This is a genomic window from Sphingomonas sp. Leaf208, from assembly GCF_001421415.1.
In the GTDB taxonomy this organism is placed as follows: domain Bacteria; phylum Pseudomonadota; class Alphaproteobacteria; order Sphingomonadales; family Sphingomonadaceae; genus Sphingomonas.
The window spans coordinates 1-48,029 of sequence record NZ_LMKH01000008.1 but is presented as its reverse complement, the minus strand read 5'-3'; the positions used below and the strand labels follow the sequence as shown (position 1 = coordinate 48,029).

The following is a 48,029-nucleotide window of genomic DNA, read 5'->3' as shown; positions in this document are numbered from 1 at the left end:
CAGGGGAAGAATTTCGCTTTTGGGAGAGCTTAACCTTCTTAACAGTTCATATTTAATAGAATCTTTAACGCAAATGAGCAGCGTCGAGTGAGATAAAAAGAACTGGATGGAATTGATCCTCCGGATCAACGCGCTTTTGCTCCGTGCCGGCTAACGCCGTCACAAGGCGGCCTATCGGCCGAATGCTTCCGAAAAAACCAATCGGATCTGACGGTGTGTGCCTGCATCGTTCCGTAGAAGGGCAGGGTTAGTGAGAGAGGCCATCACACAGGCTTCTGTGCCCCGATAGTCGCAATCGCGTCATGTATCAGGGCAGCACGGCTGATTTCAGGCTGATCACGTGTGTCGTAATGATCGTCCAGCACTCGCTTCGCAGCTGCCTTTTCCGCATCCGGTGCATCAGTAAGGGCCTGCCGGAATTGCGCCGCCTCAAGCGCCCACCGCTGACCGTGAAGGTAATCAAGGTTTGCATCGATGCCGCTGCGGAAAAGCTCAAGCTCCGTCATTTGCGCGGCTCTCCGGCGATCGGGATAGGCATCACCCAGCTCGCGAACGGCGATAAACCGGCGGGCATGAGAGGCGCGGCCCTCCCGATCAACGCACCGCGCACGCGATCCGGCCTCGACGGCACCGACGATATCGTCGCGCCAGGTGTCGCCTACCATCAGCAGTTCACTGGCTTCGCATTCCAGGCGGGCCGTCAGGCTGCCGTAGAACGCCCTGTCAGGCTTAATGACACCTGCATCGAAGGAGAAGTGCCAGATGTCCACCAGATCGCCCAGAAGGGCCCTCAGCGAGGTCGCATAGGGCAGGGCAAGGTTCGAGGCGACGGCGACCTTCACACCCTGCTCGCGAACCCGGCGTAGCGCATCCAGCGCGTCGGGGTAGAGCACGATCGTCGCCAGTTCCTCGTCCAGCATCGCCAGCTCGGCGTCCGGGTGCGGCAACCCCAGCGCAGCGGCATAGTCGGCAAGGCCGATCGGCTGGACCATCGGCGAGGGCAGGGCCTCCGCCCGGTCACGGGCCTGCCGGATCAACCGCTCGAATGGATGCCGCTTGCGGCCGATATAGACCAGCGTGCCGAATGCATCGAATGCGACCGCGCGAGTGATCGGCGGTGGAGCATAGAGACGATCGGCAGCGGCGAGCAGGCGGGCGTATTGATCGTCGCTGACGCTGCCGGCGCGGATCATGGCATCGGCGGTCACCGCCGCGTCCGGGTCGGTCGGTTCGCGGAAGATAATGACCGCCTCGTCTCCCCGATAGCGGCCGGCGAGGTCAGCCAGGAGGGTAGCGTAGGTGGCTTGCTCGGCGAGTGTGCGGAAACTCGGAAGGGGATCGCTCATGGCAGGATCGTCCTGGCTCGATGGAGTGATGATCGTCGAAACGCCCGCCTCTGTCGCAGCGGCTTGTCCGAAGCGTCTCCTTCTGCGACCATAGACCCGCGGTTCGGTCAATCCCGGCCGTGGGGCGTCGTAACCCCGATGATCACAAGTCCGGTCGAGAGCTTCTCGGCCGGGTGGCTGTCACGCATGTCCAAGGCTTGCCCAAAGGTGGCAGCGCCTTGTGCTTGTGCAGGGTTACGAACGCCCGGCTTTTCAGCCGGGTTATGCCTCCATTCCAAGCGAGGAGGCATCGCGGTGGACGATCTAAAACAGAAAATGCGGGAATTGCTGGGCGGGCTGGGTGAATGCCGGCAGCCTGGATCGGCTCCGGGCGAGCTTGAGAATCTGCTGTGTCTGCGCATGACAGAGATCACTCTGAACAGGCCAATCGGCATGAGCTGTTCCAAGGATGTTTATGCCGAATGGATGGCCGAGGAGGCTGAGCAGTTTGTCTCATTGGCGAGAACGTTGATGCTGGAAATGCGTGACGGGTTTTCGGGCCATCAGCGATTGCTATTCGGGGGAATCATTTACGACCTGAACCAGAATCTGGAGAGGTTTATCAACGATACCCTTTTGATAATGGGGGACAGGCAGGAGATAGGCCGGCGTCTCGAAGCCAGCTAGAGTGATCACGCATGGCTGCCGTAGGCCGGATCGATATCCTGCGTCCGATGTGCGTCCCTTTTGCGTCCCTGCTGCCTCCTTGGTGCATCCTTTTTGCGTTCTTTCTGCATCCCTTTTGCGTCCGTGCCCCTAATTTGCACCCTTCCTGCACCCTATCCGCACCCTATCCGCACCCTGATTGCCCCCTATTTGCACCCCAAAGCTTTCTAGAGAGAGTTCCTAGCGCAAGAATGCATCATAATTGCATCATATCTGCGTAATAATTGCATCATCTGTGCATTACATTTGCATCATCTGGCGGGCTTGCCTGCTGAGCTGCGCTCATCAGGGTAGTTTGGACCCCCTTAAGCTCGGCCAGCCCGTTTCCGATCTGTCAGCGCTTCATTTTCGACCCTTAAATCCGTGATTTTAGGTCGTACACCATACGCACCTTCCGGTGCCGGTAAGTTATTGAAATAAATCAGAAAGACCATCAGCGCGCCGAGTAAAATGTGCCGTAAACGTGCCGCTCAGTGAAATAAGTGGTGATTTATCAGTCGTTTGCTGTAGTCTATCTGGACACACAGCGTGCCAGGGGTCGTATGAAGCTTGAGAACTGGGTGCGGGTCCGGCTGAACGAGAGCCAGATGCTGGTTTATGCCGCCGAGGCCGAAGCGCGCGGCATCCCGATCAGCACCTATCTGCGTGACCGGCTGGCGAGTGCGGACCTCATGCGCGAGGAGCTTGCGAGTATCCGAGCCGCAATGATCGATATTGGCGAGACGCTGGACGAACTGCGCGATCAGGTAGAAAAACAACCCATTGCATCCATCAAGGAGAACCAGGTCACCGGCGAGCCCAGCGCCGTGCAGATCGAAACGCTGCTACTGTTGCGCGCTATGACAGGAATTCAGACGCTACAGATGGTTACGGCCGAGATTGAGCGACAGGGACTGAAACCCTTCCGAATACCGGGACCGCCTACTAGGAGCCGTTGAGCTGAAAAGGTCGTAGCACAACAGTGGCTAGCCATACGGCCGAGCGAGAAAGTCATAGGCTCTAGGCAATCAGTGGGCCGCTCGACGTGAGATAAAGGCGGCAACAGGTTCCCACGATAAGACTGCCGTCAAAAGCACGATTACAGTGGTCCAGATCCGGTCGTTGGTGATGGCATAAGCAGCAAGTCCATACATGGCCGCGCAGTAGAGAACGCCGATTGCAGTTGTCGTGCGCGGCAGCCCACTCGCTAGCGGTCGTGGGGGCGAGATCGATGGGCGTCGGCTTTCAGAAGCGTAAGGGTAATCTGGGAAGCCGATCGGATCGCTGGTGTCACAACCGAACCGGTTGTGGGCTCAGGACGCGGCAGGAAGTCGCTCCAGTTAAGGCTGATACGGTTTCATCGGCCTGCCGTCTTTGGAGCCAGACAGGTTACCGCCGCCAGCAGGCCGCGTAACTTAGGTTTCTGCGCAATCTGCCGCGCGATCCGATTGCCGAAGCAGCCGTCGAGTGTCAGCCCATAACCGCCCGAACGGAAGCGAAGGTGGCCCGACATATCCGCAAGCTTCTCAAAGATCGGCCTAAAGCCGTTGCCGTGGCCGGAGTTGCGCGCAAAGCGTGAGACTCCGGCCTCGACCATGGCGAGCAAGGCCGCCCCATCGTCGCTCAGGCTGGCATGGTCCGGGTTGCGGGTCAGACTGGGGAGAGCGCCGATGCCAGTGTCTGCCACCACGAATTCGAAGCGCCCGGCCTCGGCGGAAAACATCGCCACGCCGCTTCCGATCGCCTCGGAATGATCGATCACGTTGCCGATGAGTTCGCCCATCGCCGCGACAAGAAGTGCTGGCTTCGCAAAGCCGGCAGCCAGCGCCGCTTTATGGGCATCGATCTTGAAGCTGTTGAGCACCGCTTCACCCACCATCCCTGATCCAAGGATCAGGCCGCGCTGGCCATCGGGGGCCAGCCATTGCTGCTGCGCGCTCGCCAGTGCGGACAGGATCGGCGCAAGCGAGCCGCGTTCAAGCCAATCCTGCCCATGCAGATCACCGATCGAAATCCCGGACTCCAAGTGTGCAAGCTCAACGGCCGGCCCCAGCGTCTCCGCCCGGAAAACGGCTCCGCCGAGCTGCGGCACCCCGCCACGCTGTCGTGCGCGGCCGAGACCGTCGACAACGCGATAGTCGAAGCTCGGAGCCAGGAGGTCAGGCTGCAAGCTTGAACTTCGGCAACAGAGTGTCGAACCAGTGGCGCGAGACACGAATATTATCGGCGAGCAAAGCATCCAGCTTTTCGTCGGCGGTGGTCATTCGCTTCATCCAGCGACGCTGTCCCTCATTGTCGACCCAAGCGACCTCACGATGCTGCGCCTTCTCGAAGGGCGACGTATCGATGAAGATGATGTCGTAATAGTCCGCCAGCAATCTGACCACCGGGAGCCCGCCCCTTAGGACAAGGCCAAGCCGCCGGCCCACATTCTGAGCGAGCTCGATCAACCAGGCGGCGTGCTGCATCATACGGTTAGGAGTCTTGCCGCAAGTCGTGAACTCGTAAGCGATGTGCGTGACCTCGGGATGCGCGACGATATATTCCGTCCAGCGCGCGAAATCGCATTCGGTCCGGCCGTTCACATGGAGCGCTGCCGGCTGCCCTTCGGACACGATCTCGTGATAGCAGATCGCGATCCGCCGCATGGCATGGAGGTCGTCCCAGCGTGGGCGATCGACCATCAGACTGAAGTTGGGAACCGTAATCATTGACACCCCTAGGCGTCGAAAGTTCGCAACGGCCTTGAGGCGACCGCGCCGCTCAAGGCGCCACCAGCCTTCGACTTCCTTGTCCTGCGCCACGCCGGAGAGGAGGATGTCCGCAGCCGGATCAATTTTGAAGGTTTGGGCGACGCTTTCTCGTGTGCCGAACCGGCAGTCGGCATAACGGTTGAAGAAACGATACAGTGGTATAGCAACGGCGCTCGCCGGCACCGGCGCAGCAAGCGCACTGCCATGGAAGAGCATGGGGATGTGGGGGGGCAGATCCGGGCGTGTGAGCGGTGCAGCCAGAGGCGTTTCAAGAGCAAGCCCGCGCACTTCCCGAATGCGATCGGCGAACGTCAACGCATGAGGACATACGGCAGGACAGGCATCGGGCTTGCCGCAGCAATGGTCTAAGCAGTTGAAACCGGACCCAATAACGGTCTGTCCGCCACAGGTTGCTTGGTCGGGACAACCAACGCACCCCAACGACATAGCGGCGCCAGGCTTACTCCAGTAACTCGTGAACGCTCGCTCCTGTCGGGACATTTCCATTGAACCTCTAGCTAAACGAAACCTCGAAAACGCCACTGATTGGATCGGCTGCAACAATGTCGACGCGGGCGATGTTGCACCCTTGTGCAACCGACTGGACAAGAGCCTGGCTGGGGCTGCAAATCTCGAGCACGGCCGAAACGCCACGGCGTCCGATCAACTTGCCGGCTTCCATCCGCACCGCGATCGTGTCACCGATCGCAAGATTCGCATCGCCAAGCGCTTCGGCTTCGTAGCGACTGGCGACATGGTCCGGCGTCTTGCTGAAGAGGTCGGGCGTATTGGCTTCGACCGCCGCCTTGTCCCAGCACTTCTCAAAAGTCTTTCTCGTCTTTTCCTTGAAATCAGCGCCCATTCTCACTCTCCGCAAATATCGGTCTGTAAGTCTTGGTACGTCCACGCGACTGCTCACATAACAAACCCATGTTCGACAACGAAGCCAAGCGGTTATTCCAAGCCGTTGCCTTGACTTGGCTATTCTCGATTTCCATCAATCGAGCAGCTGTCGTTTCACCCTCGCGATTGACGAGATCGAATGTTAGCTGCTGCATGGGATCGAGTTTTCCGACATACCGGCAGCGCAGCATTGTCCCGTCATCACCGACGACACAGACCATGAGTACATCGCCGCGCGAGTGGACAATTTCGACAAGCTCATCGATCACGTCAGCATTGGCATTGGCAACCGCCGGGTAGAAGTTAGATTTGCGGCCGCGCACAAATGTGCGGAACGCAAGGACCGATTCCCGAAGATAGCTAGCGGTCGCGACTTCAATTCGACCAAAATCGAGAAACAGAGGCTCGGGCATTGCCGGCTCCTCGCCGAGCGCCTCAATCAGCCGTACATAAAGCTGCCGCCCGCTCGGCGCCCCCGAGAGGATTGCTACACCTGCAAATTCGGCAATATCAAAAATCATAGCCCGCTATCTCACTTGTTACACATGAGATATGTGACAAATATGATTTGGTCAAGCCCGGCTAGCTGGTCTTGGTCATGGATAGGGCTCGCTACGACGGCGCATAACGCACAGGGACTGTCTCGAAGTGACGCGAGAATAAGTAAGGGGGTTTCATGAGGGTTTTTGATGCACTTGCGACCGTTGCAGGTCGTATTTCCACCGGTGTGGCGATGGCCGTCGCCATTCTGGTAGGCCTTTGGCCGGACCATCCACGCGACATCGATCCAGTCCGGCTTGGCGCTGTCATCACGACCATCGTAGCATGGCTGGCAGCCGAGATCGTTAGCGGGCGGAAACCCAGCGAGCATGATCTGTCGCTGTTTGTACGCATTGTCGAGCTGATGCCCGAGGGCACCATCGATTTTCTACGCAATCATGATTTCGATAATTCCTTCGCTGGAAATCAGCAAAAGGGCCTGTTCGAGCTGGCCAATTGGGAAGGAAGCCGTCGCCAATTTCTGGACAGCGCACTTCAACAAAAATGGGCGCTGCTGCTGTCAGATATCAAGGCGTTTGTCGGCGCACTGGCTGCCGGAACCGGGCCAATTGGCGCAGGCCCGCTTTTTTCTGCGCATCCCGATCATACTAATAAAATGAACCCTCCCGACTGGCTGGCAGAGTGCATCAAAAAGCTGAACGAGAAAGCTTCTAAGCTCAGCAAAACCGCCGATGCTTTCGAGCATTATGCACGCAATCGCCTACGGTTGTGATTGTAAAAGGGATAAGTGCATCGAACAGTGATCAGGCGTGTTCACTTTTCGTTCCCTCTCGCAGTATAATAGGCGTGAAGGAAAGGGCCGAGCCCTTGGCGCTTCTGTACCTAGCGCAATCGATGATGTCGCAGATCTGAATAAGGAAAGGGGAAAGCCTCTTGCGAAGCTTTCCCCGAGCACCTTGCGGTGTAATTCCAAAAGGCGGTTAAGCCGAAGCAGCCGAAGCTGTGAAGCACATATAAGCCTGTAGATGTTAAAATTCAATCTCCTTGGGGCCACTAACCTCCTGAAACTACCAGATTATTCACGTAGTTAAGGTTCTGTCGCATGATCGATTGTTCTTAATATCCTTGAGTCGTTCTATTGTAACTTTAGTTACCTTGAATTCCTTGATTTCCTTGATACCATTGAATCCCTTGATGGGGACAAAAAGGCGTGCTACAGCACAGTTGTGGAACGATCGCGAGATGTGCCTTTGGACGGTTCGGCGTCCCCTCGATCCGAATCGCCCAGTCCCGATCGCGTTCGGGGAAAAGGGCGAGGTGGCAATTTCCTTGCGATCGATCGCACCACCTGGGGTCGCCTTTGGGAAGTGGAAACCGGTAACAGGCTGAACCTAGTCACGGCGTTTATCGTGATCCTAGCGGGTACAGGTAGCGATCATCAACTCAGCAAATGGTCGGCCAAGGCGTGCGAACAGCACACCGGCATGGGAAAGCCTAGGGCAAAGGTCGCTATCGTAGAGCTGATCGAGCATGGCTTTGTCGCGCATTCCGAACGATCGACGAAGCTCTATCCGCAATACCGCCTGCCGCCGATCCCATTGGATAGCGATCCCATCTTCCTGCCCGTTGCCATGATAACAGGGATCGAGGCCGAAGCCTCAATGCTCCGGCGTGTTCGGGAAACCGGGGATCCGCTCCTGCTGCGGATGCTGGTCGACCTCTATGGTCTAGTCCAGCTCGATGCGACTTTCGGTGTGCCGATCACCGCGCTCAGCGAAACACCGCCCACAGACTACCCATCTCGCAAAGTGTTCGAGCTTGGGGTCCATTCCGTCTGGGCTATGCGCCTCGGCGGCTCCAAAACGGCAAAGGGCGCGTGGGCGAGCTACCATCGCACTGAAAGCCGCAGCAACGACAAGGCATGGGAAGATTTTTGGCCGCGGGTCGCGATGCTCGAGAAAATCGGTGCTATCTGGTATGAGGCGTGGATTTTCGATAGCGACGAACCCGATGCCGAACCGCTGTTCCCGGTGGATTTCGCCGCGCTTTATCATCAGGGCGAGGGCGACGACGTCACCCAACTCACACGCACCATGCTCGATGCAGCCGCCAACCTTTCGGAGGAACGCAGCGACCTGCTCGGCCGCTATGGTCTCGACATGCTGGTGACGCTTGCGCAGCACCGGCGCGCGCCAGGCATCCGGGGCGTAGCACGGATGCGGATCGAAGCGGACACGCCGGGACGTCGGTTGTCCTACTATAAACGTCGCACGCAGATCGAGATTTATGAGGCGGGCTACACCCAGATCGCGCTTGATGCGCTACGGGGGGAATATAATCGGCCGATGAACACGGCCGCACCACAATGAGCCAATCAACCGCCGGGAAGAAGCAGCATTTCCATGTCGAATGACGATAATTCAGAAGCGCAGCAGAACATGGAGGTGCCTTTCCCAACCGAAGCCGAGCTGTTCGCGGCCGGCTATGCCCCGATCCTGACCGACGAGGATTTGCTTGCGAGAGGCTTTGTGCTGATCAATTTCAAAAATATGCCAGCGGTCGAAGATATGACCACAGAACTGGGTCATCCGTTCCCGCAGCATAACGAGATCATCAAAGCTGGATATATTCCGATCAGCCGCCGCGAGCGGCGGATCCAGAGTCGCCCGCGTGTTGGCCAGATGTACTGGGTCGATTTTCCACACGACGCTTATGTGCCCGAGTTCGTCAACGAGCATCCCGGCATCGTCATCCGCGCTTCCAACTCGCTGAGCGACACCTGCATCATCCTGCCCGTTACCAGCGCTCAACAGAAGGCGGGCACGCACTTTCACCAGCTTTCCAAGAATCCTAACCCTCGTGGCCATGCGGAAGGCCGGATAGCCTATGTTGTTTGTGACCATCTCTATACGGTCCACGTCAACCGCCTGCGACCATTACTGTCGCTGAGATATGTCCCCGTATACCCGAAGGTCGAACCGCACGACATGACGGCGATCTTCGCCATCGTCGAAAAGGTTCTCGCTCTTGCGTCGGCGTCGTCACACGCCGCGGCCGCTGCGGCAGTAGCGCCACCTGCCGCTCCCGCTAAGCCGTTAGGGCCGAACACCCTGACACTGAAGGGGACGTAAGGGCTTGTGTCGGGCTGGGCGGAACGAGCAGCTGCTACCCTGCTACCACTCAGTCGGGCGATCACGCTCGGCGCTGCGTTGCGCGAATGGGCCTATACGGGCCGCTTCTTCGATCTGGAGGCACGGGACGGAACCTGCGAGCTATGTGGCCAGCAGGATCTTCGCTATCATTTCGAGATCGAAAATCCGGGCACGACGTCGATCCTTCTGGTTGGCTCCGAATGCATCAAACGTTTCGAGATCACCGGCGTCGATGAGCAAGGCCAGCACCTTGATGCAGACGGAACGGGCAAGCTGGTCGATTTGCACCGTCGCGGCCTGGTCGAGGATGCCCGCAAGCAGCGTGTGATGACGGCGCTGCTGAAGCTCGGTCAGAAGGTGCCCAATTTTGACGCATGGAATTTCATCGATTTCGTCGACGACAAGGGCGCGTTCACCCCCAGCCAGGTCGCGATGATTTTTTGGCGGATGGGATCCGCTGGCGTGGAATATCGGCCGACAGACTGGAAGGTGCGGATGCGCAGGGATAGCGACCTGCGACAGCTTCGCACCATGAAGCCCGCAGCGTTCAAGCGGGTCGTGGCCGCCCTTACGCCAGCTCAGCAAAGCCGTGTGGCGGAAATCGAGGCGAATTTCGCAGAAAATGGACAAAGCTGGCGATAGCATCAGCGGCCGGCTTGGTCGGGTCATCTCGGGCGCGATATGGGTGACAGCGTACTCGACATCGGCTGCATCGCCGACGCGGGCTGGTTTGTATGAGGTGCGACAGGTTCGAGCTGCATACGGTCGACAAGGCCGCGATCCGCTTCTTGTTCGAGCTGATAGCCCAGCTTCAGGGGATAGGCACAGTTCCGATGCTCGACATTCGGGCATATGTAGACATGATTTGACGCGAAAATTGGGGAGTTGATGTGGGAACATTATATGCCATCGGAGTGTCTTCAGGCGACATCGGCGCGGCAATCGCGGAAGCGGTCATTCATGACGTGCGGGTGAATGGCTTAGGAATCCAAGGGTTTCCTCAAATAACCGTAGCACATCCTACCAAGGACACGTTCGCAATCAGCCTCAAGTTTGATACCCATACCAGCGATTTTACGATCACTGCCGACGAGGCCAAGGGCGCTGTCAAAGCGATGAAGACCAAAAAGGGTCATGACGAAGTTATATTCCGCCGCGTGCAAGATGCGGCAGTTGAAATTGAAGCTGCGTGTGGTCGCAGCTTCGATGCCAGCATTCGGAGAAGCGTATCGTTACCTAGTACGAAGTGATGGTACGCAATACGCCTCACCGCATGTAAGCGTATAATTATCGGATACTATCGAGCATGCTGATTGGCGTGGGCATAATCCAGTCGGCTCCCAACGCAGGGTATGGCCCGTAAAACAGATCGCCAAGAGCGCGCCGATAATGTGCGTTCATCCAGCGCCTGCGCCGATGCTCTGGCCCATCGTGGAGCATGTGGCATCGCTGGCAGAGCGCCGCGAGCTGGTGCAGCGCACTGTTGCTGGGATCATGATTGAGGTGTGCGCAGGCCAATACAACCGGCGTCCAAGCCCCCTGCAACAGAATGTTCTCCGTCGGCCGTCGCACGCGTCGACCTTGACCGTCGCGCCAGTAACGCCGGTTCCGGTCCCACCATCGCCCATCCCGCAGATGGAATACCTTCTGCTGATGAGGGCGCCCGCAATGCTCGCAGCACCCCCCTGCCCGCACGAAGCGCACATGGTGAGAAAGTTGCGGCCAATCGATTGGGTACAGGAACACGTGTTCGGGTCGGATCGGCATCAGGCCTCCCCTTCCAAAGCATGAGGTTGCGGACAGCATCGCATCACGGTGCCAATGCCACTGCGGTCAGCGCCCGATAGAGGGTGGCATGGTGGCATTTGAGCAGTTTGGCGGCTTCGCGCACTGATGTGCCTTCGCCCACCAACCGTTCGCCGAGCGCGATTTGGTCGGAAGTGAGTTTGGGTGGGCGACCGAAGCGGACACCCCTTGCCTTTGCCGCCTCTCGCCCGCTGCTAGTGCGCTGGTGGATCAGCTCGCGCTCGAACTCGGCGATGCCGGCGAACACCGTTAGCACCATGCGACCGGCTGGCGAGGTCGTATCCGCCCAGGGCTCGGCTAACGAACGCAAGCCGGCACCAGCCTCCTTCAGCTTCTCGGCAATGTCGAGAAGGTCACGGGTGGAGCGTGCTAGCCGGTCGAGCCGCGTTACCACCACCGTGTCATCTTGGCGCAGCTGCTCGATCATTTTAGCCAGCTCGGGCCGGTCGCGCTTCGCGCCTGAGATTTTCTCCTCGAACGTCCGCTTGCATCCCGTGTCCTTCAACGCCGCGCGTTGCAGCCGAAGATCTTGGTCATCAGTGGACACACGGGCGTAACCGATCAGCATGTCGCATAACTGTATTGAAATTGATATGTTATGCAACCGACTTTTGCGACATCAGTTGCAAGAGGGTAAGTGCATTAGCAGCTCTGTCGCGAAACTTAGGACATGCGCGACATCCTTGCCGGATGCGAAATTAGAAATTGAGCATAGTTCCGTCGCCAAAACCGGTCAGCTAAGGATTCCCGTTTTCCCGTGTCGTTTAGACCATTTCGAGAAAATCGATTTGGGAACAGATTTCGAGAAAACCGCACCCAGCACAGTGCTTTTCAGGGCGTTTAGCTGGGGATTCCCACTCGACCTTCCTTTACGGGAACGCCAATCAGGCTCTGGTTAGCTCAGTTTTGCGCGTGATAGTCCAATGCTCCAGTCGTTTGTAGACGATCACCTTGTCGCCGAGCAGATCTCCATGCCGGCGACAGAAAAGGTCGAGCTGATCGTGATCGCCGACCAGTTCGACACAGATCGTCAGATGCGGATCGGCAATTTCCGAGCCGTTCTCCCGGATCGATTCGTGATTGCTGAAGCCGTAATGGGTATTTTGCGCGACGGCGTTGATGATGCAGTCCGCCTTCGCGGTGCGAATCAGCTCACGATAGAGCGGCTTTGCCCCCCAGAAGCGACGCGGGCCGATCTTGTCGGACGGTTTTAGATAGATGCGCAGCATCCCGACTTCGCGGTGATGGACAGTGAAACGGTTGGGCATGACGGGCTTTCGACAGGAAACAGGATCAGGCGCGCGTGCGCCGGCGAGAAGCGCGGTGCGTGCGGGCATCGCGCAGGGTCGCGTCGGGTGTGAGGTGTGCGGCAGGTACCTTTGGTACAGCGACGCGCTGCGACAGGTAGATGCCGTTGTGGCCTGAGCAGAGGTAGGCGACGAAGCACGCGACTGCGATCGGCACGGCATAGGTCGCGCCAAACAATTCGATCCCCATGAAGGTGCAGGCAAGCGGCGTGTTGGCTGCACCCGCGAACAGCGCGACGAAGCCGATCGCCGCGAACACCCCCGTCGGCACTCCAAATACGGGCGCGAGCGCATTGCCGAGCGCCGCGCCGATGAAGAACAGCGGGGTCACCTCCCCGCCTTTGAAGCCGGCACTTAGGGTGACGACGGTGAAAAGCAGCTTCAGCGCCCAGCTCCACGGGTACGTATTGGAGCCGAAGAAGCTGGCAATGGTCAGGCCACCCGGCGTTGCCGCCAGCGTGCCTAGGCCGAGATAATCTTGCGTGCCAAATAGCCAGACCAGCGCGATCACGGCCAAACCACCGATAACGGGTCGTAGTGGGCCATAGGGTATCACGCGCTTCAGCCATCCGCCGAGCGCATGGTTGGCCTCTGCAAAGGCCAGCCCGACCAATCCGAATACGACGCCCGCGAGGCTGGCTTTTGAGACGAGCGACGCGTCGACCGGCACCATCGCATCGACATGGTAGGCGCCGTGATGAATGCCCCAGGAAAGACAGGTCCAGTCACCCACCAGTGCCGCGACCAAGCATGGTACTAGCGCACGATACTCGACCCGGCCGATCGCCAGGACCTCCAGCGCGAAGACCGCGCCCGCGATCGGCGTCCCGAAGACCGCGCCAAAGCCCGCCGCGATTCCGGTCATCAGCAGGATGCGTGTCGCTTCCGCATCCAGCTTGAGTGCGCGGCCGAAGCCGCTGGAAAGGCTGCCGCCCAATTGCACGGCGGTGCCTTCACGCCCCGCCGATCCCCCGAACAGGTGCGTCACGACCGTGCCGAAGAAGATGAGCGGGGCCATGCGCAGCGGCACACCGCCCCCCGGTTCATGGATTTGCTCGACGATGAGGTTGTTACCGCCTTCGACCGAGCGCCCTGTCAGATGGTAGAGCAGTCCGACCATGAACCCGCCGATCGGCAGCAGGTAGAGCAGCCAGGGAAAGGCAAAGCGAAGCCGGGTCACGGCATCGAGGCTCCACAAGAAGGCCGCGCAGAGCGTTCCCACCGTTGCGGCCATCGGGACCAGGATCAAAGCCCACCGCAGCACCGACATGGCATGGGTGCGGCGATCGCGAATGAACGCTGCCATGTTGAACTGGTCGTAGAGATTGCGAAATGTCGCGCGCACGATTCCTCCTTGCTGCCTTGCGGCGCTTGGTAGGAATCATCGGCCCTTGCGAGGGCGGTTCGGCCGAATGGCCCGGCGGAAATCCATCGCCGTGCCCGAGCATATGATGTCCGACGGCGACCTGGTCAACCAACCGCAGGGTTGCGAAGGGACCATATGTCTTGGTGAAGATCGATAAAATGACTGCACCCATGGAATAAACCCCGACGGGCGTCGTCTACGCTTTCGAGACTGATGCGCCGGAGGCTTATGCGTAGACGAAATTGGATGCTGGGTCTGACTGCTTCGGCCATGCTCACCGGCGCAGTCGCGGCCGCCCCCGCCGATGGCTACGCCAGCATGGTATCTGCCGCGATGGACCGGATGATGGCGGGCATGATGGTCAAGCCGTCCGGCGACGTCGACCGCGACTTCGTCGCAATGATGCTTCCGCATCACCAGGGCGCCATTGATATGGCGGTGGCAGAGCTGCGCTACGGCCATAACGAGCAGCTCAAGCGCATTGCGCAGGAGATCATCATCGATCAGCAGCAGGAGATCGCCGCCATGAAGTTGGCGATCGGTCAGCCGCTACCCCCTTCGACGCCAGCCCCGACGCAGGGCGGCGACCACCACAGCCATATGGAGCACTGACATGATCCCGACCTTCCTGCGCTCGGCCGCCTTGCTGATGAGCGCCGCACCGGGCATTGCCATGGCCCAGCAGGCGCCGTGGAACGCCAAGGACGTGCCTGTCAGCCACCGCGACCGCGTCTATGCATCCGAACAATTCTCCAACACGGTGTCGGTGACGGACCCGGCCGACAACAGGTTGCTCGGCGTCATCAAGCTCGGCGATCCGCAGCCGATGAATTTTTCCCCGCTCTACAAGGGGCAGGTGCTGGTTCACGGCCTCGGCTTCTCGCCGGACGGGAAAACACTGGCGGTCGTGTCGATCGGATCCAACGCCGTGTCGTGGATCGACACCGCCACCAACACCGTCAAGCACACGACCTATGTCGGGCGCAGCCCGCATGAGGCGTTCTTCACGCCGGACGGCAAGGAGGTGTGGGTTACGGTACGCGGCGAGGATTACATCGCCGTGCTCGACCCCACGACGTACAAGGAGACCGGTCGCATCAAGACGCCCGGTGGTCCGGGCATGACGATCTTCTCTCCCGATGGCCGATACGGCTATGTCTGTTCCTCGTTCAATCCGGTGCTGGCCGTGTTCGATGTCTCGACCCACGCGCAGGTCGGACAGGTGGCGCAGCCGAGTCCGTTCTGTCCCAACATCGCCGCGACGCCGGACGGCAAGCAGGTGTGGTTCACGCTGAAGGACATCGGCAAGACGGTCGCATTCGATGCCAGGCCGCCTTTCGCGATCCTCAAGGTGCTGGATACCGGACCGATCACCAATCACGTCAACTTCGCCCGCACGGTCAGGGGACAGTTCGCCTATGTCACGGTGGGCGGGGAAAACGCGGTGAAGGTGTTCCGCACGTCCGACTTCGCGCTTGTCGCTACCATCCCGGTCGGCAAGATGCCGCACGGCGTCTGGCCATCGGGCGACGGCCGGCGCATCTATGTCGGGCTGGAGAATGCCGATGAACTTGCCGCGATCGACACCGCCGGCAACAAGGTCGTTGCCACCGTGCCGGTCGGACAGGCACCGCAGGCGATCGCCTATGTGCCGAACGCTATTCCGACAGGCCCCGGCACCGACAATCTCCAACCGCTCGGTACGGCAGGCAAGGCGGTGCATCTGAACATGGGGCCAGTTGGAGGCAATGGTGCGGCAAGCAGCATTACCCTCTTCGACCAGGGCATCATTCAGGTCGTGCAGAGTGCCGTTACCGGTTTGCAGCCCAAGAAGCCTTATATGCTCGTGCTCACCGCCAACGCGGACGGCAGCGGTGCGGTAGAGCCGCTTGCGAACTTCATGAGCAATCCGGCAGGTGCGGCGATCGTCAACGCATCGGGTCCGATCCGGCAGATCGTTCAGGGCAGTGCAGCGGCCCCCCGGCGCTTTCTGGCGGTCGCCGAGGTAGTGAATGGCGCACCGGGCCGCATCGTGCAGGTGCAGCGCGACTGAGATGGACCCGCTTGCCGCCGCGATCGAGCCCCTGGTCCCCGGTCTGCGCCGTTATGCCCGGTCGTGGTTGCGCGATCGGGCGATGGCGGATGACGTGGTGCAGGATTGCCTTGAGCGCGCGGTCGGGCGCTGGCGGCAACGACGCGGGACGGAGGTTCGCCCCTGGATCTATGCGATCCTGCACAATCTGTTGGTCGACCATCAGCGGCAGCATAGCCGGCGAGGTACGGCGGTTCCGCTCCACCTCGTGGACGACGCTGCGCTCGGCCACCCGGCCGATCAGGACGCAGGCCTGCACCACCGAGACCTGTTGCGCGCACTTGATGCGTTGCCCGAGGAGCAGCGGACGGTGCTGCTCCTCATTTCCGTCGAAGGTCTGTCATATGGGGAAGTCGCTGCCGTCGTCGGCGTGCCGCTGGGAACGGTGATGTCGCGCATATCGCGGGGGCGCGACCGTCTGGCGACGCTCCTCCAGGAGGATGAACGGCCACGATTAAGGAGTATTCGATGACCAGCCCGATCGGAGAAGACGATCTGGCCGCGTGGATCGATGGCAGGCTGTCGCCCGAGCGGCAGCGTCTGGTCGACGCTTACCTTGAAGGCCAGCCGGACGTGCATGCCCGTTTGCGGGAGCAGGCGGAGCAGGCGCGAGCCCTTGCGTCCCTGTTCGCTCCCATCGCGGAGGAACCGATCCCGGCGACGATGCGCGTCGCAGCCATCAGGGGACGGCAACGCCAACCGCCTTGGCAACTCGCCATCGCCGCGTCGCTTCTGCTGGCGGTCGGATTTGGCGGTGGTTGGTCGAGCGCGCGGTGGAGCGGCGAACCCCACGCGGGCATCGCGGCGCTGGCCAATGAGGCGAGCGACAATTTCCGTGTCTATGCCGCCGACCGGATCCGACCGGCGGAAATCGGCCCCGACCAGCGCGCCATGCTGATCCGGTGGACCTCCAGCCGATTGGGTGAGCGCGTGACCATCCCGGACCTTAGCACAGCGGGTTACCGCTATGGCGGGGGGCGATTGGTCGCGACGCCCCACGGCCCTGCGGCGCTGCTCCTCTATGATGGACCGCAAGCGTCGAAGCTCGCGGTGCTGACGAGGCCCATGCAAATCGACAAGAGCGCAAGCATGACCAGCACGTCCAGCGGGACCATGGGCCGGGTCACATGGGCGGTCGACGGGATCGGCTATAGTGTGGTGGGGGAGCGCCCCGCTGCCGAGCTGCATCCGATCGCCAACGAGGTCCGGCGCCAGGCCGATGCGGCGCTTGTGTCCTGATAGCGCGTGGCCGGTTCTCAGCGCGACAGGCACTGGGCGGACCAGCGGGATCACGGCTTGCGCTCGGCATCCTTCCGGTCGGCCTCTGCCGGAGTCAGCCTGGCCCGCTCGCGAATGCGACGTTCGAGCGGAGCGCCGACGAACAGTACGAGCATCGCAAGGCTCAACCCGCCGATGATGAGCGGCCACACCGCCAACCCTGCTGCCGCGCCGATCGTGGCTGTCACCCAGATGCACGCGGCGGTCGCCAGTCCATGCACTTCCTGACCTTGGCCGACCCGCAGCACCGCACCGGCACCGATGAAACCGACGCCAGACAAAATGCCCTGCATCGCCCGCCCTGCGGCATCGGCGTTCACATTCGGCAAGCCACTGTGCACGATCGCCTGCACGGCGATGCAGCTCGCCAGACCGACGAGGCTCAGCGTCCGCAAGCCCATGATCTGCCGGTTCTCGCGCGAGCGTTCCCAGCCGAGCACCATCCCAGCCGCGGTCGCCACCACCAGCCGCCCGATCGCGTCGATCCAAAAGCCGAGGTCCGATGCCGCTGATGCTTCGATCATTCGACCAGCACGTGCACATGATGCCAGGCGGTGCACAGATAGCCGGCGAAGTTCCACATCGTATCCGGCCGCTCGGGCTGACCCTGTCCAGTCTCGTCGAAGGCGCGCACGACAAGGTGCTGGCGCCCCTTGACGAGCGTGGCGTCGAGGGTCCAGCGCCGCCAACCCCAGTGCGCCTCCGGATCATCGGTGAACGTCGCCTGTTGCCAGTCGCGACCACCGTTTATCGACACTTCGACCCGAGAGACGCGGCGATCATAGGCGATGGCATAGCCCTCGATCCGCACCTCCCCGGCCGGCAGGCTTTCGCCAGAGCCGGGCACGCAGATCGCGGCGTTGAGCGGCATGGCATTGATGGTCAGACCCTGGCTCCAGTCGACGGTGTCGCTCGTCACATCGGCAGGAAAGAGCTTGTAGTCGTGCGCCTGGATCGGTGCGTCGGATGGCGTGTCGCGCACCTCGATCCGTGTCAGCCATTTGGCGCTCCGCACCCCGGCATAGCCCGGCACCACCATGCGGAGCGGTGCGCCGTGTTCGGGCGTCAGCGGCTCGCCGTTCATCGCCCAGGCAATGAGGACGTCGGGTTGCCGCGCCTTGTCCATGGCGATCGAGACCCCGAACAATGCTTCCTCGCCTTCGACGTCCACCTCGTCCGCGCCGGTGAACGCCACAAACAGGTCGGACGCATCCGGCGCACCGACGGCATCCAGTAGGTCGGACAGTCGTACGCCGGTCCATTCCGCATTGCCGATCGCTCCCACGTCCCAGGGGTCGCCGGACGTTTTTGCGACCGGCTGGAGATCCGTGCGCCGGTTGCCGGCGCACTGGAGAACTGCCGTCACCGTCCGCGTGGCCAACGCGCTCTTCAATTCCTCCACCGAGAAGGAGCGTCTTTCCATGCTCATCCCGCTGACCTCGATCCGGTGATCGGCAGGCAGATCAGGCACCGCACCATGGCTGCGCACGTAGAACAGCGCCTGCGGCGTCAGGAACCGCTCGATCAGCGCGCCGGGCGTCGGCTCGGCGTTGTAGGGCTCGGATTTGCGCTCGATCATATCAGTCATGGACGAACCAACGCCGCAAGCGCGCGGATCGCTTCAAGTCTTCAAGACTATCGCAGACGAAGGATTACCGATCGTTCCGGTATCCAGATTGAAATAAACAGATCAAACGGTTGGTCGTATCGATCAGAGTGCGCGATATAAGCTGCATGACCTTGGAGCAGCTCAGAATCTTTGTCGGTGTCGCCGAGCGCGAACACGTCACCAAGGCAGCGGAGGCGCTGAACGTCACGCAGTCTGCTGCGTCCGGCGCGGTCGCGGCTCTGGAGGCGCGCTACGGGGTTCCTCTGTTTCACCGTGTCGGGCGTGGCATCCAGCTGACCGAAGCAGGCCGCGGCTTTCTGGAGGAAGCGCGCGCGGTGCTGGGGCGGGCAGCGCATGCCGAGACGATGCTGGCGGACTATGCCGGGCTTGCCCGTGGTTCGTTGCGGATCGTCGCAAGCCAGACGATCGCGAGCTACTGGTTGCCGGCAAAGCTCGCCGCCTTCCACGAACGCCACCCGCAGATCGCGGTCGAACTGGCGATCGACAACACCGAAGGTGCGGCAGCGCAGATCCTGAGCGGCGCGGCGGAGCTCGGTTTCGTCGAGGGCGAGGTGGACGAACCGGCGCTCGCCCTCTGGAATGTCGGGCGTGACCCGATGGTGCTGGTCGGCCGTGAGGACGCCGGGCGCGTCGACGAGGACTGGCTTCGCGCTGAACGCTGGATCGTCCGCGAGCAGGGTTCGGGCACGCGCTCGACCTTCGAGGACGTGCTGCGAACGCGCGGGTTTGATCCGGCCCAGCTGACGGTAGCGATGACGCTGCCGTCCAACGAGGCGGTGCGTACCGCGGTCGAGGCCGGTGCCGGCGTCGCCGTATTGTCGCGATTGGTCGTCGCTCGTGCGTTGAAGGCGGGCGATCTGGTCGAGCTGCCGCTGGGGCTGCCCGATCGCGCCTTCCACGCGCTGCGCCACAAGGAACGCTATCGCACCCGCGCGGCGGACGCGCTGACGGACCTTATCAAGGAGCAGGTCGCATGACTGCCAAAACACCTCCGGTCCTGACCGGCCTCAAGCCGCTCAGCCGGCTCGACCATCCGCGCGAGATGATCCGCCAGTTCACGCCCAACTGGTTCGCCGCGACCATGGGCACCGGCATCCTCGCTCTCGCGCTGCCGCAGGTGCCCGGCATCGGCCCCGCGCTCAAACCGATTGGCGAGGTGTTGTGGTTCTTCAACATCGCGCTCTTCATCCTGTTCGCCGGTCTCTATGGCGCGCGCTGGGCGATGTTCGGGCATGAGGCACGGCGCATCTTCGGCCACAACACCGTGTCGATGTTCATCGGGACCATTCCGATGGGCTTGGCGACGATCATCAACGGATGCCTCGCCTTCGGGATCGTGCGGTTCGGTAACGGCATCGTGCCGGTCGCACACGTCCTGTGGTGGATCGACGTCGCCATGTCGCTCGCCTGCGGCGTGTTGATCCCCTACCTGATGTTTACCCGCCACGAGCACAGCCTGGACGGCATGACCGCGGTATGGCTGCTGCCGGTCGTCGCAGCGGAAGTGGCGGGTGCCAGCGGCGGGCTGCTCGCGCCGCATCTGGTCGATCCCCACGCGCAGATCGTGACGCTCGCGACCTCGTATGTGCTGTGGGCCTATTCGGTGCCGGTCGCGTTTGGCATCCTCGCTATCCTGATCCTGCGCATGGCGCTCCACAAGCTCCCGCACGAGAGCATGGCGGCATCATCCTGGCTCGCGCTGGGGCCGATCGGCACCGGGGCGCTGGGTATGCTGGTGCTTGGGGCGGATGCGCCGGCGATCCTCGCGGCGCACGGGCTGGTCGATGTCGGTACCGTCGCGCAAGGGATCGGCGTCGTCGTCGGGCTCTGCCTGTGGGGTTTCGGCCTGTGGTGGCTGGCGCTCGCGACGCTCATCACCATCCGCTACTGGCGCGCCGGCGTCCCATTCAACCTTGGCTGGTGGGGCTATACCTTCCCGCTCGGCGTCTACACCGTCGCCACCTTCCGCCTCGGTACGACGCTGAACCTCGGCTTCTTCGGTATCGTCGGCACGGTGCTGACGATCGCGCTCGCGGCGATGTGGCTGCTGGTCGGTGCCAAGACGCTCGCCGGAGCATGGCGCGGCAACCTGTTCGTCTCGCCCTGCATCGCTACCCCGAACTGATCCACCCTGATGATCGGATCAGTCGGTCCGATCACTTGCAGAACGCCGCTTCGATCCGCCAGCGTGGCTGGCCACAGGAGAGCCTTGTCATGGACAATTTTGACGCCGCGCTGGCGAGTAAAACCAGCCGTCGCCGCTTTCTCAGGCGTACGGCGCTCGGCACCGCCGGCCTTGCCGCAGCACCTGCGCTGGCGCAGCAGCTCGTCGACCTGAAGCTGCCTGGCGGCAATGCCGAGCGGCCGATGACCAGCGCCTTTCCTGGCAAGGGCAGCATGATCCTTCAACGCATCCATCCTCCGCTGTTGGAGACGCCGATGGACGTGTTCGACAAGTCGGTGTTCACGCCCAACGACCAGTTCTTCGTTCGCTGGCACTGGGCCGACATTCCAACCTCGATCGACGTCGAGAGCTTCCGCCTCAACGTCTTCGGCCACGTCAACCGACCGCTGTCGATCAGCCTTGCCCAACTGCTGCGCCTGCCGCGGGTCGAGATGGCGGCGATCAACCAGTGTTCGGGCAACAGCCGTGGGCTGTTCCAGCCCCGGGTCGCCGGCGCGCAATGGGGCAACGGCGCGATGGGCAATGCCAAATGGCTCGGCGTGCGCCTGCGCGACGTGCTGAACCTCGCGGGGGTCAAGGCAGGCGCGGTACAGGTGCGCTTCGGCGCGCTCGATCAGCCGGTTGTGGCGGGCGCCCCTGACTTCGAGAAGGCGCTCGACATCGACCATGCCCGCGACGGCGAAGTGATGATCGCCTTCGGCATGAACGGCGAGCAGCTGCCGCTCCTCAACGGCTTTCCCTGCCGGCTGATCGTCCCGGGCTGGTATTCGACCTACTGGGTCAAGATGCTGAACGCGATCGAGGTGCTGCCCGGCCCTGACGACCAGTATTGGATGGCCAAGGCCTACAAGATACCGGCGACACCCGGCGCGAATGTCGCGCCCGGTGCCAAGGACTTCCCGACCGTGCCGATCAATCGCATGATCCCGCGCAGCTGGATGACCAGCCTGCCGGATGGCCAGGCGATCGCCTATGAAGCGTCCATCCCGGTTGGCGGGATCGCGATGGGCGGCGACTGCGGCGTCGCCAAGGTCGATGTCTCATCCGATGGTGGCCGCACCTGGTACAGGACGACGCTCGGAGCGGACGAGGGCAAGTATAGCTTCCGGCGCTGGGATGGTCGCGTGCCGCTTAGGCGCGGTCCCAACCCCATCATGGTGCGCTGCTGGAACGCCAACGGTGTCGCTCAGCCGATGAAGCCGATCTGGAACCCAGGCGGGTTCATGCGCGGCAATATCGAGACCACCACCATCATCGCGGCCTGAGGAGCGAGTAGCATGAAGACCCCGTCTCCCGGTATCATGGCCGCTGGCCTGATCGGCCTGACCGGCATTATCCTCGTCTCGATCGGGGCGCCGAGCAGCCGCAAGGCGCCTGCCCCGATCTCCGAGACATCCGAGCCGGCACCGCCCACCAGCGTCTCAGCCCGCGGCTTTTCGCTCGCCTCGACCAGCGTCGACCTGCCGGTCGACGAAGCGACCTATCCCGATGGTCCGCACGCCAACGTCATCAACGCCAACTGCACTTCGTGCCACTCGGCCAGCATGGCGCTGACCCAGCCATCGCTATCGGCGGATCAGTGGAAGGCGACCGTCACCAAGATGCGCAAGGTGTACAAGGCCCCGGTGGCCGAGAAGGACGTCGACGCGATCGTCGCCTATCTCATCGCTATGCCGAGCCAGAAGGCGGCACCCGCGACAGGCAAGGCGCAGGATCCCGACCCCAAGGCGGCTCCCGGTGTCTCAGGTGGAACAGGCTAACCGATCTACTTCCATAATCCCGAAATACCATCGTCTTAGAAAAGCCGTTGGGAGACGATCCGTAAAAGCAATACGTCCGTCAGGTGGTTTGTGGGACCGGATCAGCCCGTGCCTGTCCAAAGCGCGCATAGAGTGTTGGCAGCACGAATAGAGTCAGCAACGTTGCGGAGATCAAGCCGCCTATCACGACCGTAGCAAGCGGCTTTTGCACTTCCGCCCCCGCGCCGTGCCCGAGCGCCATTGGGACGAACCCCAAGGATGCAACGAGCGCTGTCATGGCGACGGGGCGGAAACGGGTCAGAGCACCCTCCCTCGCCGCCTGCGCCCGCGCCATACCCTGCCGCATCAACTCCTGAATCGAGCTAACCATCACCAGCCCGTTCAGCACAGCCACACCCGACAGCGCAATGAACCCGACAGCGGCCGAGATTGAGAACGGCATGCCGCGTAACACGAGCGCGAGAATGCCGCCCACCAGCGCCAGAGGAACGCCGGTAAACACCAGGGCCGCGTCGCGGACGCTGCCGAGAGCACCATAGAGCAGCAACATGATGACCGCGAAGCAGATCGGGACGACGATCGTCAGCCGCTCGCGCGCCGCAGCCAGATTCTGAAACTGACCACCCCACTGGAGGTAGGTGCCGGGAGGGAGCGTGACTTGCGCGTCGATCGCGGCCTGCGCGTCAGCCACCACGCCAGCAACGTCGCGACCGCGGACATTGGCCTGCACCACGACGCGGCGCTTGCCGTTCTCGCGGCTGATTTGGTTTGGACCATCCCCGACAGCAACGTCCGCGACGCTCCCCAGAGGGACGTAGGAGCCGTTGGGCGTAGGAATAGGTATCTGCCCGATCGCCTGTAGGTCAGCCCGTGCGGTTTCCGCCAGGCGGATCACGACCGGGAAGCGCCGATCGCCCTCGAAGATCATGCCCGCCTCACGACCGCCAATCGTCGCGGCAACGGTATCTTGCACGTCGCCGGCAGTGACACCAACACGCGCCATCGCATCGCGGTTCGGCCGAATATCGAGCAGCGGCAGGCCCTCGGTTTGCTCAACTTGCACATCAGCCGCACCACGGATCTTGCGGAGGACTGCCGCAATTTGATTGGCGGTCGCGTTCATCTGCCCGAAGTCATCCCCAAACACCTTGACCGCCAAGTCTCCACGGACGCCCGCGATCAGCTCGTTGAAGCGCATCTGGATAGGCTGCGTGATCTCGTAGCCATTGCCGGGAATGGTCTTGAGCTTCTTTTCAAGGCGCTCGACCAGCTCAGTCTTAGGCAGGCTGGGATCAGGCCATTCGTCGCGTGGCTTGAGGATCACGAACGTGTCCGTCGCATTGGGCGGCATCGGATCGGAGGCGATTTCGGACGTGCCGGTACGCGAGAACGCGAAGCGAATTTCCGGCTCGCGAGCGATCATCTTCTCGACTGCAAACTGCATCTTCTGGCTCTGATTGACAGAGGTGCCCGCAGGCCGCCACGCCTGAACAAGGATGTTGCCTTCATCAAGCTGAGGCAAAAACTCTTGGCCCAGCGTCGAGAAGGCCAGGACAGCTGCTACCACAGCCACAACCGCAGCGCCGATCGTTATGCTCGGGCGTCGCATGGCGGCATCCAGGCCGGGTTCGTAGCGCTGTTTCAGCACTGCGATGACCCGGCTTTCCTTCTCATCCACGCGTCCGCCAATCCATGCCGCGATGGCGGCAGGGACGAATGTCAGGGACAGGATGAAGGCGAACACGAGCGCGATGATGACGGTAAGCGCCATCGGCTCGAACATCTTGCCTTCGACGCCCGAGAAGGTGAGCAGCGGGGCATAGACAAGGATGATGATCGCCTGCCCGTACACCGATGGGCGGATCATTTCGCGCGCGGACGCGGCGACGATCGCAAGCCGCTCCTCTAGCGAAAGGCGTTCGCCCAGCTCGTGTTGGCGTTCCGCTAAGCGGCGCAGGGCATTTTCTACAATGATGACTGCGCCATCGACAATCAGGCCGAAATCGAGCGCGCCGAGGCTCATTAGATTGGCCGACACCCCGGCACGTAGCATGCCGGCGCTGGTCAGCAGCACCGTGACAGGAATAACCAGGGCCGCGATCAATGCCGCCCGGATATTGCCGAGCAGCAGGAACAGCACGACGATGACCAGCACCGCGCCCTCCGCAAGGTTGCGGCCGACAGTCGCGATCGTGGAGTTCACGAGGTTGGTGCGATCCAGCACCGGCTTCACGATGATATCGGCCGGAAGCGAGCGGCTGATTGTTTTCAGGCGATCGGACACAGCCGTGGCGACGGTGCGGCTATTCTCGCCGATGCGCATGACAGCTGTGCCGACCACGACCTCGTGACCGTTTTCGGAAGCGGAGCCGGTGCGAATGCCGTGGCCTGCTTTGACGGTCGCGACCTGATCGAGCGTGATGGGGACGTTTTCGCGGGTCGCCACGACCGTCCGCGCCAGTTCGTTCGCGGTTCGCACGCGCGCGTCGGAGCGGACGAAAAGGCCCGCGCCGTTACTGTCCACGATGCCCGCGCCGATGCTGCTATTGCTGCGCTCCAATGCGGTCGCGAGGTCCTGTATCGTGAGGCGCAGCGCGGCTAGGCGTTGAAGGTCGGGCATGACGAGATACTGGCGATCGAACCCCCCAAGGGAGTCGATGCCGGCGACGCCGGCCGTACCCCGAAGTTGGGGAGCAACGATCCATTCCTGAACCGTATGCAGGTAAGTGGCCTTGTCATCTTCGCTGACCAAGTGCTCGCCTTCCGGCGTGATATAGCTGCCATCACGTTGCAGCCCCGGTTCCCCGTCGCGATGCCGGACCTTGTCCAACTCGCGAAGCTCGACCGTCCACATGAAAATATCGCCAAGGCCGGTAGCGATAGGCCCCATTTCCGGCATGATGCCTTGGGGTAGGCGTTCCTCCGCTGAACGCAGCCGTTCGGCCACCTGTTGGCGGGCAAAATAGATATCAGTGGCATCGGAAAATACGGCGGTAATTTGCGCAAAGCCGTTCCGGTTGAGCGAGCGCGTATATTCCAGACCCGGTATGCCAGCGAGCGAGGTTTCGATCGTAAATGATACTTGCCGCTCGATCTGATCGGGCGACAGAGAGGGGGCCATCACGTTGACCTGAACCTGATTGTTCGTGATGTCAGGGACGGCATCGATCGGAAGGCGTTGCAGCGCCAGAGCACCCACCAGGGCCGCGATCCCGGTGAAAAGCAGGACGAGCCAGCGGCGCTCGACCGCGAAAGTTACAAGACGGCCGATCATTGGATCAATCCATGTCCATTTCGCCGCCCTTGCCGAGTTCGGCTTTGAGCGTGAAGCTATTGGTGGTTGCGATACGCTCGCTGCCGGTCAGGCCAGAGGTGATGACGACCTGATCGCCGTTGCGACGCCCTGCCTGCACCGGAACGGCCTTGAAGCCGCTAGGCGTGCGCACGAACACGACCATCTTATTCTCTACCGATTGGACCGCCGTGGACGGCACAGTGATACTGTGATCCCCGATCGAGGGCAGCAGGATCGAGGCCGTGACGGGCTCCCCTACCCGCCAAGTGCCGCCCGCATTATCGAGGGAAGCGATAACCTGAACAAGCCGCGTGGTTTCATCGAGAGCGGGCGACACGAAGGTCACGCGACCTTCCTGCCTGCGGCCGGCCGAGGTGACTTCAACGCGTGTTCCAGGCTTTACCTTGCCGGCGTCAGCCGGTGAGAGTGACGCAGCGATGGTCACGCGCGAGAGGTTGGCGACCCGGTACAGCTCGCCGTCTGCCGCAACCGTCTGACCGAGCGTCGCCGATCGAGCGATGATCTGACCGGAAAGGGGCGAGCGGATCGCCACACGGTTCAGCGCACCCCCGCTCCCGCCTGTGGCCGAGAGCTGCTGTTGGGCGAGGCGGACCGCAATGTTGGCTTCGGTGGCAGCAGTTCGAGCGGCGATGAGATCCTGTTCCGGCGAGACGCGTTCAGCAAACAGACGTTGCTCACGGCGCAGGTTCGATTGTGCGAGCGCAGAGCGCGCGCGCGCGGCTTCAATCTCGGCGTTTAATGAGGCGGCCTCGCGACTTTCAATGATCGCAAGCGCATCGCCACGGCGCACCGATTGCCCGAGGTTACGGGTAAGGGAGACGACACGACCGCCGATCGTCGCGGATACGACCTGCACCCCTTGCGGATCACCCTGAACCAAGGCCGGCAGCTCGATTGCGCCGGCAACGCCGCCAATCGCAGGCCGACCAACTTCGATCCCGGCATCCGCGATTTGCTGGGCCGAAAGGCTTACGGCGTCTTTATCGGCAGGTTTGCCGGCTTCGCCTTTCTCGCCTTCGCCCTTTTCCATCCCTTCCATGCCGGCCATGTTGTCGGCCTTCTTTTCCCCGCCCCCGCCACAGGCAAGCAGCGTCAGGGGAAGCAGAGCGGATAGTACGACCCGCGCGCCGGTCTTCGTCATCATTGGTCCTTCGCCAGTTCGGGAGCGGCAGCGGTCAGCCGCTCAAGCCGGGCCTTTGCATCATGGTAGGTCGCCAGCGCATCGATCGCGGCCGTGCGGGTTTCAGACAGGGTGCGTTCGGCGTCGAGAAGATCGAGTTGGCCGAACTTGCCTTCACGGTAGCCGATGCGGGCAATGCGCGCGGCTTCCGTCGCTGCTGCCAGGACCGGCCCACCCGTGGTTCTAGCGGTCGTCGCGGCATTTGCCACTTCCGCTTCCGCGCTGGCTATCGACTGCCCCGCATCCAGCTCAGCCGCGCGTCGCATCGCGTCCGCCTGATCGCGTTGCGCCCGCGCCTGAACGACCGACGCCCGGCCGTTGTTGAACAGTGGAAGCGGTATCGAGAGGCCGACGACCGCAGCCATATCGTTCGACGCATCGAGCCGGCGTGCGCCGGCATTGACGGTCACGTCGGGGATGCGTTGGGAGCGAGCAAGCCGCACTTGCGCATCTGCCGTCGTCACTGCGGCTCGCGCCGCAGACAATGCCAGCGTGCCGCCCGGACTGGCCGCGATCGAGGGGCCGTAACCTTGCACGCGATCGAACCAGGCAACGTCGAGCGGGCCGGTTACGGGCTGACCAATACGCCGGGCGAGATTGCCCCGCGCGACTTCCGTCAGGCGCTGCGCACGTTCAACCGCAGCTTCGGCATTGATGCGCAACACGTCGGCACGCTGTTGCTCTAGCGGCGATGCCCTGCCCGCGCGTACCCGAATGCCCGCCGCGCGGGCCGCCTCCCCGGCAATGCCGGCTTGCTCGCGCGCAGTCGTGATGCGACGCTCGGCTGCTACGGCTTCGATATACGCCTGTGTTACAGCGAGCCGAATATCGGCCGTAGCAATAACCAGGGCGAGCCGAGCTTGCTCCCCTTGTGCGTTGGCAACACCGACCCGCGCGGAACGCTTGCCGCCAAGCTCGATAGGTAGAGCAACACCGACTGTAGCTTCCGCGCTACGAAGACCGCGATATGCCCCCGAACCCCCAAAATATTCCAGACCGCCATTCAGCGTAGGGTTAGGGCGCAGCCCCGCTACATCGCGCGCCGCACCTGTTGCCCGAACGCCGGCCTGCGCTGCTTCTAGCGACGGTGCTGACGCTTCCGCCAACGCCAGTATTTTTTCTAGCGTCAGTACCGGGGTGACCGTCGCTTCGGAACCGGTTTGCGATTGGGCGTGCGCTACGCACGGAACGACGGCGACGACCGCGATCAGGACGAAGGGCAACCGGTGCCGGAGCTTCATAGGGTAAGTCATTATGACGACGGCCTTGCCGTTGATTGGAGTTCGCGCCGCGCATTGCGGATAATTTCGTAGGCCGAATGCAGGAACAGGAGCGCGATGACGCCGGCAACGACCAGATCGGGCCAAGCCGCACCGGTCCAGCCAACAAGGGCGGCTGCGATGATCACCGCAACATTGGCAATCGCGTCGTTACGGCTGAACAACCAAATAGCGGTGACGTTCGCATCCCCTTCGCGAAATCGCGATAGAACTAGTGCAGCCGTCACGTTCACTATGAGCGCAACGATCCCGATAGCGCCCATCAATTCGGCTTCTGGCGCAATTGCATTCATCGCACGCCAAAGGGCGAAGGCGATGACACCTATCCCAAGCGCGCCAAGGAATATGCCCTGTGTAAGCGCAACCTGAGAACGGGCACGAGCGGTCCATCCCAGCGCAATCAATCCGAGGAGCGAGATGCTGCCGTCCCCGATGAAATCGAGGGCATCGGCCTTCAATGCCTGGCTGTCGGCAAGGAACCCCCCGACGATTTCAGCCAGACCAAAGCCCAGATTAAGCAGAACGACGATCCACAATGCGCGCCGATATGCGGGATCGCGCTCCGCTCGTTTGGTATCACCGGAACAACCGCATGAAGAGGATTCACTTGCACTCATATCGTGCCTCTACGATCTACAGTCACTGTAGGAGCAAGCGGTTTCTAGTGGAGTGGCAACGTGTTGATGATCGGCGATTTGGCAAAGCGGACAGGGACCAAAATCAACACCATCCGATTCTATGAGGAAATCGGCCTCATGCCCGAAGCGCTCCGCACGTCTGGAGGCCGTCGCACCTATGGAGAGGGGCAGGTTCGCCAGCTTGGCTTCATCCGCCATGCCCGGGAACTAGGATTTTCAGTAGATGAAATCCGATCGCTTATTGCCCTGTCTGCCGATCCCGATCAGGACTGCAACCAGGCCGGCGCCATCGCCCGTCGGCATCTCGCCAGCGTGGAGGATCGTATCACACGCCTTGTCGCGCTTCGCGACGCATTGAGTGCTGCAACACGATCCTGCGATGGCGGACGCATCGCCGACTGCCGGGTAATGGAAGCGATTACTGCCGTGCCCAACTAATGCCACGGTTGAACGAGGATAAATATTTCTCTCATGACGCGTGCGACGCGGCTTGGGATGCTTGGGTGTTCCCATTTTTTAATCGTTTACGGACGCGCTGGTAAGCGGCCCGTTCCATTCTTGGATAGCTATGTAGTCGATCAGTAGCCGTGGCGTGGCGGCGTATCGCAGCCGGCTAATAGATAGGGGCGGTTGCCCGCCCCTATCTAGCTTTTAGCCGTGCTTCATGCCGCCCTTGGCATGATCGCAGCAGTCAGCAGCCTTGGCTTTTGCGCCATCCTTGCAGCAGTCCGCACCGTCCTTGCAGCACGCCATGTCGGCGCAGCAATTGGCGACAGCGGCGAATGCGCCAGTCGACAGGGTGAGGGCGAAGGCAGCGCTGATGAGCTTGAACTTGGTCATGATATTCTCCGAAATTTACGTGTGATGGTGTTCGACGTCACACGGTTTGCGGAGGGGGTGTGGCCGGAGCGTATGCCATGCCCAAAAGGCCGGTCTGTGGAGCCGGCCAAGGCGATAGACGGGAGGACGGAACCAGCCCGACATGCTCTACGGTTTCGCCGGCAACCGCAACGCACGGTATGGCGCAGGCCGACGCAGGGGCCTTTTTGATGGGAGCGCCTGCTGATTTGCTGGCGCAGTCCATTATAGCGGACGCAGCCGGAGGCGCGGCCATCGCCATCGTCTCGCAGAGCGGGCCAAGCCGGACCAGCAACATCACCGCCAGGACGAAAAACGCCATGGAATGCAATATCTTGGAGAGTGGGCGAGCCCGGCGTTTCATTGGATGCGTCTAGAAGCCCACTCAGTGATGCACAATGTCGAAGGTGGCAGAGGATGGCGCTAGGCTGGTTTTCCCCTTTTATCTCAGATTCCCGATTCACCATCCTTTTAGGGAAAGGCGGCAGCGGCCCAATGTCTGCTATCGCGGCCTGCCTCGCCGAAAGCGGACCGTCCGCAGTCCTCTCCCTTTCAGCCATACCGCTGTCGCAAAATCGGCGACATGCGCGACGTCCGAAACTTAGGGTTTTAGCGACATCAGCCTGCTAGCGAGGTGAGGTGGCAATGCTGGACAGATCGATTGTAGCGTCGATCGGCACCCCCGCCTCTTTCCGTTCCGAATAGCGATCGACAAGCTGGGCGGTGTGTGGGCGTAGCAAGATCGTAAAGCGCACCAGCTCCTCCATCACGTCCACGATCCGGTCGTAGTAGCTGGACGGTTTCATCCGGCCGGCGTCGTCAAATTCGTTGAACGCCTTGGCGACGCTCGACTGGTTGGGGATCGTCGCCATCCGCATCCAGCGACCCAAGACGCGCAGCGTGTTCACGCTGTTGAACGACTGCGATCCGGCCGACACCTGCATGACGGCGAGCGTCCGGCCCTGCGTCGGTCGCATCCCGCCCATCGACAGGGGCAGGTGATCGACTTGCAGCTTCATGATGCCGGTAATCTGGCCGTGCCGCTCGGGGCTGCACCACACATGCCCTTCCGACCATATCGACAGTTCGCGCAGCTCGTGGACGGCGGGGTGATCGTCCCCCGTCACCTGATCGGGCAGCGGCAGCGTGGCGGGGTCAAAAATGCGCGTCTCGCAGCCGAAGAATTGCAGCAGGCGCGCCGCTTCCTCGACGCAAAGCCGGGAAAAGGATCGCTCCCGAAGCGATCCGTAGAGCAGCAGGATGCGCGGGGGAGGATCACCGGCCCCCAACCCGAGGGCGGGACGGTCGAGCGCATAGCGGCGATCGAGCGCGGGCAGATGGTCAGGATCGGAGAGCGTGCGAAGGGGCATTACAGACTGAGCCTTATGGCGAGCGCGGCGAGTGTCACCAACAGCACCGGAATCGTTAGCGTCGCGCCGACCTTGAAGTAATAGCCCCAGCCGATCCGGATGCCTTTTTGCCCGAGTACATGCAGCCACAGCAGTGTCGCGAGCGAGCCGATCGGCGTGATCTTCGGGCCGAGGTCGCATCCGATCACGTTGGCGTAGATCATCGCTTCCTTGATCGCGCCCGTGGCGTGCGTCGCGTCGATCGACAGCGCCCCCACCAGCACGGTCGGCATATTGTTCATCACCGACGACAGCAGGGCGGCGATGATCCCGGTACCGAACGCTGCGCCCCATACGCCGCCTTGCGCGGTGCGATCGAGCAGGCCGGCAAGTTGGTCGGTCAAACCAGCATTTCGCAGCCCATAGACGACCAGGTACATGCCGAGCGAGAAGATCACGACCTGCCACGGCGCGCCGGCCAGCACCTTGCGCGTCTGGATGACGTGGCCGCGCGCGGCGATGATGAGCAGAAGGACCGCGCCGGTAGCGGCCACGGCGCTGACCGGCACGCCGAGGGGTTCGAGCAGAAAGAAGCCGGCGAGCAGCAGGGCAAGAACGACCCAGCCTGCCTTGAAGGTGGCATGGTCGCGGATCGCATCACTGGGCGTGCGAAGCTGCGCCACATCGTAATTCGCCGGTATGTCACGGCGGAAGAATAGCAGCAGCGCGATCAGCGTCGCGGCGATCGACGCCAGATCGACCGGCACCATCACCGAGGCATAATCGGCAAAGCCGATCCGGAAGAAGTCGGCCGACACGATGTTGACGAGGTTGGAGACGATCAGCGGCAGACTGGCGGTATCGGCAATGAATCCCGCAGCCATGACGAACGCCAGCGTCGCCTTGTCCTTGTATCCCAGCGCGCGCAGCATCGCGATGACGATCGGCGTCAGGATCAGCGCTGCGCCGTCATTGGCGAACAGCGCCGACACAGCCGCGCCGAGCAGGACGATCAGCACGAACAGCTGGCGACCATGCCCCCCGCCCCAGCGGGCTACGTGGAGCGCCGCCCATTCGAAGAATCCGGCTTCATCAAGCAACAGGCTGACGATGATGATCGCAACGAACGTCGCGGTCGCATTCCAGACGATGCCCCACACCACAGGCACGTCTGAGAGCGAGACGACCCCGACGAGCAGCGCGATCGCCGCTCCGCCCAATGCGCTCCATCCAATGCCGAGGCCCTTGGGCTGCCAGATGACGAGCGCGATCGTGGCGACGAAGATAGCGAGCGCGAGCAGCATCAGGCGATGCGCTGACCCGAGGCGTCCACGACCTTTTCGCCGTCTTCCTTGGCAAACACACCCTGTTGCGGCTCGGGCAGCAGATCAAGGACCGCTTCCGAAGGTCGGCACAGCTTCACGCCGAGCGGCGAGACGACCAGCGGCCGGTTGATGAGGACCGGATACGCCATCATCGCGTCCACCAGCGCTTCGTCGGACAGTGACGTGTCGCCCAGGCCCAGCTCCGCATAGGGTGTGCCCTTCTCACGCAGCAGATCGCGCGGCGTGATCCCGGCGCGATCGATCAGCTCAACAAGCAGCGCGCGCGATGGTGGAGTTTTGAGATATTCGACCGCATGCGGCTCGATGCCGGCATTGCGGATCATCGCCAGCGTGTTGCGCGACGTGCCGCACTCGGGGTTGTGATAGATCACGATATCGACGGCCACGGGGCGTCCTTTCAGCAGCAGGGAGTGAGTTCGGCCAGGAGTGGCGCGCACAGTTCAGGCGAGCCGGCGCAGCAATCTTTGACGAGGAACAGCGTCAGCGCGCGCAGCCCGTCCCGATCGGCCCGGTAGATGATCGACCGGCTATGCCGTTCCGAGCGCACGATGCCGGCGCGCGCGAGAATGCCGAGGTGCGCAGACATGGTGTTTTGCGGCACGTCGAGTTGGCGGGCGATTTCGCCAGCCGCCATGCCGTCGGGTTCGTGGCGAACCAGCAGCCTAAACACATCGAGCCGAGTGCCCTGTGCAAGCGCAGCAAGCGCAGCGATAGCTAAACCCTTATCCATGCATCCAGGATAGTGGATATACAGGACATTTCTAGCCTCAGATTCGGTCCGCTACCGTCTCAATTTGTTGTGGATTCCAGATCGCCGTCCCGTCCACTCCACGTTCGATACAAGAGCCCCCCTAACCCCCAATCCAATGTAGAGGTTCTATTCACCGACCATCTCGTCCGTGCATCCCGGACCGCATAGCAGGGGCCGTTCGCTAGGCGCGAAACTTGGACCAATGACCATACGCGCCTGCCGATCGTGTGAGGCGGGCATGGTCGGATGACCAAATCACGATCCGCCTTCGTCAGAAGGGGAAAAACGTCTGGATAGCAAGAATTGCGACGGCATAGGTGATAAGGTTGAGCGGCAAGCCGACCTTCACGAAGTCCATGTAGCGATATCCGCCCATCTGGTAGACGATCACGTTGGTTTGATACCCGAACGGTGTCGCGAACGCCGCGCTGCCTGCCATCATTACCGCGACCAGGAAAGGGCGCGGGCTGACGCCCAAACTTTCGGCCAGCGCGACCGCGATCGGCGTCACCAGCACAGCGACTGTGGCGTTCGACAGCAATTCGGTGAGCACCATGGTGATGCCGTAGAGCACGATTAGCGCGGTCAGGGGGCCGAACTCCTGCATCGATCCGACCAGTGCCTCGGTCGCTTCTGCAGCAAGGCCGCTTTGCTCCATCGCCATGCCGATCACGACCATACCTGCGATCAGGATCAGGATTTGCGGACGCAGGCCGCCATAGGCTTCGTCAGCAGTAATGACCCGCAACAGGATGAGCAGCACCGCGCCCGTAAAGGCGGAGGCGGCGATCGGGGCGATCCCTGCCGCAGCGATTGTGATCGCGCCGACGAAGACACCAAAGGCGATCACCGCCTTCATCGGCTGGAACGGGCGATGTTCCGCGAACAGCGATGAGTCTCCGATCTGCGCGCCCGGCACATCGATCTCGCGTACGTTTGCAATCGGCGCCGGATCGGCAATGCTGCCGCGCATGAGTTTGCCAGAGAACAGGAAAAGGTAGATGGCGCCCGCAACTGCCATCGGCAGTCCGACTGGCGTGATTTCGAACATGCCGAAGCGCGGCTGTCCCGCCACACGTGCCATGTCGTCGACCAGCAGATTGGTCGACGTGCCGATCAGCGTGCAGCAGCCTGTCAGAACCGTGATGTACGACAGCGGCATCAGATAGCGTTTGGGCGGCAGCTTCAACGCGGTGGCGACATCGCGCACCACTGGTGCCCCCAGGACGACGATCGGAGTACTGTTGAGGAAGCAGGACACTATGCCGATCGCGCCCAGCATCAGCCAGATGCCAGCCGATCCTAGTCGCTTGCACATCTTTACTGCGGCTTCGATCGCCCGGTCGAGGAGCCCCGACAACTCAAGCGCGTAGGCGATGACAAATAACGAAGCGAGCGCGATGATCGCGGGGCTTGCAAAGGCGCCCTGCACCTCGATCGGGCGTACGACGCCTGTGATCAGCAGGACGGCAGCACCGCTCAGCGCTACGACGTCCGAGCGCACTTTGTCCCAGATCAGGGCCGCGACGATCGCGACCAGCACGATCAAGGTCAGGACCTGATCGATCGTCATGTTGACTTCCGTAAAGCCAAAAAGCTGCAACAGCTGAGCAACATGGCCATCGCGATGTGGATCGTAGGCATAGCAACCGGGTATGCGAATTTGGCTTGTTTTGCTATCTGTACGCAATGGATGAGCCAACCTTGCGGAAAAGTCGTCTTGCCCTGGCCGGCGGTATCGCGGTCGCTCTAGCTGTTGGCGGGACCGGGTTTTTGATCGGGCGCGGAACGTCACCGCGCAGCGTGGAGCCAGTTGTTGCAAAATCAATGGCGGACACTCCCGACGTTGCGCGCGAACCGGCCGCCCCCTCGACGCCTGACAAATCAGTAAAGACGCGCGCCGATCTCATAGCGCTGGCCGCACAGGCAGCAGATGCGACCGCGTCGGGCCAGACTATTCCCGGTTCGATTGCCGACACTGCCGGGCAACGTTTCGAACTGCGGCTTCCGTTCGGCTGTCGGGGACCGGCCGAAACGGGAAGCGATGTCGCGATGCGCTGGCGCTATGATCAGACGACCAAGGCGCTCCGCGTGCACGTTGCCCCGGTCGTTTGGACGAGGGCCGACATCCTCGATGCCGCGGGCCAAACGACCTCAGAGGATCCCGTTGAGGGATTCTGGATTCCACGACCCTGGACCGCCAGCGAGGCGTGTCCCGCGACACAGGACAATCCGGCGCCGGCTGGAACGGATGCCGTTATGCTTCCGGGGCAGACGCTGGCGATTGCTCAATTCTTCGACGGCGACGGCGCGCGACAGGGCCAGCGTAACGGCAAGCCGTATGAAACGGTCGTCCGCATAGAACCTGCCGAAGTGCAGGCGGAGCACGGTTTCCAGATCCGGATAAATGGGCGGATCGCCAACATACCGGGTCAGGGGCCGGTGTCCTGTCGCCAGCCTGCTGGGGCCGAACAGCGCCCGATCTGCGTCGTCGGCGTGACGATGGACGAGGTAGCGATCGACAACCCCCGGACAGGCAAGATACTCGCGACCTGGAACGTCACCACCGCGGGCGCGGCTGATCGCTAGGGATTGCTGATTCAGAGCGCGCAGATCGACGGCTCTCGCCGATTACCGAGTCGCCGCCACGACGGCGCGTGTAACGTCGCCCATAAGCCGCATCCGCACGGGGATTGGTTGCCGGGTGCTCGCGATCATCACCGCGACCGCATACCGATGCCCGTCGGGAGCGACGAGCAAGCCCACGTCATTATAGCCGGTCGATAAAGTACCGAGATCCTGGCCCGTCCCCGTCTTGTGCGCGAGCGTCCAGCCGGGCCGAAGGCCGGACTTGAGACGAAGCGGACCGGTCTTGCTGGATCGCATCAACGTCAGCAGCGAGGCGGTCGAGCGCGCGCTCAGAAGCTTGCCCTGAGCGAGCAGCGATAAGCCGAGCGTGACGCCATTAGCTGAGGCGCCATCGAGCGGATCGGCGAGGTAGCGGCGCAGCGCCTTGTCGCGCGCTTCATAGGTCATCGCTGCGCGAGCCTGAAGGAATCCCCAGCCGCCAGCCCACTCCGACCGCCATTCCAGTCCGGCAGTACGAGCCTGTAACTGCCGCTCTCCCGGGCCGAACCTGACGCCCGCAATCTCCTTCTCTGCAAGCATCCGGTTGATCGCAGCGGGGCCACCGACGCGCCACAGAAGCACGTCGTTGCAGGTGTTGTCGCTGCGCGTCATCGCCCCGCGCAGCAGCTCGCCGATCGTCGTCTTGTATCCGTCTTTTCCGACGAGCGTCCGGATTGGCTGGTGGAACACGGTGAGGTCAGACCTCGTAACCGTCACCGGATCGCTGAGTGACAGTCGGCCTCGGTCAACCGCATCCATGACAGCGATGGCGACCCAGAACTTACTCACGCTTTGCTGCGGGCGAGGACTGTCTCCTGCCCAGGCAACAACCCAACCCTCGTCGATATCACGGACGCTGATGCCAGCCTCACCCTTGAAGCTTGCGCCAAGCGCCTGGACGGCGTTGAGCAGGTCAGCCGAGGGCTGGGCGCGCCTTTGCACCGGCTTTGGCGGTATTCGGGCAGGCGTGGTCGTCTGCACGGTAATCGGTACGGATGCGGGCGAAACGGGCTGTCGTCCGGCGGGAACGCAAGCTGCAAGCCCGGACAGACCTGCAACGATCCCAACGCAGCGACATAGTAATGCAAATGGCAACGAGGCTTCCCTTTTCACGTCTTGTAACCGCCTGCTCGGGAAGCGGAACCGGATCACATCGGCTTCGACCCGCAGCGCACTCGGCTCGGCGCAGTGATGTCGGATCCGTTATCAGCGAAGTCGCCACCACCGAGATCGGTATAGCCGGGACGAGGACTTGGGTTTAACCGGCGCCATGCGCCTGCCCCGCTCTCCTCTCTTTGTGCCGTCGCTCATCATTGTGTTGCTGGCGAGCATCACCGGTGCTGGATGGGCAACAACATGGACCAGTTCCGTGCTGCTCTGGATCCTGAGCGGCGCTATCGCCTTGGTCATGTTCGCCGCGCTCCTGCACGATCCCGATTGAAGCGCCGCGCCGTGTATTGGACCATGGGCGCTTGAGCGTGGACATCACAGCCATACGGTCGGCCACATCATGGATGCGCCAGCGCCTGCGCGCAAGCGAGGGGGTCCTAATTTTGCTGGCGGTTGTGATCGGCGGTGCTGCGGGTCTGCTGAGCGTCTTGCAGGGTGCCGTTGCGCGAACGATACAGCACCTACTTTTCGATCTTCCGAACGGCCAGCGGTTGAGCGCGACACCAGCGATACCGTTGCTGGCGCTGCTCGCTTTACCGCTCGGCGGTGTCGTGCTGGCACTCTTCTCCTGGATCACGAAAGCGCGAGCACGACACATGGTTGACGCCGTCGAGGCGAATGCATTGCATGGCGGTCGCATGTCGCGGAGCGACAGCCTCGTCATTTCCGGTCAAACGATCATCTCGAACGGCTTCGGTGCATCGGTCGGGCTTGAGGCGGCCTACGCCCAACTTGGCGGGGTCATCGCCTCGATCGCCGGAGGATGGTTCAAGCTCCGCCGCGCCGATCTGCGGATACTCGTCGGCGCAGGCACCGGCGCCGCTATCGCAGGCGCGTTCGGCGCGCCGCTGGCCGGCGCATTCTACGCCTTCGAAATCGTTATCGGTGCTTATACCCCGGCCGCGATAGCTCCCGTCGCCGCAGCGTCGCTATCGGGCGTCCTCGTCGCGCAGGCGTTCGGTGCGCAACCGTATCTCGTCAATGCTACGGTCGCCGAGCAGGTGCAGACGCATCATTACCTCATCTATGCCGGGTTGGGCGCCATTGCCGCGGCAACCGGAATCATACTGATGCGCGCTGTCGCCGAGGTCGAGGCACTGACACGGCGCATGCCTGTCCGCACGTCATGGCGACCGATCGTCGGGGGCGTGCTGCTGATACCCCTCGCTTGGCTGACGCCGCAGGTGCTGTCTGCGGGACACGGCGCGCTTCACATCGACCTCGCCTATGGCGTCCCTCTCACGATCCTTGCTGCCATTTTCATCATGAAGAGCGCGGCGTCGGTCATTTCGCTCGGCTTCGGTTTCCGGGGTGGGCTGTTTTTCGCCTCGCTGTTCCTGGGCAGCCTACTTGGCCAGCTTTATGCGGGAGGATTGGGCTGGATTGCCGGGCAATCGCTGGTCGATCCCCAGAATGCGGCGCTAGTCGGGATGGCCGCTCTGGCGGTCGCGGTCGTCGGCGGTCCGATGACGATGGCGATGCTGGTGCTGGAGGCGACACATGATTTCTCGCTTGCAGGTGCTACGATCGCAGCGGCACTGGTGTCCTCCACCATCGTCCGCGAGACGTTCGGCTACTCGTTTTCGACGTGGCGGCTTCATCTTCGTGGCGAGACGATCAAGAGCGCGCGCGATGTCGGCTGGGTTCGAACCTTGACTGCCGGACGCATGATGCGAAAGGTGGAGCGAGCGACGCCTGCGCGGATCACCGTCGCCGAATTTCGCCGCCTGTTTCCTCTGGGATCGACCAGTCGCGTCGTCGTAATCGACGATCGGGATCGCTATGCCGGTATAGTCCAGACCGCCAGCGCCTTTGCCGAAGGTGTTATCTTGACCGACCCGGTCGGCACGCTGGCAATTCACCGACAAGAAGTGCTGTCGCCTGATGCTGACATAAAGGCTGTAATGGCTGCCTTTGATGCCGCGGGCGCTGACGAAATGGCCGTCGCTTCCCGAGACGGCGATGTGCTTGGCGTCTTGTCGGAGTCCTACGTGCGAAGACGCTACGCCGAGGAACTGGACAAGGCCCAACGGGAGATGTTCGGTGAAGCATGATACATCAGAAGGGCATGGCGTAGCATCGCCTGATGAGCGTGATCATGCGACCTGCTGCCACTGACGAATACTTACCTCCCGCGCTGGCTGACGGTATCGTCAAGGCTTTGGTACACGCGTTTGTCAGCGGCGGGGGACGACCTCGACAATGATATCGCCCACTTCCAGACGACTTGCTTCAGGTTCCCAAAAGCAGAAATCCTGCTGCCCGCGATAGATGCGATGACCGAGCCCGGTGGTGATGTCAGCAAGCGGCTTGCCCACTTCCTCGGCAGAAACTTCGCGTTCGCGCAGGACGACCCGACCGCCGGAGGCGGCAAGATCGGCCATGTATTCTGCGGTATGAGCGCCGTGCGTGGAGCCAGCGAGCAGGAGGCCGGCAAAGCTGGCCGGGTTAATGACCACGTTTGCCCCTGCTTGGCGCGCGATAGCTTCGTTGTCCTCTGATCGGATCACCACGCTGATAGGTAGATCAGGCGCAATACGTCTCGCCGTCAGCACGATAAGGATTGAGGTATCATCGCGACCTGCGGAGACTATGAGCGCCCGGGCTCTGGAGAGACGGGCCGCCTCTAGCGCTGTATTGCGCGTGGCGTTTCCCTCCATCACTGTCGTGCCGCAACTCTCCGCTGTGCGTAACGCTGCGGCGCGCTCGTCAACGACCACGATCATACCCGGATCCGCACCGCGACGGATGAGTTCGCTCACCGCCTCAGACCCGCTGGTGCCGAACCCCGCGACCACGACATGACCTTCGAGGTGGCGCTGGATCACCGACATACGCCATCTCTCCCAGACGCCCTTGAGCAGAAAATCATACGCGGTACCTAGAAAGATGAGCCATACGAACAGCCGGATCGGTGTCACGACGAAGGTATCGAACATCCGCGCCTGCTGCGTCACAGGAACGATGTCGCCATAGCCGACCGTCGTCACGGTAATCATCGTGAAATACAGGATGTCGGCGAACGTCACTGGCTCGCCCGAATTTTGCCGCAGACCGTCGCGATCGAACCAATGGACCGCGAGCGCGATGCCGATCAGTGCCAGCGCGACCAGCGCCCGCCAGGACAAGGCCAGCCACGCCGGGGTTCGGCTCTGGCGTCGCAGGCGATAATGCACCGTGTCTGCATCGTCAGTGTGCATGCCATCTCTTGCATCGCTTGGGAGCCGCTGTGAAGCTCTGTGGGTCGGTCGGAGGCGGTGACATTCGGTGGAGTCATAGCCCCCCGATAAGGCGTGTCTGGAACCGCTCCCGGTGGATCGACATGAGGATCCCGAGAAGGATCAGGACGGTCATCATCGCCGACCCGCCATAGGATAGCAGCGGCAGTGGGATACCTACGACCGGTGCCAGACCCATGACCATCGCGATGTTGATGCTGACGTACAGAAACAGCGTCATCGCAAGACCAGCAGCGACCAGACGAGCAAACATCGACTTGCCGTCGAACCCGAGGTTCAGGGCCCACTTGACGAGGTAGCCATAGGCCAAAAGGACGAACAGGCCGCCCATCATCCCCCACTCCTCCATCATCGTCGAGAAAATGAAGTCGGTGTGCGTTTCGGGTAGATATTCGAGATGGCTTTGCGTGCCCTGGAGGAAGCCCTTGCCGAAAACGCCTCCGGATCCGATCGCGATCTTGGATTGCGACAAGTGGTAGCCGGTGCCGAGCGGATCGCTCTCCGGATCCATGAAGATCAAGATGCGGTTCTTTTGATAGTCGTGGAGCAACCCCCATGCGACCGGCAGCAGGGCGCCTACGATCGCGCTAGCGCCGATGAACCACCGCAGCTTTGTACCAGCGAGGAAGATCATAGTCGTCCCGGCGATCGTGATCATCATCGCCGTACCGAGATCGGGTTGCAGCATCACCAACCCGGCCGGAACCCCGACCAGCGCAACCGGGATGATCAGTACGGCGGGGCGGCTGATGAAACCGGGCGGTACCGTGTCGTAGAAGCGGGCCACGCTCAGCACGACCGCGAGCTTCATGAACTCGGAAGGTTGCAGGCGGATGATGCCCAGATCGATCCAACGTTGGGCACCCATGCCGATATGCCCGAACAACTCGACTAGCAGGAGCAACGCAAGCGTGACGGCGTAGAAGGTGTAGGCATGCCGCTTCCATGTCGCCACTGACACCCGCGAGAGCACTAGCATCCCTGCGAACAGCACCGCGAAACGCACCGCCTGGTTCGTCGCCCAGGGCGCGAGATGCCCCCCGGCAGCCGAATAAAGCGTCACCAGACCGAATGCGGTGATAGCTATGACCGTAGCGAGCATCGACCAAGGCAATACACGGATCGGCGCAGGCAATGTGCCAGCTCTCAAGAATTCTTCCTCGCATCTGGTATTGAAACAGTGATGGCCAAGCGCATCTGCACGCCGCTCAAAGCGCGGGGCTAGCCTTCAGTCGGACGGACCCGACACTGCGAAGCAGGGCGTAGCCGAGAAGTCCGGAGACGAAAGAGCCGGCGAGGACGCCCAGCTTGGCTTCCGCCTGCAAAAGCTGGCTACCGGGGAAAGCCAGCAAGGTGATGAAGATGCTCATCGTAAAGCCGATTCCGCAGAGCAATGCGACACCAAGCAACTGCCGCTTTCCAGCGTGTGCCGGCATGTCGGCCAGGCCGAGACAAACGGCGAGCATCGAAAAGCCGAACACCCCTGTGATTTTTCCGATCAGCAACCCCAAGGCAACGCCGAGAGTCACAGGCGCAACCAGTGCCTCGGCAGGGAGCGTCAGCACGGGCACCCCGGCGTTGGCCAAGCCGAAGATGGGCACTACGAGAAAGCCGACGGGAAGGTACAGGGCATGCTCCAGCGTATGCAGCAGGCTGTCCGAGTCACTGTCGGGACGACCGGGCGTGCACTGCATGGGGATGGTGAAAGCGAGAACGACCCCGGCGAGCGTCGCGTGGATACCCGAGCGGAACACCAATACCCACAGGATCACCCCCACGAGCAGATACGGCGTAAGGCGACGCACGCCGAAGCGGTTGAGGCCTATCAGAACCATGATCGCTACGACCGCCCCGGCAAGATCCGGTATCGACAGCTTCGCCGTGTAGAACACGGCAATGATCATCACGGCGCCAAGGTCGTCAATGATCGCCAGTGCCGCCAGAAACACTCTCAGGGATACCGGAACGCGGTCACCGAGAAGCGCGATCACACCGAGCGCGAATGCTATGTCTGTGGCCGCGGGAATAGCCCAACCGGCAGCGGTCGGACCACGATTGAAAGCGAGATACACGAGCGCCGGGATCACCATGCCGCCAGCGGCCGCGATCCCGGGCAATATGCGACGCGACCAAGTCGAAAGCTGGCCATCCAGCATCTCGCGCTTGATCTCCAAACCAACGAACAGGAAAAATACGGCCATCAGCGCATCATTGATCCAGTGCCCGACCGACAGCGGTCCAACATAGGCATGGAGAATGGTTTCGTAGTTCGGCCCAAGCGGAGAATTCGCCACTATGAGGGCTAATACCGCCGCGCCTATAAGCACTAGACCGGCCGAGGACTGGCTTTCGAGAAAACGGCGAATAGCGCTTGGGTGTGCATGGCGCGAGTGGCCCATCGTGACGGTCTCCGGACACAGGATTTCGACGCTGGCGGCCCGACCAACGTAAAACCTGCCCGCATCACCATACGAACACCCGTCTCGCCCTATCGCATCGTAACTTGACCGGGGCAACCTGCTCAAAAACACAGGGCTCTGCTAAGTCAGCTTCAAGACGACGTAACCGACCAGCGCTCCAACTGCTTGTAAACGACAATCTTATCGGCAAGCAGGTTGCCATGCCTCCGGCAGAACAAGTCGAGCTGGTCCTGCTCCCCGACGAGTTCGACGCAGATCGTCAGATGCGGATCGGCCAGTTCAGGACCGTGCTCCCGGATCTGGCCGTGATTGCTAAAGCCGTAGTGCGTGTGTTGCGCGACAGCATTGATGATGCCGTCAGTCTTGGCCGTCTGGATCAGTTCCCGGTAGAGCGGCTTGGAGCCCCATAGGGTCCGCAGGCTGCGCTTTCCGATCCTGTCGGACGGTTTCATGTAGATACGCAGCATGCCGACTTCGCGGTGCTGGACGGTAAAATGGTCGGGCATGAACAGACCTTCGGTTATGCGGGCAATGGATTGGCAGATCAGGGGTGCGGCCGGCGCGCTGCACGGTGCGCGCGCGCCTCACGCAAGGTTACGTTCGGGCTGAGGCCGTTTGCCGGCACCTTGGGCACGGCGAGCCGCTGCGACAGGTAGATGCCGTTGTGCCCCGAGCAGAGGTAAGCGACGAAGCAGGCCACCGCGATCGGCACCGCATAGGCCGCGCCGAACAGTTCGATGCCCATGAACGTGCAGGCGAGCGGTGTGTTCGCCGCGCCCGCGAACAGTGCGACGAAGCCGATCGCGGCGAACACACCGGTCGGGACGCCGAATATCGGGGCGAGCGCGTTGCCGAGCGCCGCACCAATGAAGAACAGCGGTGTAACCTCGCCACCCTTGAAGCCCGCGCTGAGCGTCACGACGGTGAACAGGAGTTTCACCGCCCAGCTCCACGGATGCGTGTCGGGGCCGAAGAAGCTGGCGATGGTGAGGCCGTTGGGCGTCGCCGCGAGGGTGCCGAGGCCGAGATAATCGCGCGTGCCGAACAAATAGACGAGCGCGATGACCGTGATCCCGCCGATCACGGGGCGCAGCGGCTCATAAGGAACGATCCGCTTAAGCCATCCGCCCAGCGCGTGATTGGCCTCGGCGAACGCCAGTCCGACCAGCCCGAAGGCCACCCCGGCAATTGCGGCCTTGGCGACGAGCAGCGCATCAACCGGCACCATCGCATCGACTCGATAGACCCCGTGGTGGATGCCCCAGGCAAGGCACGTCCAATCGCCGACCAGTGCCGCGAGCAGGCACGGCACCAGCGCGCGATATTCGACGCGTCCGATCGCCAGTACCTCCAGTGCGAACACCGCGCCCGCGATCGGCGTGCCGAACACCGCGCCGAACCCGGCCGCGATACCCCCCATCAGCAGGATGCGCGTGCCGTTCGCGTCGAGCTTGAGAGCGCGGCCGATGCCACTGGCGAGGCTCCCGCCCAACTGAACGGCGGTGCCTTCCCGTCCGGCCGAACCGCCGAACAGATGCGTCACCACCGTGCCGAAGAAGATGAGTGGTGCCATGCGCAGCGGCACCCCGGCTCCCGGTTCATGGATCTGCTCGACAATGAGGTTGTTGCCGCCCTCCACTGAGCGGCCCGTAAGATGGTAGAGCAGGCCGACCATGAAGCCGCCCAGCGGCAGCAGATAGAGCAGCCAGGGCAACGCGAAGCGCGACCGCGTGACAGCATCGAGGCTCCAGAGGAACGCAGCGCATAGCGTCCCAACAAGTGCCGCCATCGGCACCAGGATAAGCGCCCAGCGTATGACCGACACGGCATGGTCGTGACGATTGCGGACAAACGCCGCCATATTCAGTTCGTTATAGAGATTGCGAAACGTCGCGCGCACGATTCCTCCTCGCTGCCTTACGGCGCTTGGTAGGAATCATCGGCCCTTGCGAGGGCGGTTCGGCCGGATAGCCCGGCGGAAATCCATCGCCGTTGCTGCGCATATGTCGTCCGAGGGCAATCTCGTCAACGGCCGGTTCCGGTCAAATTCCCGTTTCACCATTCTTTGCGGGAAGGCGTATGTCGGGCAGCTCACCTCCAAAAGTCATTTTGTAGTCCACTACCTGGCGCCATGATGCTGTCGCAAAAGTGGTGACATTCGAGACGTCCGAAACTTAGGACATTTGCAAAGCGGCAGCCCTGAGCACCCCCGTATGCCTTCAGGTAGGGGAACCAAACTCCGATCAGGGGAGCGCCGTCATAACTCCAGCATTCCTACCAATCGAAAGGGCCACAAGCTTAGTGGCTTAGTGGCTTAGTGACTTAGTGGCTTAGTGGCTTAATGTGGTTCGTTTAAGGCGTTCCGCGGGGACCGCGCTCTATCTCCGCTTCGTCGCAGCCAGTCTTGGTTTGGCGTGGTCGGACCGATGCGCGCCACCAAGCTCCGCAACGCCATCCTTTATAGTCCCACCGATCCTAGCTGCGGCTGGCCCCCTCCCCATGCGCCACTCAATGGGGGCGTGGCGACGCTGCCGAACAATCAGGCGGCACGGCTGCTCAAATGCGAGTGCGAGGCTTGCGGCTAGACCCTGCGGACCGCCCGGAAATGGCTGAGACGGTTTGCCCGCCGCTTTTGCCCGATTGATGATCATAGGTAAGTGTGTCGCGATCCACTCGGCAATGATGGAAAGACGAGGCATAGGATGGCTAAGCTACTAACCATCTTTACGACTAAGCGGTTAAGCGCCATAAGTCGCTTAACCGCTTAGTAGGAGCAGCAGCTGTGCAGGTATGGGCCGTGATCGCGCAAAAGGGCGGTCAATCCAAGACCACCCTTTCAACGGGATTTGCCGTTGAGGCAGTGCGCGAAGGCGCATCCGTTGTAATTCTCGATGCCGACGATCGGCAGGGCTCGGCGCTCTACTGGTCGGAGCGTCGGGGCGAGGAAGACGTGACAGTGAAGGACAGCAGCGTCGCCGGCCTGCCGCTTCACGTCTCGCGCGGGCGAGCCAGCGGCAAGATCGACCTTATCATCATCGACACGCCTGCAAATTCCAAGGATATTGCCATGCTTGCAGCGGAGCAGGCGGATTTTGTCATCATCCCGGTCGCACCACGCGGGCTGGATGTTCATTCGGTGTTACAGACCGTCAAGCAGGTGCAGCAGGCCGGTACGCCGTTCGCAGTCATTCTGACTCAAGTTCCACATCAGGGTGGAGAGGGGCAGGAGGCCCATGCGGGCTTCGTTGCCAAGGGCGTGACAGTGTTCGACAGCCGGCTTCATTTCCGAAAGGATTTCTACAAGGCTACACCGCAGGGCCGCACCGCTGCCGAGACGGATCCCGAGAGCAAAGCGGCGGCCGAGCTGCGCGCCGCCTATGCTGAGGCTAAGCGACTAAGCGGATATGCGACTAAGCCAGTAAGCGAGGCGGCATAATGGCCCGTAAGCCCTCCGCTCTTGCCGGCATCTTCGATGACGAACCCGCGGATTCAACACCCGCAGCTACCCCCCTCGCCGACGTGATTCCCGAACCGCCGAAGGTAGCGACGTCACGACGTCAGGCCAACGCGTCGGCGCTGTCCGCACCGGCGCGGCGCAGCAGCCATCCCGGCAAGAAGCCTGTGCTGATCCACATCCCCGAGGACATGCACCGTGCGTTGCGTCAGCTCAGCGTGGAGGAGGGCGGGGAACCGCTCACCGTCGTTACCGAGCGCTTGCTCCGTCAGTATTTGGTCAAGCGGGGCCATACCAGGTTCGCGCCATGAGCAAGCGGCGGGATCCCAATCCCGAGTTCGACCTGTTCATCCCGGCGCTGGGCGATCTGTCGCTCCGCGACCAGCGGGAGGTGATGGAGAGACCGTTCTTCTCGCTCCAGAAGCGCAAGCGTCTCAAGCCGATCGAATACCGCAGCCCGGACGGCGAGGCTTGGGTGCGTGTGCAGGCGATCCCCGATTATGGCATGGCGACCATATGGGACGCCGATATTCTGATATGGGCTGCATCCACGCTAAACCGTATGAAGCAGCAGGGTCTGAACGATCTGCCGCGTACGTTGACGACAACACCCTATGACCTTTTGCGAGCGATCAAGCGCGGCACAGGCGGCAGGGACTATCAGGAACTGCAAGCCGCACTGCTCCGGCTCCAGACCACTTCCATTACGACCTCGATCCGCGCGACGACACGCCGGCAGAAGGCCGGCTTCAACTGGCTAGATAGCTGGACGTTCGACACGGACGCCGAGACCGAGCAACCACGGGGTATGACGTTGACCCTGTCGGACTGGGTTTATGAGGGAATCGTCAACGAGAAATCGTTGCTGACCATGCACCCCGACTATTTCCTCCTGTCCGGAGGGCTGGAGCGAGCGCTGTATCGCATTGCGCGCAAGCATGTGGGATCGCAACAGGGTGGATGGTTATGTCGGGTAGAGGTGCTGCGCGACAAAACCGGTAGCGATGCCCAGCCCAAGGAGTTCAATCGGATGCTTCGACGGGTGATCGAGGCCGACCAGCTCCCCGATTACATGATGGAACCGGCAGAAACGGCCGATAAAAGCGCTGCCGTCATGTTCAGGCGTCGTGGCGAGGCCGAAGCGATGGCCCTCGCTGAGCGGACGCGGGCGGAGGAAGATCGACGCGCTCGCTTCGATGCCGATCGCCGACGTACAGACCAGGTAGACGCCAAGATGGACCATCTTGCAGGCCGGCGGTGACTATCGGGGTATCACCCACCACAGGTAAAATTGTCGGGGTATCACCCACCAAGAACGTCAGCCGTCGGACCGTAACCGACTGCGTCGTAGTTCGCCAGACTGCCCAACCTGTGGATAACCAACTCGAAAAGCGATTTTTTGCATCAATGGGCTCGGGGTTTCACCCACTATCGCTTCGGGGGATCACCCACCACACTATCGGGGGATCACCCACCGAATCACGGGGTATCACCCACTGGGCTATCCCGTAAGCGCTTTAAAACAGGGGAAGAATTTCGCTTTTGGGAGAGCTTAACCTTCTTAACAGTTCATATTTAATAGAATCTTTAACGCAAATGAGCAGCGTCGAGTGAGATAAAAAGAACTGGATGGAATT

At 61.8% G+C, this 48,029-nt stretch carries 48 protein-coding genes and 2 riboswitches; of the genes, 22 read left to right on the top strand and 26 right to left on the bottom strand.

Translation table 11 applies throughout. The features are described from left to right. Window positions 1-263 precede the first annotated feature (263 nt). Entirely contained in the window at window positions 264-1,346 is a 1,083-nt protein-coding gene (locus ASE69_RS05580) for an HAD family hydrolase (RefSeq protein ID WP_056484164.1), read from the bottom strand. 294 nt (window positions 1,347-1,640) lie between these two features. On the opposite strand from ASE69_RS05580, the gene ASE69_RS05575 reads away from it, so the two are divergent. Both ASE69_RS05575 and ASE69_RS05570 read left to right on the top strand, forming a co-directional pair. Further along, window positions 1,641-2,012 (top strand): hypothetical protein, encoded by a 372-nt coding sequence (locus ASE69_RS05575; RefSeq protein WP_156362176.1) that lies wholly within the window; start codon window positions 1,641-1,643, stop codon window positions 2,010-2,012. A gap of 581 nt (window positions 2,013-2,593) precedes the next feature. After that, window positions 2,594-2,989, top strand: a complete 396-nt coding sequence (locus tag ASE69_RS05570) for a hypothetical protein (RefSeq protein WP_056484158.1) — start codon at window positions 2,594-2,596, stop codon at window positions 2,987-2,989. Window positions 2,990-3,387: 398 nt separating this feature from the next. Here ASE69_RS05570 and ASE69_RS05565 read toward each other — a convergent pair whose 3' ends face one another. The 4 genes from ASE69_RS05565 to ASE69_RS05550 all read right to left on the bottom strand — a co-directional run bounded on the left by ASE69_RS05565 (window position 3,388) and on the right by ASE69_RS05550 (window position 6,207). After that, a complete protein-coding gene (locus ASE69_RS05565) occupies window positions 3,388-4,200 on the bottom strand; it encodes an ATP-binding protein (protein WP_056484155.1) in 813 nt (270 codons plus the stop codon). Further along, window positions 4,190-5,098 (bottom strand): hypothetical protein, encoded by a 909-nt coding sequence (locus ASE69_RS05560; RefSeq protein WP_156362175.1) that lies wholly within the window; start codon window positions 5,096-5,098, stop codon window positions 4,190-4,192. Before ASE69_RS05560 ends, ASE69_RS05565 begins: the two co-directional genes overlap by 11 nt. 199 nt (window positions 5,099-5,297) lie before the next feature. Beyond that, window positions 5,298-5,645 carry a hypothetical protein gene (locus ASE69_RS05555; RefSeq protein WP_056484150.1) on the bottom strand — a complete coding sequence of 116 codons (348 nt, stop codon included), beginning with the start codon at window positions 5,643-5,645 and terminating at the stop codon, window positions 5,298-5,300. Further along, window positions 5,635-6,207 carry a hypothetical protein gene (locus ASE69_RS05550; RefSeq protein ID WP_056484146.1) on the bottom strand — a complete coding sequence of 191 codons (573 nt, stop codon included), beginning with the start codon at window positions 6,205-6,207 and terminating at the stop codon, window positions 5,635-5,637. Before ASE69_RS05550 ends, ASE69_RS05555 begins: the two co-directional genes overlap by 11 nt. 155 nt (window positions 6,208-6,362) lie before the next feature. Between ASE69_RS05550 and ASE69_RS05545 the strand changes: the two genes are divergently transcribed. The 5 genes from ASE69_RS05545 to ASE69_RS05525 all read left to right on the top strand — a co-directional run bounded on the left by ASE69_RS05545 (window position 6,363) and on the right by ASE69_RS05525 (window position 10,589). Next, window positions 6,363-6,959, top strand: coding sequence for a hypothetical protein (locus tag ASE69_RS05545; protein ID WP_156362174.1), 597 nt, complete (start codon window positions 6,363-6,365; stop codon window positions 6,957-6,959). A 595-nt stretch (window positions 6,960-7,554) separates the two neighbouring features. After that, window positions 7,555-8,556 (top strand): hypothetical protein, encoded by a 1,002-nt coding sequence (locus ASE69_RS05540; RefSeq protein ID WP_056484141.1) that lies wholly within the window; start codon window positions 7,555-7,557, stop codon window positions 8,554-8,556. A 33-nt stretch (window positions 8,557-8,589) separates the two neighbouring features. After that, window positions 8,590-9,318 (top strand): type II toxin-antitoxin system PemK/MazF family toxin, encoded by a 729-nt coding sequence (locus ASE69_RS05535; protein WP_056484138.1) that lies wholly within the window; start codon window positions 8,590-8,592, stop codon window positions 9,316-9,318. Between the two features lie 6 nt (window positions 9,319-9,324). Beyond that, window positions 9,325-9,981: a hypothetical protein gene (locus ASE69_RS05530; protein ID WP_156362173.1), complete on the top strand. Its 657-nt coding sequence runs from the start codon at window positions 9,325-9,327 to the stop codon at window positions 9,979-9,981. A gap of 248 nt (window positions 9,982-10,229) precedes the next feature. Beyond that, window positions 10,230-10,589 carry a hypothetical protein gene (locus tag ASE69_RS05525; protein ID WP_156362172.1) on the top strand — a complete coding sequence of 120 codons (360 nt, stop codon included), beginning with the start codon at window positions 10,230-10,232 and terminating at the stop codon, window positions 10,587-10,589. A 560-nt stretch (window positions 10,590-11,149) separates the two neighbouring features. Here the strand turns inward: ASE69_RS05525 and ASE69_RS05520 are convergent. The 3 genes from ASE69_RS05520 to ASE69_RS05510 form a co-directional block, all read right to left on the bottom strand. Next, window positions 11,150-11,713 carry a recombinase family protein gene (locus tag ASE69_RS05520; protein ID WP_056484129.1) on the bottom strand — a complete coding sequence of 188 codons (564 nt, stop codon included), beginning with the start codon at window positions 11,711-11,713 and terminating at the stop codon, window positions 11,150-11,152. 316 nt (window positions 11,714-12,029) lie between these two features. Next, window positions 12,030-12,413, bottom strand: coding sequence for a DUF190 domain-containing protein (locus tag ASE69_RS05515; protein ID WP_055756328.1), 384 nt, complete (start codon window positions 12,411-12,413; stop codon window positions 12,030-12,032). A 25-nt stretch (window positions 12,414-12,438) separates the two neighbouring features. Next, window positions 12,439-13,797, bottom strand: a complete 1,359-nt coding sequence (locus ASE69_RS05510; protein ID WP_041394249.1) for a voltage-gated chloride channel family protein — start codon at window positions 13,795-13,797, stop codon at window positions 12,439-12,441. Window positions 13,798-13,820: 23 nt separating this feature from the next. Beyond that, a riboswitch (Fluoride riboswitch) is annotated at window positions 13,821-13,897 on the bottom strand. 167 nt (window positions 13,898-14,064) lie between these two features. Here ASE69_RS05510 and ASE69_RS05505 point away from each other — a divergent pair. The 4 genes from ASE69_RS05505 to ASE69_RS05490 are packed head-to-tail and all read left to right on the top strand — an operon-like array spanning window position 14,065 to window position 17,149. After that, entirely contained in the window at window positions 14,065-14,430 is a 366-nt protein-coding gene (locus ASE69_RS05505; RefSeq protein WP_229668351.1) for a DUF305 domain-containing protein, read from the top strand. 1 nt (window position 14,431) lies between these two features. After that, a complete protein-coding gene (locus tag ASE69_RS05500) occupies window positions 14,432-15,871 on the top strand; it encodes a YncE family protein (protein WP_041394247.1) in 1,440 nt (479 codons plus the stop codon). A 1-nt stretch (window position 15,872) separates the two neighbouring features. Beyond that, on the top strand, window positions 15,873-16,382 hold the full coding sequence (locus ASE69_RS05495) for an RNA polymerase sigma factor (RefSeq protein WP_041394245.1): 510 nt from the start codon (window positions 15,873-15,875) through the stop codon (window positions 16,380-16,382). Then, complete coding sequence (locus tag ASE69_RS05490) at window positions 16,379-17,149, top strand: anti-sigma factor family protein (RefSeq protein WP_052075881.1); 771 nt, start codon at window positions 16,379-16,381, stop codon at window positions 17,147-17,149. Before ASE69_RS05495 ends, ASE69_RS05490 begins: the two co-directional genes overlap by 4 nt. 50 nt (window positions 17,150-17,199) lie before the next feature. Here ASE69_RS05490 and ASE69_RS05485 read toward each other — a convergent pair whose 3' ends face one another. Both ASE69_RS05485 and ASE69_RS05480 read right to left on the bottom strand, forming a co-directional pair. Next, window positions 17,200-17,712, bottom strand: a complete 513-nt coding sequence (locus ASE69_RS05485) for an MgtC/SapB family protein (RefSeq protein ID WP_056484126.1) — start codon at window positions 17,710-17,712, stop codon at window positions 17,200-17,202. Then, on the bottom strand, window positions 17,709-18,776 hold the full coding sequence (locus tag ASE69_RS05480) for a sulfite oxidase (RefSeq protein WP_041394301.1): 1,068 nt from the start codon (window positions 18,774-18,776) through the stop codon (window positions 17,709-17,711). Before ASE69_RS05480 ends, ASE69_RS05485 begins: the two co-directional genes overlap by 4 nt. Before the next feature lie 146 nt (window positions 18,777-18,922). Here ASE69_RS05480 and ASE69_RS05475 point away from each other — a divergent pair, with 146 nt between their 5' ends. The 4 genes from ASE69_RS05475 (at window position 18,923) to ASE69_RS05460 (ending at window position 22,763) form a co-directional block, all read left to right on the top strand. Then, on the top strand, window positions 18,923-19,795 hold the full coding sequence (locus tag ASE69_RS05475; RefSeq protein WP_041394299.1) for a LysR family transcriptional regulator: 873 nt from the start codon (window positions 18,923-18,925) through the stop codon (window positions 19,793-19,795). After that, window positions 19,792-20,943, top strand: a complete 1,152-nt coding sequence (locus ASE69_RS05470; protein WP_041394297.1) for a TDT family transporter — start codon at window positions 19,792-19,794, stop codon at window positions 20,941-20,943. Before ASE69_RS05475 ends, ASE69_RS05470 begins: the two co-directional genes overlap by 4 nt. An 89-nt stretch (window positions 20,944-21,032) precedes the next feature. Then, the gene (locus ASE69_RS05465) at window positions 21,033-22,268 is read left to right on the top strand and encodes a molybdopterin-dependent oxidoreductase (RefSeq protein WP_041394295.1); all 1,236 of its coding nucleotides are present in this window, start codon (window positions 21,033-21,035) and stop codon (window positions 22,266-22,268) included. Window positions 22,269-22,280: 12 nt separating this feature from the next. Further along, the gene (locus ASE69_RS05460; protein WP_041394294.1) at window positions 22,281-22,763 is read left to right on the top strand and encodes a c-type cytochrome; all 483 of its coding nucleotides are present in this window, start codon (window positions 22,281-22,283) and stop codon (window positions 22,761-22,763) included. 79 nt (window positions 22,764-22,842) lie between these two features. On the opposite strand, the gene ASE69_RS05455 is transcribed toward ASE69_RS05460, so the two are convergent. Genes ASE69_RS05455 through ASE69_RS05440 form a run of 4 tightly spaced genes read right to left on the bottom strand, consistent with a single transcriptional unit; the run spans window position 22,843 to window position 29,156 of the window. After that, window positions 22,843-26,037, bottom strand: coding sequence for an efflux RND transporter permease subunit (locus ASE69_RS05455; RefSeq protein ID WP_041394292.1), 3,195 nt, complete (start codon window positions 26,035-26,037; stop codon window positions 22,843-22,845). Window positions 26,038-26,041: 4 nt separating this feature from the next. Beyond that, window positions 26,042-27,223 (bottom strand): efflux RND transporter periplasmic adaptor subunit, encoded by a 1,182-nt coding sequence (locus tag ASE69_RS05450; RefSeq protein WP_156340141.1) that lies wholly within the window; start codon window positions 27,221-27,223, stop codon window positions 26,042-26,044. After that, entirely contained in the window at window positions 27,220-28,500 is a 1,281-nt protein-coding gene (locus ASE69_RS05445; RefSeq protein ID WP_041394291.1) for a TolC family protein, read from the bottom strand. Before ASE69_RS05445 ends, ASE69_RS05450 begins: the two co-directional genes overlap by 4 nt. Before the next feature lie 11 nt (window positions 28,501-28,511). Further along, window positions 28,512-29,156: a cation diffusion facilitator family transporter gene (locus ASE69_RS05440; RefSeq protein WP_041394289.1), complete on the bottom strand. Its 645-nt coding sequence runs from the start codon at window positions 29,154-29,156 to the stop codon at window positions 28,512-28,514. A 60-nt stretch (window positions 29,157-29,216) separates the two neighbouring features. Here ASE69_RS05440 and ASE69_RS05435 point away from each other — a divergent pair, with 60 nt between their 5' ends. Then, window positions 29,217-29,615, top strand: coding sequence for a MerR family transcriptional regulator (locus ASE69_RS05435; protein ID WP_056484123.1), 399 nt, complete (start codon window positions 29,217-29,219; stop codon window positions 29,613-29,615). A gap of 213 nt (window positions 29,616-29,828) precedes the next feature. On the opposite strand, the gene ASE69_RS05430 is transcribed toward ASE69_RS05435, so the two are convergent. The 6 genes from ASE69_RS05430 to ASE69_RS05400 all read right to left on the bottom strand — a co-directional run bounded on the left by ASE69_RS05430 (window position 29,829) and on the right by ASE69_RS05400 (window position 35,054). Continuing rightward, window positions 29,829-30,017 (bottom strand): hypothetical protein, encoded by a 189-nt coding sequence (locus ASE69_RS05430; RefSeq protein WP_041394287.1) that lies wholly within the window; start codon window positions 30,015-30,017, stop codon window positions 29,829-29,831. A 644-nt stretch (window positions 30,018-30,661) separates the two neighbouring features. After that, window positions 30,662-31,405: an arsenical resistance protein ArsH gene (gene arsH / locus ASE69_RS05420; RefSeq protein ID WP_056484120.1), complete on the bottom strand. Its 744-nt coding sequence runs from the start codon at window positions 31,403-31,405 to the stop codon at window positions 30,662-30,664. Next, a complete protein-coding gene (locus tag ASE69_RS05415) occupies window positions 31,405-32,688 on the bottom strand; it encodes an arsenic transporter (RefSeq protein WP_056484117.1) in 1,284 nt (427 codons plus the stop codon). Before ASE69_RS05415 ends, arsH begins: the two co-directional genes overlap by 1 nt. Continuing rightward, entirely contained in the window at window positions 32,688-33,116 is a 429-nt protein-coding gene (arsC, locus tag ASE69_RS05410; protein WP_082452907.1) for an arsenate reductase (glutaredoxin), read from the bottom strand. Before arsC ends, ASE69_RS05415 begins: the two co-directional genes overlap by 1 nt. A gap of 11 nt (window positions 33,117-33,127) precedes the next feature. Further along, the gene (locus ASE69_RS05405; RefSeq protein WP_056484115.1) at window positions 33,128-33,460 is read right to left on the bottom strand and encodes an ArsR/SmtB family transcription factor; all 333 of its coding nucleotides are present in this window, start codon (window positions 33,458-33,460) and stop codon (window positions 33,128-33,130) included. A gap of 292 nt (window positions 33,461-33,752) precedes the next feature. Continuing rightward, the gene (locus ASE69_RS05400) at window positions 33,753-35,054 is read right to left on the bottom strand and encodes an SLC13 family permease (protein ID WP_056484170.1); all 1,302 of its coding nucleotides are present in this window, start codon (window positions 35,052-35,054) and stop codon (window positions 33,753-33,755) included. 254 nt (window positions 35,055-35,308) lie between these two features. Between ASE69_RS05400 and ASE69_RS05395 the strand changes: the two genes are divergently transcribed. Next, the gene (locus ASE69_RS05395; protein ID WP_056484112.1) at window positions 35,309-36,070 is read left to right on the top strand and encodes a hypothetical protein; all 762 of its coding nucleotides are present in this window, start codon (window positions 35,309-35,311) and stop codon (window positions 36,068-36,070) included. A gap of 42 nt (window positions 36,071-36,112) precedes the next feature. Here ASE69_RS05395 and ASE69_RS05390 read toward each other — a convergent pair whose 3' ends face one another. After that, complete coding sequence (locus ASE69_RS05390) at window positions 36,113-37,021, bottom strand: serine hydrolase (protein WP_200924122.1); 909 nt, start codon at window positions 37,019-37,021, stop codon at window positions 36,113-36,115. A 340-nt stretch (window positions 37,022-37,361) separates the two neighbouring features. On the opposite strand from ASE69_RS05390, the gene ASE69_RS21825 reads away from it, so the two are divergent. Together ASE69_RS21825 and ASE69_RS05385 are read left to right on the top strand one after the other, a co-directional pair. After that, window positions 37,362-37,550: a hypothetical protein gene (locus tag ASE69_RS21825; protein WP_156362171.1), complete on the top strand. Its 189-nt coding sequence runs from the start codon at window positions 37,362-37,364 to the stop codon at window positions 37,548-37,550. A gap of 73 nt (window positions 37,551-37,623) precedes the next feature. Further along, window positions 37,624-39,333: a chloride channel protein gene (locus ASE69_RS05385; protein WP_056484109.1), complete on the top strand. Its 1,710-nt coding sequence runs from the start codon at window positions 37,624-37,626 to the stop codon at window positions 39,331-39,333. Between the two features lie 123 nt (window positions 39,334-39,456). Here the strand turns inward: ASE69_RS05385 and ASE69_RS05380 are convergent, their stop codons facing one another. From ASE69_RS05380 to ASE69_RS05360, 5 genes are all read right to left on the bottom strand, one after another. Then, entirely contained in the window at window positions 39,457-40,479 is a 1,023-nt protein-coding gene (locus tag ASE69_RS05380; protein ID WP_056484107.1) for a potassium channel family protein, read from the bottom strand. A 73-nt stretch (window positions 40,480-40,552) separates the two neighbouring features. Continuing rightward, on the bottom strand, window positions 40,553-41,620 hold the full coding sequence (gene rodA, locus ASE69_RS05375) for a rod shape-determining protein RodA (protein WP_056484103.1): 1,068 nt from the start codon (window positions 41,618-41,620) through the stop codon (window positions 40,553-40,555). A 106-nt stretch (window positions 41,621-41,726) separates the two neighbouring features. Then, window positions 41,727-42,917: a Na+/H+ antiporter NhaA gene (nhaA, locus tag ASE69_RS05370; protein WP_056484100.1), complete on the bottom strand. Its 1,191-nt coding sequence runs from the start codon at window positions 42,915-42,917 to the stop codon at window positions 41,727-41,729. 152 nt (window positions 42,918-43,069) lie between these two features. Further along, a complete protein-coding gene (locus ASE69_RS05365; protein WP_056484097.1) occupies window positions 43,070-43,444 on the bottom strand; it encodes a DUF190 domain-containing protein in 375 nt (124 codons plus the stop codon). A 38-nt stretch (window positions 43,445-43,482) separates the two neighbouring features. After that, complete coding sequence (locus tag ASE69_RS05360) at window positions 43,483-44,838, bottom strand: voltage-gated chloride channel family protein (RefSeq protein WP_056484094.1); 1,356 nt, start codon at window positions 44,836-44,838, stop codon at window positions 43,483-43,485. A 23-nt stretch (window positions 44,839-44,861) separates the two neighbouring features. After that, window positions 44,862-44,938: riboswitch (Fluoride riboswitch) on the bottom strand. A gap of 782 nt (window positions 44,939-45,720) precedes the next feature. Between ASE69_RS05360 and ASE69_RS05355 the strand changes: the two genes are divergently transcribed. Genes ASE69_RS05355 through ASE69_RS05345 form a run of 3 tightly spaced genes read left to right on the top strand, consistent with a single transcriptional unit; the run spans window position 45,721 to window position 47,653 of the window. After that, a complete protein-coding gene (locus tag ASE69_RS05355; RefSeq protein WP_056484091.1) occupies window positions 45,721-46,374 on the top strand; it encodes a ParA family protein in 654 nt (217 codons plus the stop codon). Then, a complete protein-coding gene (locus ASE69_RS05350) occupies window positions 46,374-46,703 on the top strand; it encodes a hypothetical protein (protein WP_056484088.1) in 330 nt (109 codons plus the stop codon). The genes ASE69_RS05355 and ASE69_RS05350 overlap by 1 nt, the downstream gene beginning before the upstream one ends. After that, complete coding sequence (locus ASE69_RS05345) at window positions 46,700-47,653, top strand: replication initiator protein A (protein WP_056484083.1); 954 nt, start codon at window positions 46,700-46,702, stop codon at window positions 47,651-47,653. The genes ASE69_RS05350 and ASE69_RS05345 overlap by 4 nt, the downstream gene beginning before the upstream one ends. Window positions 47,654-48,029: the final 376 nt, after the last annotated feature.

Coding starts and splice junctions, on each gene's coding strand:
- ASE69_RS05580 (WP_056484164.1), bottom strand. CDS start 1,346: ATGAGCGATCCCCTTCCGAGTTTCCGCACACTCGCCGAGCAAGCCACC.
- ASE69_RS05570 (WP_056484158.1), top strand. CDS start 2,594: ATGAAGCTTGAGAACTGGGTGCGGGTCCGGCTGAACGAGAGCCAGATG.
- ASE69_RS05555 (WP_056484150.1), bottom strand. CDS start 5,645: ATGGGCGCTGATTTCAAGGAAAAGACGAGAAAGACTTTTGAGAAGTGC.
- ASE69_RS05550 (WP_056484146.1), bottom strand. CDS start 6,207: ATGATTTTTGATATTGCCGAATTTGCAGGTGTAGCAATCCTCTCGGGG.
- ASE69_RS05545 (WP_156362174.1), top strand. CDS start 6,363: ATGAGGGTTTTTGATGCACTTGCGACCGTTGCAGGTCGTATTTCCACC.
- ASE69_RS05535 (WP_056484138.1), top strand. CDS start 8,590: ATGTCGAATGACGATAATTCAGAAGCGCAGCAGAACATGGAGGTGCCT.
- ASE69_RS05520 (WP_056484129.1), bottom strand. CDS start 11,713: ATGCTGATCGGTTACGCCCGTGTGTCCACTGATGACCAAGATCTTCGG.
- ASE69_RS05515 (WP_055756328.1), bottom strand. CDS start 12,413: ATGCCCAACCGTTTCACTGTCCATCACCGCGAAGTCGGGATGCTGCGC.
- ASE69_RS05505 (WP_229668351.1), top strand. CDS start 14,065: ATGCTGGGTCTGACTGCTTCGGCCATGCTCACCGGCGCAGTCGCGGCC.
- ASE69_RS05500 (WP_041394247.1), top strand. CDS start 14,432: ATGATCCCGACCTTCCTGCGCTCGGCCGCCTTGCTGATGAGCGCCGCA.
- ASE69_RS05495 (WP_041394245.1), top strand. CDS start 15,873: ATGGACCCGCTTGCCGCCGCGATCGAGCCCCTGGTCCCCGGTCTGCGC.
- ASE69_RS05490 (WP_052075881.1), top strand. CDS start 16,379: ATGACCAGCCCGATCGGAGAAGACGATCTGGCCGCGTGGATCGATGGC.
- ASE69_RS05485 (WP_056484126.1), bottom strand. CDS start 17,712: ATGATCGAAGCATCAGCGGCATCGGACCTCGGCTTTTGGATCGACGCG.
- ASE69_RS05480 (WP_041394301.1), bottom strand. CDS start 18,776: ATGACTGATATGATCGAGCGCAAATCCGAGCCCTACAACGCCGAGCCG.
- ASE69_RS05475 (WP_041394299.1), top strand. CDS start 18,923: ATGACCTTGGAGCAGCTCAGAATCTTTGTCGGTGTCGCCGAGCGCGAA.
- ASE69_RS05470 (WP_041394297.1), top strand. CDS start 19,792: ATGACTGCCAAAACACCTCCGGTCCTGACCGGCCTCAAGCCGCTCAGC.
- ASE69_RS05465 (WP_041394295.1), top strand. CDS start 21,033: ATGGACAATTTTGACGCCGCGCTGGCGAGTAAAACCAGCCGTCGCCGC.
- ASE69_RS05460 (WP_041394294.1), top strand. CDS start 22,281: ATGAAGACCCCGTCTCCCGGTATCATGGCCGCTGGCCTGATCGGCCTG.
- ASE69_RS05455 (WP_041394292.1), bottom strand. CDS start 26,037: ATGATCGGCCGTCTTGTAACTTTCGCGGTCGAGCGCCGCTGGCTCGTC.
- ASE69_RS05450 (WP_156340141.1), bottom strand. CDS start 27,223: ATGATGACGAAGACCGGCGCGCGGGTCGTACTATCCGCTCTGCTTCCC.
- ASE69_RS05445 (WP_041394291.1), bottom strand. CDS start 28,500: ATGAAGCTCCGGCACCGGTTGCCCTTCGTCCTGATCGCGGTCGTCGCC.
- ASE69_RS05440 (WP_041394289.1), bottom strand. CDS start 29,156: ATGAGTGCAAGTGAATCCTCTTCATGCGGTTGTTCCGGTGATACCAAA.
- ASE69_RS05430 (WP_041394287.1), bottom strand. CDS start 30,017: ATGACCAAGTTCAAGCTCATCAGCGCTGCCTTCGCCCTCACCCTGTCG.
- arsH (WP_056484120.1), bottom strand. CDS start 31,405: ATGCCCCTTCGCACGCTCTCCGATCCTGACCATCTGCCCGCGCTCGAT.
- ASE69_RS05415 (WP_056484117.1), bottom strand. CDS start 32,688: ATGCTGCTCGCGCTCGCTATCTTCGTCGCCACGATCGCGCTCGTCATC.
- ASE69_RS05405 (WP_056484115.1), bottom strand. CDS start 33,460: ATGGATAAGGGTTTAGCTATCGCTGCGCTTGCTGCGCTTGCACAGGGC.
- ASE69_RS05400 (WP_056484170.1), bottom strand. CDS start 35,054: ATGACGATCGATCAGGTCCTGACCTTGATCGTGCTGGTCGCGATCGTC.
- ASE69_RS05395 (WP_056484112.1), top strand. CDS start 35,309: ATGGCGGACACTCCCGACGTTGCGCGCGAACCGGCCGCCCCCTCGACG.
- ASE69_RS05385 (WP_056484109.1), top strand. CDS start 37,624: ATGCGCCAGCGCCTGCGCGCAAGCGAGGGGGTCCTAATTTTGCTGGCG.
- ASE69_RS05380 (WP_056484107.1), bottom strand. CDS start 40,479: ATGCACACTGACGATGCAGACACGGTGCATTATCGCCTGCGACGCCAG.
- rodA (WP_056484103.1), bottom strand. CDS start 41,620: ATGCTCGCTACGGTCATAGCTATCACCGCATTCGGTCTGGTGACGCTT.
- nhaA (WP_056484100.1), bottom strand. CDS start 42,917: ATGGGCCACTCGCGCCATGCACACCCAAGCGCTATTCGCCGTTTTCTC.
- ASE69_RS05365 (WP_056484097.1), bottom strand. CDS start 43,444: ATGCCCGACCATTTTACCGTCCAGCACCGCGAAGTCGGCATGCTGCGT.
- ASE69_RS05350 (WP_056484088.1), top strand. CDS start 46,374: ATGGCCCGTAAGCCCTCCGCTCTTGCCGGCATCTTCGATGACGAACCC.
- ASE69_RS05345 (WP_056484083.1), top strand. CDS start 46,700: ATGAGCAAGCGGCGGGATCCCAATCCCGAGTTCGACCTGTTCATCCCG.